Origin of the sequence: Gulosibacter sp. 10 (genome assembly GCF_900163695.1) — a bacterium.
GTDB lineage: Bacteria > Actinomycetota > Actinomycetes > Actinomycetales > Microbacteriaceae > Gulosibacter.
The window spans coordinates 1-56779 of record NZ_FUIC01000022.1; the positions used below are offsets into that span (position 1 = coordinate 1).

Below are 56779 nucleotides of genomic sequence, written 5' to 3' on the forward strand. Positions count from 1 at the left end.
GGCCCGCCCGAACCCGACACCGCAGTCGGCGCCGGCCCCTCCCCCGGCCAACGGCGAGGACCCGCTCAAGCGGCTCGTCATCACCTCCGGCCCCAAGCGCGGCACGGAGATCGAGCTCGGCAGCGAACCGCTCTCGATCGGCCGGGCACGCGACTCCGACGTCATGATCCAGGACGACTACACCTCCACCCGCCACGCCCGCCTCCTCAACTGGGACGGCGCCTGGATGCTCCAGGACCTCGACTCGACCAACGGCACGTTCATCAACGGCGAGCGCGTCACCCAGCCGGTCGAGCTGCGCCGCGGCGTCTCCGTCCGCATCGGCACGACCACGTTCGAGCTGCGTTAATGACCAAGGTTGTTCGCGCCGGTGCGGTGTCGCATGTGGGCCGGGTCCGTGCCAATAATCAGGACTCCGGCTTCATCGGCAAGCACGTCTACGGCGTCGCGGATGGGATGGGCGGCCACGCCGGAGGCGACGTCGCCTCCTCCATCGCCGTCAAGTACCTCGCCGAGCAGGACCGGCAGTTCGACACGGTCGAGGAGGCCGAGCGCGGCCTGACCGACGCCCTCCACGAGGCGAACGAGCTCATCACCGACGCCGTCGACGAGCACAGCGAGCTGCGCGGCATGGGCACCACCGCCGACCTCATCACGCGCGTCGGCGACCAGATGGTGATCGCCCACATCGGCGACTCTCGCGTCTACCGCTTCCACGACGGGCAGCTCGAGCAGGTCACGGTGGACCACACGTTCGTCCAGCGGCTCGTGGACGCGGGCCGCATCACCCCCGAGGAAGCGCTCGTGCACCCGCGCCGGTCGGTGCTGATGCGCGTGCTCGGCGACGTCGAGACCGAGCCCGACGTAGACACCTACGTCTACCCCGCCCTCGACGGCGACCGCTGGCTGCTGTGCTCCGACGGCCTCGCCAGCTACGTGGACGAGAGCAAGATCGCCACGGTGCTCGGCCGCAGCGTCGAATCCTCCCGCGAGGTCGCGGACGACCTCGTGCAGCTCGCCCTCGACAACGGCGCCCCCGACAACGTCACCGTGGTGGTGCTCGAGCTCGGCGCCCGCACGCTCGAGCCCATGCGCAGCCGCATCGTCGGCGCCGCCGCGAATCCGCTCCGCTACGCCTCCCGCGCCCCCCGCCGCCCCAAGCGGCTGCTGCCCGATGTGCTGCAGTCGAGCCGCCGGCTCGCGCAGCTCCCCGAGCGCGAGGAGTACGTCCCGCCCAGCGACGAGTTCCTGCAGCAGCTCGTCGACGAGGAGCGCAAGCGCAAGCAGTTCCGGCGCCTCACGTGGGCCGGAGGCGCGCTCGTGCTGCTCGCGGTCATCGCGGGCGCGGTGCTGCTCGCCTACAACTGGACCCAGGGCCAGTACTACGTCGGCGAGTACGAGGGCCACGTGGCGATCTTCCAGGGCGTCCACGCCTCGCTGGGGTCGATCGACCTCTCCTCGCTCGTGGAGCAGACCGACATCCGTCTCGAGAACCTCCCCGCGTACCAGCACATGCAGGTGAACTCGACCATCGCGTTCGGCTCGATCGAAGAGGCGCAGGCGCTCGTAGAAAGGTTGGAGGATGCAGCAGACAGCCGCAGCTAGTTCCCCCGCCAACTCGGCCGGCGCAGCCCTCCCCAAGGGCCGTTCGGAGCGCAGGCAGGGCCTGCGCAACATGGAGCTCGGGTTCCTGATCTTCGCCTACGCGATCGTGCTCGCCGCGCTCCTGCAGGTGCAGCTCGGCGTCACCGGCGCCTTCGACGTGAAGGTGCTGACGCTGCTCGGCTTCGTCGCCGGGCTCACCCTCGCGATGCACGTCGTGCTGCGCTTCCGGGCGCCGCAGGCCGATCCGTTCCTGCTGCCGATCGCCACGGCGATCAACGGCATCGGCATCACGATGATCTATCGCATCGAGCTCTCCGGCTACGAGGCGGCGGCCGGCGCCTCCAACGCGCAGATCATCTACACCGGCGTGGGCGTCGCGGTCGCCATCGTGGTGCTCTTCCTGCTGCGCAACCACCGCGTCCTGCAGCGCTACACCTACCTCTTCGGCCTCGCCTCGCTCGTCCTCCTGCTGCTGCCACTCGTGCCCGGCATCGCCGCCGACAACGAGAGCGCGCGCGTCTGGATCCGGATCGGCCCCTTCAACTTCCAGCCCGGCGAGATCGCGAAGATCACGCTCGCGATCTTCTTCGCCGGCTACCTCGTGACCGCGCGCGACTCGCTCTCGATGGTGAGCCGCCGGTTCCTCGGCATCATGAACCTGCCGCGGATGCGCGATCTCGGCCCCATCCTCATCGTGTGGGCCGTCTGCATGGCCATCCTCGTGTTCCAGCGCGACCTGGGCACCTCGCTGCTGTACTTCGGCCTCTTCCTCGTGATGATCTTCGTCGCGACGGGCCGGATCTCCTGGGTCGTCATCGGCATGGGGCTCTTCCTCGGCGGCGCCGTGGTCGCCGCGCTCAACATGAGCTACGTCAAGTGGCGCGTGGATGCGTGGCTCGACCCGTTCAGCGCCGAGCACTACGACGCGATCGGCGGCAGCCACCAGCTCGTCCAGGGCCTGTTCGGCCTCGCGAACGGCGGCCTGCTCGGCACCGGGCTCGGGCAGGGCCACCCCGAGGTCACCCCGCTGCCGCACAGCGACTTCATCGTCACCTCGCTCGGCGAGGAGCTGGGGCTCGCGGGCCTCTTCGCGATCCTCGCGCTCTACCTGCTGCTCGTGGCCCGCGGATTCCGCATCGGCCACCTCGGCGGCGACGACTTCGGCCGCCTGCTCGCGACGGGCCTCTCGTTCGTGATCGGCCTGCAGGTCTTCATCGTCGTCGGCGGCGTGACCCGCATCATCCCGCTCACCGGCCTCACCACGCCGTTCCTCGCCGCCGGCGGCTCGAGTCTGCTCACCAACTGGATCATCATCGCGATCCTGCTGCGGCTGAGCGACACCGTGCGCACCTCGGGCTCGCCTCTCGGCTCCGGTGCCCCGGCCCCGACCAAGGGAGGTTCCGCATGAGCCGCAATATCCGCGTCGTCGGCATCCTGATGCTCGCGATGTTCCTCGCGATGTTCAGCTCCTCGACCATCATCCAGATGATCCAGGCGCCGAACCTCAACGCCGACCCCCGCAACACCCGCACGCTCATCGCGAGCTACGAGATCGCGCGCGGGCCGATCCTCGTCGACGGCAACCCCATCGCCTACTCCGAGCCCGACGGCACGGACTACATGTACCAGCGCATCTACACGGAGGGCGAGCTCTACGCCCCCGTGACCGGCTACTACTCGGCGAACCAGGGCTCGACCAACCTCGAGTCGGCGATGGACGCGGAGCTCTCGGGCCGCTCGGACGCCCAGTTCTTCTCGAGCCTGAGCAACCTGTTCACGGGCGAGCAGCAGGCCGGCGCCGCGATCGAGACCACGATCATCCCCGTCGCGCAGGAGGCCGCCTGGAACGCGCTCGACGGCCGCCCCGGCGCGGTGATCGCGTACAACCCGGAGACGGGCGCGATCTACGCGATGGTGAGCACCCCCTCCTACGACCCCAACAACCTCGCGATGCACGACGACGCCGAGATCCTCGCGAACTACAACGGGCTCCTCAACGACCCCTCCAACCCGCTCTACAACCGCGCCACGGCGGGCAACATGAACCCTCCCGGCTCGGTGTTCAAGCTCGTGATCGCGGCCGCGGCCCTCGAGGAGGGCATCGCCACGATCGACGGCGAGCTCGACAACCCCGCCGAGTGGACCCTTCCCGGCTCCACCGCGAAGGTGTACAACCCCAACCACGGCCAGACCTGCGGCTCCGGCGACACGACCTCGCTGCGCACCGCGATCGAGTTCTCCTGCAACATCCCGTTCGCCCAGCTCGCGGTCGAGCTCGGCGACGAGAAGATCCGCGAGATGGCCGAGGCCTTCGGATTCAACCAATCCTTCAGCGTTCCGTTCGACAGCGCCGCGAGCGTCTATCCGACGACTACACTCGATGATGCGCAGACCGCGCTGACCGGCTTCGGCCAGTACGAGGTCCGCGCAACCCCGCTGCAGATCGCGATGATTTCAGGAGCCATCGCGAACGGCGGCGAACTCATCCAGCCGACGCTCGTGGACCAGGTGCTCGCACCGAACCTGCAGGTGCTGCAGGGTCCGCAGATCGAGTCCGTCGGATCGCCCATCTCGGCGGAGACCGCCGAGGCGCTCACCTCCATGATGCAGGACAGCGTGTCGAGCGGCGTCGCGTCGAACGCGCAGATCTCGGGGATCGATGTGGCGGGCAAGACCGGCACGGCTGAGAATGGTGAAGGTGAGCCGTACTCGCTATGGTTCACAGGATTCGCCGAGACGGATGACGAACAGGTGGCGGTCGCGGTCGTCCTCGAGGATGGAGGCGGCATGGGCCAAAGCGGAACGGGAAACGGCCTCGCGGCTACGATTGGACAGCAAGTGATTAAGGCGGTGCTTGAGGTATGAGGCCTGGGCAGGGTGTCACGTTTGGTAACCGATACCAACTCGGGAGCCGCATCGCCATCGGCGGCATGGGCGAGGTCTGGGAGGCCACCGATCTGGTGATCGGCCGCCAGGTCGCGATCAAGATCCTCAAAGACGAATACATGGGCGACCCGGGGTTCCTCGAGCGCTTCCGCGCCGAGGCCCGCCACGCCGCGCTCGTCAACCACGAGGGCATCGCCAACGTCTACGACTACGGCGAGGAGAACGGCTCCGCCTACCTCGTCATGGAGCTCGTGCCCGGCGAGGCGCTCTCGACCATCCTCGAGCGCGAGCGGGTGCTGCCGGCCGACCAGGTGATGGACATCGTCGCGCAGACGAGCTCCGCGCTCTCGGCCGCCCACCGCGCCGGGCTCGTGCACCGCGACATCAAGCCCGGGAACCTGCTCATCACGCCGGACCACCGGGTCAAGATCACCGACTTCGGCATCGCCCGGATCGCCGACCAGGTGCCGCTCACGGCCACCGGCCAGGTGATGGGCACGGTCCAGTACCTCTCCCCCGAGCAGGCCTCCGGCCACCCCGCCACGGCGGCCACGGACATCTACTCGCTCGGCATCGTCGCGTACGAGTCGCTCGCCGGCCGCCGCCCGTTCACGGGCGAGTCGCAGGTTGCCATCGCGATGGCGCACATCAACGACGACCCCTCGCCGCTGCCCGTCACGGTGCCGGAGCCCGTCCGCAACCTCGTGATGGCGTCGATCGCCAAGGATCCGAAGGACCGCCCCGAGTCGGCGGATGCATTCTCGCGCGCCGCGGCCGCCCTGCGCGACGGCCAGGTGCAGCGGGCCGCGCAGGCGGTGCCCGCGGTGCTCGGCGAAGGGGTCGGCACGGCCACCGCGCCGCTCGACCGCACGCAGGTGCTGTCGGACGAGCGCCCCACCACGGTGCTCTCGGGCACCGAGCCGACCAGCACCTTCGACGACCTGCTGCAGCAGAACGACGAGCAGACGGCCACGAAGGGCCTCGCCGCGCCCACTCCGGAGGAGGAGGAAGAGGCCGAGAAGAAGAAGTCCGGCCAGTGGCGCTGGTGGCTCGTGGGCGCCATCGCGCTGCTCGCGATCGCGCTCGGCATCCTCGGCTTCGCGCTGCTCAACTCCGGCGAGCCGGAGCCCACGCCGACGCCCTCGCAGACGCAGGTCGAGACCCCCGACCCCGAGCCCACCGAGACGGAGCCCGCCTCGGTCACCATCAACGCGGACGAGTACGTGGGCATGACCTACGAGGAGGCCGCCTCGCGCCTCACCCAGCTCGGGCTCGTCCCGGTGCGCGTCGACGGCAACGCCGCGCCCTCGCAGTCCGATGTGGGGCGCGTGCACGAGGTCAACCCCACCGGCAACGTCGAGCCGGGTTCGAGCGTGCAGCTCACCGTCTACACGGATGTGCAGACGCCGGATGCGCCGCCGGTGCCCACCGTGCAGATCCAGGGCAGCGACGTGATCGTCCAGCTGCAGAGCCAGTGCCCTCCCGGCCAGAGCTTCGACGGCTTCACGATCGAGTACTCGTGGGCCGGCGTCGGGACCACCACCGAGCAGACGACCGAGACCTCCTTCGGCGTCTCGATCCCCGACGGCGCGACGCGGGTGGACGTGCGGTACCAGCAGACCTGCAACGGCACCGCCTCGTCCTTCTCGGAGACCGCCTCGGTCGACACGCCGCCGCCCCCCGGCAGCGACGCCAACGCCAACGGCGGATCGGCCGACCAGGACGGGAACGGCAGCTCCTTCGGCAACCAGGACCCGAACGCGAACGAGAGCGCCGACCCGGAGGCAAGTGCCGACGCGGATACGGAAGGATAACGACTAGTACATCCTCGTGCGGATTTCGCGAGCGATGAGCGAAGCGGCCGATAGACTGGGCACTTCGCCATCGTCCGTTCGTGACATCAGCACCCCCGAGGAGTTCGACTCGTGATCCAGGCTCAGCGCACGCTAGCCGACCGCTATCAGATCGGTCGACGCATTGGCCGCGGCGGCATGGCGGAGGTCTACGCCGCCATCGATCAGCGGCTCGGGCGGCGCGTGGCGGCCAAGCTCCTGCACACGAACCTCGCGACCGAGTCGGAGTTCCGCAAGCGCTTCCGGCAGGAGGCGCAGGCGGCCGCCCGTATGACGCACCCCACCATCGTGCGGGTCTTCGACGCCGGCGAGGACACCTTCGTGCGGGACGACGGCTTCGAGATCGTCGTGCCCTACATCGTGATGGAGTACATCGACGGCCGTCAGCTCGGGCACATCATGGCCGAGGGCGAGCTGCCCTACGACAAGATCGAGAAGTACATGTCGGGGCTGCTGACCTCGCTCGAGTACTCCCACCGCGCGGGCGTGGTCCACCGCGACATCAAGCCCGCGAACGTGATGATCACCACCGCGGACGAGGTCAAGGTCACCGACTTCGGCATCGCCCGCGCCATCTCCGATTCCGCCGGAACCATCGCCCAGACCACCGCGATCCTCGGCACCGCATCCTATTTCTCGCCAGAGCAGGCCCGCGGCGAGCAGGTGGACGGCCGCACGGACCTCTACTCCGCCGGCGTCGTGCTCTACGAGATGCTCACCGGGCGGGTGCCCTTTCAGGGCGACTCGGCCGTGGCGGTCGCGTACCAGCACGTCACCGAGCCGCCCCGCCGACCGAGCGAGCTGAACCCCAAGGTCACCGCGGCGCTCGACGCCGTGACGCTCAAGGCCCTGGCCAAGCGCCGCGAGGACCGCTACCAGACCGCCGCGGAGTTCCGCACCGACCTCGTCAACGCCTTTCAGGGCATCGCCCCCTCCTACACCGCCGGCGCGGCCGAGGAGACCCCGACCGAGCTGTTCGGCCCCGGCCCGACCGCGGTGGACGCCACCGAGTCTGCCCTCGAGTCCATGGACACCGAGGACGACCGGGCGCCGCAGGTGCAGCGCCGGCCCCCGGCCATGTGGATCTGGGGCGCGGCGGGGCTCGTCCTCGCCGTCGTGATCGGCGTGCTCGTCTGGGTGGCGCTGCTGCCCGACGAGGGGCAGATCCCCTCCGCGAGCGTGACCGTGCCAGACGTCGCCGGCATGCACAAGGATGAGGCGATCGCGGAGATCGAGGGCGCGGAGCTGCAGTTCGAGATCCAGACCGCCACGAGCGACGAGGTCGAGATCGACCACGTCATCGAGCAGACCCCGCCGGCGGAGGCCTCGGTCGACCGCGACACCGTCGTGACTATCACGGTCTCGGTGGGCCCGGAGTCGATCAACGTGCCGAACCTCTCCGATATGACGGAGGACGAGGCCCGTGATGCGCTCGAGGCCGTCGGGCTCTCGCTCGGCTCGGTGTACCGGGAGGACTCGCCGGCGGTCGAAGCCGGCCTGGTCATCCGCAGCGAGCCCGGCATCGGCCGTCCGGCCTCGCCCGGCGCCTCCATCGACATCTACGTCTCGAGCGGCCAGGTCACGCTCCCCGATCTGCGCGGCGAGCGGCTCGCGGATGCGGAGGAGATCGTCGCCGACCTCGGCCTCATGGTCGACCGGCAGGAGGACTTCACCTGCCTGGCGGAGGACGGCCTGCCCGTGACGAACATGACCGTCGCGCCCGGCAAGGTCGATCAGGGCTCCGCCGTCGGCCTCGTGTACTGCGCCCTCGAGGACCAGCCCGCGCCGCCGCCCACCGAGGACCCCAACCCCTCCGATGACCCGGACGCCGGCCGCGATCCCGAGGCTGCGGCGGATGCCGATGCGGCCGCCGAGGGGGACCCCGAGGGCGAGGGCTGACCGGCTGAGGCGCTGCAAGTCGGCGCCGCGACATCCGTGCTCCACGACGAACGCGACCACTCCCGGCGAGTGGTCGCGTTCGTCTTTCGCGCCGATGAGTCGGGTCGGCCGTGCGGACGGCGGGTCCGCCGGCGGACTACTCGATCGAGGACGTGTCGAGCATCCCCATCGAGATCGTGATGTCGCCGGTATTGGGCAGCACGATGTTCTCGTCGACCCACGGGAACACCCACGTGGCGAGCGCGTAGAGCACCGCCGCGATGAGCACGAGGTAGACGAGCAGCTTGATCGGCCAGGGGCCGGGGATCGCACGCCAGAGCGCTCCGTACATCAGAGATCGCCTCCCGTGTCGTTGCCGTTGTTCTCCGAGCGCGCCTCGAAGATGTGCGCGATCTCCTCGGGCGGCCCCTCCGAGCGGGGCACGAAGTCCACGAGCACCGTGTAGGCCACCTGCCGCTCGAGCGAGGAGGTGTAGATCGGGTTGCAGGTCTGCAGGATCATGATGCGGTCCTGGCCCGTCTCCTCGGGGAAGCGGGGGACGTCCGAGAGGATCGACACCTCGGTGGGCGCCACGTACTCGCCCGACCGATAGGTGTAGACGTACCAGCCGTCCACGGTCTCGATGTAGATGTTGTCGCCGACGGAGAGATCCGGCACCTCCTTGAACGCGGATCCATAGCCCCAGCGGTGGCCGGCGATGACGAAGTTGCCGACCGAGCCCACCGGGTCCGTCTCGGGGTAGTAGCCGACGTACTGGTCCAGCACGCCCCAGAAGGAGGTGCCGGTCGCGATGGTCCGCGAGAAGTCGCCCTCCCAGGCCGGCACGTAGATCACGGCGAAGGGCACGCCCTCCTCCGTGGGCGCGGGGCGGATGGGGATGCCGTCCTCATCCAGCTCGGGCGCCTCGCTCTCGTCGTACTGCTCGGCGAACTGCTGGCTGAGCTCGTGCCCCGCCTCGTTCTGCTCGTTGCCCGTGAGGCCGTCGAAGTAGAAGTACTTCCAGCCGATGAACAGCAGCAGCAGCGCGCCGACGGTGAGCAGCATCTCGCCGAGCACACCGGTGACGGTGACCTTCGGGCGCCGCTTGGGTTTGGACCAGCGGCCGGACTTCATCCGAGCCCGATCATGTTGCGCAACTGCCATGCATTTAAGTGTATGTCGCTAGGATTAAGTCATGCCCAAGGAGACTGCCTCAACGCCTGCCGAGAACGAGTTCGACGAGACCATCGAACCCGAGCAGGACGACACCACCACGACAGCCGACGACGCCGAGCCGGACGAGGCAGCCGAGGCGACCGACGCCGCCGAGGACGCGGACGAGGAGGACTCGGAGGACGCCGATTCCCAGGACGAGGAGTCGGAGGTCGACGGGGACGCCGAGGCCGACGAGGTATCTGAAGCCGACGACGAGTCCGAAGCCGCCGCGGCGAAGACTTCGAAATCCCGGTCGTCGAAGTCGAAGTCCGAATCCTCGAAGTCGAAGTCCGCCAAGTCCAAGGCCGACCGCGCCGAGCAGGACGAGAAGCTCTCCGAGAAGGAGCGCATCCGCCGCTCCAAGGAGATCGCCGCCCGGGCCAGCGGCAAGAAGGGCAAGGCCACGCCCAAGCGCCCCTCCAAGGCATCGGCCAAGGCCGCCGCGGAGGCCGACAAGCGCTCGACCATGACCAAGGAGCAGCTGCGCCATTCGGATCGCAAGCAGACGGCCGAGGCGGGCAACCCGGTGTGGTTCAAGCCGATCATGTTCGGCTTCCTGCTGCTCGGCTTCCTCTGGATCCTCGTCTACTACCTGTCGCAGGGGTACTTCCCCATCCGGACGCTCGGCGACTGGAACATCCTCGTGGGCTTCGGGATCGCGATGGTCGGCTTCCTGATGATGACCAACTGGAAATAGCCCTCGAGTTATCCACAGGGGCGTGAGTCGAGACTCACGAATTGTGAATTACACGGCTGTAATTCTCCCCAGGTGTGCATAACCATGTGGATAACTTTGCACGGCGTTGTGGGCAATCCTCCCGGATCTGTGGAGGATCCGTGGAAATCGCTGCGGCCCCGGGGGATCCCCGGAGCCGCAGCGCGTTGCAGGACTATGCCCCGATGACCCCGAGCGAGCCCAGCAGCGGCGGCAGCGCGACGCACAGCGCGCCGATGAGGATCTGCGCCCAGAGCCCGAGCGTGCGCCGGAGCGACTTGCCGTAGTCGGAGAAGTTCAGCAGCGCGCAGATGCCGCCCACGATGAAGCCGCCGAGATGCGCCTGCCACGAGATCCCCGGGTTCATGAGGGCCATGACCACGTTGATGCCGATGAGCACGAGCATGGGCGTGACGTCCTGCCGCTGCTTGCGCAGCACCACGAACCACGCCGCGATGAGCCCGAAGATCGCGCCCGAGGCGCCGACCACCCATGTGGTGGGGGCGAGCACCGCCACGGCGAGCGAGCCGCCGAGCGCCGACACGAGGTAGAGCACGAGGAAGCGCAGCGAGCCGAGCAGCGGCTCGAGCGCGCGGCCGAAGATCCAGAGCGTCAGCGCGTTCATCACGAAATGCATGATGCCGCCGTGCAGGAACGCGGAGGTGAGCATCCGCCAGGGCTCGAAGGCGGTGGCGCCCGTGGCTGTGACGTGCTGCAGGTCGGTGTACTGCGGCGAGTACGCGGCGAGCTGGAAGATGACCGACCGGCCGCCGATCCCCGTCAGCCAGTCGAGCAGCCCGACGACCACGAGGAGGCCGATCAGCGTGTAGGTGACCGGCGAATCCGCGCCGATGAAGCGGGAGCGGATGGAGCGGCGCGGACGCTGAGCCTTGAACTTCGCCTGGCCTTTGGCCAGGCACTCGGGACAGATCACCCCGACCGGGGCCTGCGTCTGGCACTCCGGGCAGATGGTCCGGTGGCAGCGCTGGCAGAGCGTGTAGCTCTCGCGCTTCTTGTGGCGGTAGCAGTAGTCGTCGGCGTTGCGCCGGCTCCCGGTCGGGGTGGTCATGGGTGTGCGATCGGCTCCCGGTCCGCTAGAGCTGCTCGACGGTGGTCGACTCGATCACGACGTCCTCGAGCGGACGGTCGCGGCCGTCGGTCGGCACGGCGTTGAGCTCGTCGACGACGCGCTTCGAGGCCTCGTCCGCGACCTCGCCGAAGACGGTGTGCTTGCCCATGAGCCAGTCGGTGGCGCCGGTGGTGATGAAGAACTGCGAGCCGTTGGTGCCGCGGCCCGCGATCTTGCCGGCGTTCGCCATCGCCAGCACGTAGGGCTGGTTGAAGTTGAGCTCCGGGTGGATCTCGTCGTCGAAGGTGAAGCCGGGGCCGCCGGTGCCGGTGCCGGTGCGGTCGCCGCCCTGCAGCATGAAGTCGCCGATGATGCGGTGGAAGACGACGCCCGAGTAGTAGGGCTCCTGCTTCTTCTCGCCGGTCTCGGGGTCGGTCCACTCGAGGTCGCCCGTGGCGAGGCCGGTGATGACCTTCACCGTGTTCGGCGCGTGGTTGCCGAAGAGGTTGAGCTTGATGTCGCCGTGGTTGGTGTGCAGCGTCAGTACTGCGGTCGCGTTACTCATGGGGATAATCCTCGCACAGGCACCCGACTCCGCCGGTGAAGTTCACTGGTGGCGCAGATTCAGGAAGCGCGCAATGCCGCGTGACAAGATGCTTGTTGGAATCCAGCAGGAAATCGCATGTAGATGCCGGAGGTAGCAATGGCACTTTCAAGGAAGAACAAGCGCAAGCTGAAGCGTCTCCGCAGGGATGCCGACCGGCTCTGGAGCGAGCAGCAGACGGTGCTGAGCAAGGCCCGCGAGCTCGGCGGCCGGGGTCTCGAGTCCGCGCGCGACTATGCGGACGACCAGGTCGTCCCCGCGGTCCGCAAGACGGTCGACACGAACATCCGTCCCGCGTTCGATCGCGGCGTCGAGACGGGCCGCAGCGCCCTGCACACCGTGGAGAAGACCCTGCAGCGCAACGTCCTTCCCGCGATCGCCCAGGCGGGCGGCAACGTGACCGGCGCGGTGCGCGAGTTCGTCGACTCGAACAAGACCATCAAGCAGGTGCAGTCCCGTGGCGAGAAGATCGCGAAGAAAGCGAGTGAACGAGTGAACGAGGCCCGTAAGCAGCTGGAGAAGGAAGCCAAGAAGGCCGCGAAGCAGGCGAAGAAGGATTCGAAGTCCGGCCCCGGCGTCGGCGGCTGGTTCCTGATCGGCGCCGGCGTCGCGGCGCTCGCCGCAGTCGGCTACGCGCTGTGGCAGACCTTCCGCGCCGACGACGACCTGTGGATCGCGGACGAGGAGCTCGACGCCCCCGTCGAGTCGGTGACCCGCGACTAGGCGTCCGCGCAGGCGCCCCGAGCGTGAAGGCGGCCCCCGGAGATCCGGGGGCCGCCTTGTCTTTCCGGCACGACCTCTCGGGCCCGCACGGCACCCCGACGCGCATGGCACCCCGACGCGCACAGCATCCCGCCACGCATCATCCGCCCGCACAGCATTCCGCCACGCACGGCAAGCACCCGCACAAGCAAGCACCCCTTCAGGGACGAATAGCCGCGCCACCCCGCATCCGTGGACGCGCGGGCCATGCACCCCAAACCGACCCACGTCTAATCCTGCCGCGCACGAACACGCACCCGCTCAGAGACGAATAGCCGCACCACCCCGCATATGTGGATGCACGGGCCATGCACCCCAAACGCAATACTCCCCAAGGTGCTGGCCACCGACATCCGGCGCGGCGGTATCCGACCAGCCTGCGGCAGCCGGCCCCATAGCGACGCGCCGGGGATGAATAGCCCGGCCAACCAACATCCGTGGATGCCACGGCTATTCGCCCCAAACCCGCAGCACGCTCCCAAGGTGCCGGCAGCCGGCCAGCCCGCCACCGGCATCCGGCCGCAGCGACGCATCGGGGGTGAATAGCCCCGCCGGCCGGGATAGGTGGGCACCTCGGCCATACGCCCCAGACAAGCTGGACGTCTCGCCCCAGGCGAACCGAACCTAAGGCCAGCCGAACCCGAAGGCCGAGCCGGGCACCACAACCGAGCCGGGAACGCGCCCGCCAAGACGCCGACGAGAACGCCGGCCGACCCGACCGCGCTACCGGCGTCGCCGCGGCAGCCGCTCGAGGTGCCCGTTGCGCGGGCGCTCGTGGTAGAGGCGCATCGCGACCTTGACGAGCGAGACCGTCTGCAGGGTCTTCACCTCCGAGAGGTCGAACCACTTGGCCTCATCCGTGGTGCCGTCGACCTCGTGGCGCAGCTCGCCGCCCACGATGCTCGCCAGGTAGACGATGCGCACGTTCTGGAGCGGTGCCTCGGCGGGCTTGCCCGCGCGTTTGCGGTTGCGCGCGTTGACCACGATCGAGTCGACGCCGAGCATCTGGTCGATCGAGGCCTCGTAGCCGGTCTCCTCGCGGATCTCCCGGACGGCGGCCTCGTACGGGTCCTCCCCCGCCTCGATGCCGCCGCCCGGCAGCGTCCAGCCCGACCGGCCGTGCGCGTTCCAATGAGCCAGAAGGATCTTCCGGTCCTGGACGATCACCCCGTAGGCACCGACGCGGAATCGCAATTCGACTCCTTTCGGCGCGGGCTGTGGACAATTGCTCCAGTCTACGCGTTTCCTACCTGCGCATCGCCTTCTTCGCGAGCCAGTTGCCGAGGAACTGCACGACCTGCACGATCACGATGATGAGCACCACCGCGGCCCACGTGACCCACGGGTTGAACTGGCGGTAGCCGTACTGGATCGCGAAGTCGCCCAGACCGTTGCCTCCGACGTAGCCGGCGACCGCCGACATGTCGATCACGGCCACGAAGGCGAAGGTGTAGCCGAGGATGAGCGGCCCGAGGCCCTCGGGGATCACGACGGTGACGAGCGTGCGCAGCCGACCGGCGCCGCTCGCCCGGGCGGCCTCGACGACGCCCGCGGGCACCGTGACGAGGCTCTGCTCCACGAGCCTGGAGATGCCGAAGGTGGCCGCGAAGGTCATCGCGAAGATCGCCATCGGATTGCCGATGCCGACGCCGATGATGGCCCGCGCGAAGGGCTGCAGCGCGGCGAGCAGGATGATGAAGGGGATCGGCCGGAACACGTTCACGATCACGTTCAGGACGTTGAAGATCCACTTGTTCTCGAGGATGTTGCCGGGCCGGGTGGCGTACAGCGTGACGCCGAGCACGAGGCCGATGATGCCGCCGAAGACCATCGCGAGCGCGACGAGCCACAGCGTGGTCGCGAGCTCCTCGGGGAGCTTGTCGAGCAGGTCGACGAGACGATCGAAGTTCTCCATTACTCCGCCACCTCCTCGAGGGTCTTGATGCTGGCGATCTGCGCGACCTGCGCGATCGACTCGCGCACCTTCGCATCCTCGCCGAGCAGCTCGAAGGTGAGGTGGCCGAAGCTGCGGCCGCCGAGCTCGTTCATGCCGCCGTAGACGAGCTGGGCCTGCGTGCCCGGTCCGATGAGCCGGCTGAGCACCTCGTGCGGAGCCGTCTGGTGGTCGTCCACGCTCACGGTCACGAGCGTGCCCCGATGGCGGGTGCGCAGCTCCTCGAGCTCGCGGTCGCTCGGGGTGCCGGCGATGATCGTCGACACGAAGCGCGCCGTGGCGCGGTGCCGGGGGTTCGAGAAGATGCTGAACACGTCGCCGTGCTCCACGACCTTGCCGTGCTCCATGACCGCGACCTTCGTGCCGATGCGCTTGATCACGTCCATCTCGTGCGTGATGACGACGATGGTGATGCCGAACTCGCGGTTCACGAGCTGGAGGAGGTCGAGCACGTCCGCGGTGGTCTGCGGGTCGAGCGCACTCGTGGCCTCGTCGGCGAGCAGGATCTTCGGCGAGGTGGAGAGCGCGCGGGCGATCCCGACGCGCTGCTTCTGGCCGCCCGAGAGCTGATCGGGGAAGGAGGTCGCCCGGTCGGAGAGCCCCACGAAGTCGAGCAGCTCGGCGACCCGCTTGTCGCGCTTCGCCTTGTCGACCTTGGCGATCTTCATGGGGAAGGCGACGTTGGCGGCGACGTTGCGCGAGTTGAACAGGTTGAACTGCTGGAAGATCATCCCGATGTCGGTGCGCACCGCCTGCAGCTTCGACTCCCCGAGCCGCGTGATGTCGGTGCCGTCGATCTCGATCGATCCCGACGTGGTGGGCTCGAGGGCGTTGATGAGCCGCACGAGCGTGGACTTGCCCGCGCCCGAGTAGCCGATGACGCCGTAGATGTCGCCCGCCTCGATGTCGAGCGAGACGCCGTCCACGGCGCGGGTGGGGTCGCCGCCCCGCTTGGGCGAGGGATACTCCTTCACCACGTCCCGCATTGCAATGATCGCCATTCGTCTTCCTTCCCAGGCGGCCGTTCAGGAACGACCGAGCACCCGGCGCCGTTCGGCCGCCGGGTGCTCGGTCGGGATAAGTGGGTGCATTCGCGTCGGCGGGTGGTGCCGGCTACTCTGCCACGTCCTCGATCTCGTGCATCTGCTCGATGAGCTCGTCCGCCGGGATCTCGACCATCTCGGCGGTGTCGCCCGAGGCGTCGAGCACGCCCTGCTGGACCTCCTCGTTGGTCTGGTAGATCTCGACGAGCTTGTTGAGCGTCGGATTGTCGAGGTCCGCCTCCTTGACCGCGAAGATGTTCACGTAGCCGAAGGCTGCCGGGTCGCTCGGGTCGTCCTGCGCGATCGCCTGGTCCTCGGTGAGGCCGGCGTCCGCGACGTAGTCGTTGTTGATGATGCCGGCGTCGAGGTCGGGCAGCGAGGCGGGGATGAGGTCCGCGTTGAACGCCTCGACCTCCACCTTCGACTCCTCCGCGATAATGTCGTCGAGGCCGGAGTAGGGGTTGCCGCCGCCCTCGAGGGTGATGAGGCCGGCCGACTGCAGCACGAGCAGTGCCCGGGCCTGGTTCGTGGTGTCGTTCGGCACGCCCACCTTGCCGCCCTCGGGGATGTCCTCCACCGAGTCGTGCTTGGTCGAGTAGAGCGCGAGCGGGTAGATCGCGGTGGAGCCGATCGGCACCAGCGTGTCGCCCGCCTGGTTGTTGTACTCGGCGAGGTAGATGACGTGCTGGAACTGGTTGATGTGCAGCTCGCCGGCCGAGAGCGCCGGGTTGGGCTGGTTGTAGTCGCCGAAGTCGACGATCTCGAGGTCGATGCCCTCGGCCTCGACTGCCTGCTCGTAGGTCTCCCAGTACTCCTCGCCGGCGCCGACGACGCCGAGCTTGATGGTCTGGCCCTCGTACGGGTCGCTGCCGTCGCCGGATGCTGCGGGGTCGGAATCGCCTGCGCAAGCGGCAAGGCTGCCGACCAGTGCGAGTGCGCCGGCTGCGGAGAGCAGCTTCGTGATGCGTGCCATTTCGGGTCCTCTCGGTATCACAGGCGCGCGCGAATACCGCCGCGCCAACGGGTTAAGCGTACGGACTGGCCGGTTCAGCGGAAAGTTCCAGTTCATTGCGCGTAATATTCGCGGATGCTGTCGACGAACGACTCACTGCAAGGGCGCACCATCCTCATCTCGGGAGGGAGTCGCGGCATCGGCCTGGCCATCGCGAAGCGCGCCGCCGCCGACGGCGCGAGCATCGCGCTGCTCGCCAAGACCGCCGAGCCGCATCCGCGCCTCGAGGGCACGATCTACACCGCCGCCGAGGAGATCGAGGCCGCCGGAGGCCGCGCCCTCCCCATCGTCGGGGATGTGCGGGAGGAGGAGAGCGTGCGGGAGGCCGTCGCGCGCTGCGTCGAGGAGTTCGGCGGCATCGACGTCGTGGTGAACAACGCCTCGGCCATCAACCTCGAGCCCTCGGCCGAGATCCCGATGAAGCGCTACGACCTCATGCAGCAGATCAACGCGCGCGGCGCCTTCCTGCTGACCCGCACGGCGCTGCCCCACCTGTGCGAGTCGGCGGATCCGCGCATCCTCTCGCTCTCGCCGCCGCTGAACCTCGCGGAGCAGTGGCTGGGCGCCTTCCCCGCCTACATGCTCGCGAAGTACGGGATGACCCTGGCGACGCTGGGCATCGGGGCCGAGACGAGCATCCCGGCGTCGTGCCTGTGGCCGCGGACCACCATCCGCACCGCCGCGGTGATGAACGTGATCGGCGGCGAGGAGCTGTACCGCCGCTCGCGCACCCCGGAGCTCTACGCGGATGCGGCGCACCTCCTGCTGACCGGGCCGGGTGCCGCGATGGCGGGCCGGACGCTGCTGTGCGAGGACGTTCTGCAGGAGGCCGGAGTGACCGACCTGGGCCCCTACTCCCCCGGCGTCGACGCCGCCGAGCTCGCGACGGATGCGTTCGTGGACTCCGCCGAAGGGCCGTCGCCGTTCGGCCGGATGTGATCCGCAGCACGCAGGGATCGGGCTTCGTCCCGCCCCGCCCCGGCTGACCGGCCGGGTGCCCCTCTGCACTGGTGAGTTCCCGCCCGCTCGCACTCCGCGGGCGCTGCGGGTTCGCCCCGCAGTCGCGGGCCGTGCCCCACCCGGCCTGCCCGCAGCGCGGCCTCCGGCCACTCGTTTGCCCAGACGCTCGATCGCCCCGCCACCCGGTCGCCCCGCCGCCCGATCGCCCGACCGCCCGGTAGCCCGATCGCCCCATCGCCCGGCCACTCGATTGCCCGCCACTCGATTGCCCGGCCGCCCGATTACCCGGCAGGCCGTCAGCCCGGCAGCCCGATCGCTCGGCCGCTCGGTTACCCTGCCGTCCGATTACCCGGCCAGTCGTTCGTCGGCTTGTCCGATTGCCGAGACCGGATATGTGATTATCCGAAGCCCGGTTGCGGATATGAGGCATACGCGGTTGGGCCCGGATGTGAGGCGAACGCGGGGTAACCCACGGTCTAAACCGACACCAGCCGCACATCCCCGCCTCGACCCGACATACGCCGCACATTCCCGAGCGAACCCGTCATTTCCCTCACATCCGGAGCAGCAGCAGCGAATCTCTCACATGCAGCACGGCGGGTGGGCAGGATGCGTGCGCTTCCGTCGTACATCCCCGCCGCGATACTCCGCCCCGGCAGGAAGCCCCGAGAAGAACCCCAGAGGCAACTGGGAAGAGGCCTCGCGAAAGAAGCGCGCAGGAAAGCGAGCAGAAACAAGCGCGTGAGAACAAGCGCGCAAGGACAAGCGCGCAAGAAGAAGCGCGCAGGAAGAAGCGCGCAGGAAGAAGCGCGCAGGGAGAAGCGCGCCGGGAGAGGAGTGCAGGAAGGGGCGCCCTCGCACTGGAGGAATGGCCGATACGGGTGAGCGCGCAGGCAATGCGCCGCCGGAGGCAACCACGCTCGGAACGAATGACCTTGGCCGGCGAACGGCAGGCCCCCGGCGGATCGACCGCGCTCGGGACGGATGGCCCGGGCGGCCACGGATACGGCGCCGCACGGCTATCCGCTCCGAACCCGCACGCACCACGTCCCGAGGGCGCTCGCACGCCCCGCGTCCCGCGGGCGGCAGCGGCCCCTACGCGTTCCGCTCGTACTGCCGGGCCCCGCCGCGGATGCCCGCGAAGCGGAAGGGCGCGCCGGTCACGCGCGGCGTCTCGACGTCCTCGGCGCTCGACAGCACCGTCTCGTGCAGCGCCACGTACTCGTCGAAGGAGATCGACGGGCGCGCGGCGAGGTCGCTCTGGATGGGCTCGGGGTGCAGGTGCTCGCGGTACCCGGGGCGCACCACGCCCGTGAAGTACTCGCCCACGCTGCCCGATCCGTAGCTGTAGAAGCCGATGCGCTTCCCCTCGAGGCCGTCCTCGTGGTGCAGCAGCGATGCGAGGGCCGCGTAGATGGATGCGCCGTAGGAGTTGCCGAGCACCCGGTTGTAGGTGCGGCTGGTCTCGAGCTGCTCCGCGGTGAGGTCGGCGCCGGTGTGGCGGCCCAGCCGCTGGTGCCCCTTGACCGCCATCTTCGTGAACGGCTGGTGGTACAGGAAGCGGTCGATCTCCTCGATCGCGCGGCCGCCGCGGGCCGCGTAGTCGTCCCACGAGCCGATCAGCGCATCGAGGTACGCCTTGAGCGAGAGCGCGCCGTCGACCCTCGCCGTGGTCGAGTCGTTCGGACGCCAGAAGTCGTCCACCTCCGCGCTGAACATGCCGGTCTCCGGCTCGATCTCCACGAGCGCCGGGTCGGCCTTCACGAGCATCGCCACCGCCGCGGCGCCCTGCGTGGGCTCGCCGGAGGAGTCGAGCTCGTACTTCGCCACGTCGCTGATGACCACGAGCACCTCGGCGCCGGGATCGCGCGCCACCGCGGCGATCGCGGCCTGGAGCGCCGCGGTGCCCGCGTAGCAGGCCTGCTTGAACTCCATCACGCGCATCTGCGGCGGCAGCCCCAGCAGCCCGTGCACGAACATCCCGCCCGACTTCGACTGGTCGACGCCCGACTCGGTCGCGAACAGCAGCGAGCGCAGGCGGTCGGAGCCGTGCCGCTCGAGCACGCGCAGCGCGGCCGTGGCGCCCATCGTCACCGCGTCCTCGTCGGGCGCCGGCACGCTCATGCGGGTCTGGCCGAGCCCGATCTCGAACTTGGCGGGGTCGACGCCGCGGGCCCGCGCGAGCTCGGCGAGGTCGAGCGCGTGGTGGGTGGTGACGAGCTCGATGTCGTGGATACCGAAGGTGGTCATGGCTAGTTCCTTTCACCGCGCTCGAGCTGGATGTGCGACCGCATCAGCTCGCCCTGATTCGTCTGCGCCGCGAGCAGCGACAGCTCGCCGCACAGCACCGCGGCCGCGATCATCGCCGCGAGCCTGCGGGCGTTGGCGCCCGGCTCGCGGTCCTCGCGGCAGCCGAGCCGCTGCAGCGCCTCCTCCACCGCCTCGAGGTGCTTGCCGTTGCCTACCGTACCGACGATGAGGTGCGGCAGGGTGCATGAGAAGTAGAGGCCCTCGGGTCGCGCCTCGGCGTACGTGATGCCCTGCGAGCCCTCGACGATGTTCGCCGCATCCTGCCCCGTGGCGAGATAGAACGCGAGCAGCATGTTCGCGTAGTGGGCGTTCGCGGAGCGCAGCGCGCCCGCGATGGTGGAGCCCACGAGGTTCTTGCGCACGACGATGTCGGCGATCTTCTCGGCCGAGCTGCGGAGCCTCGTCTCGACGATCTCGTGCGGGATGAGGATCTCGGCCACCGTGCTGCGGCCGCGGCCGAGCACGCCGTTCACGGCGGTGGCCTTCTTGTCCGAGCAGTAGTTGCCCGAGACGGAGCCGTACTCGAGCCCGAGCTCCCAGGAGAGGATGAGGCTCATGAGCTTCTCGGCGGCCTGGGTCACCATGTTGTGCCCTGAGGCGTCGCCGGTGGTGAAGGCGAAGCGGATGTAGAGCAGGTTGCCGACGATCTCCTCGTGCACCTCGATGAGCCGCGCGAAGCGGCTCTGCGCCGAGACGGCCTCGCGGAGCTCCTCCTCGCGGTCGCGGATCGCGGTCCACGCCTCGAAGGCGTGCGCGGCGTCCCGCGCGACGAAGAGCGAGGAGCGCGTCATGCGCTCGTCCACGACGGTGGCGCGGATGCCGCCCTCCACGAGCCGCGAGATGCGCGCGCCCCGGCCCACCGAGGGCCACAGCGGCGTCTCGTAGGTCGCGAGCGGCACCTTGATCTCCTCGTCGATCGCGTTGCCGCTGATGCGGATGGGACCGACCCAGCTGCTGGGGATGGGGGTCGTGAACCGGTCGTGCCTGGCCATCAGTGCTCCTCGGGGTCGGTCGAAGGGATGCGGTCGGTGCGGTGCGAGAACGCGGCCGCGTCGACGCCCCGCAGCTCGGCGAACTCGCGCAGCCGGCCGCGCAGCAGCAGGTCGGTGCGCTGCAGGTCGGCGGGGCGCGCGGCGCCCAGGAGCGCCAGCAGCATCGCGATCTGGTCGAGCCAGCTGCGCAGCTCCGCGATCATGCGGTCCTCGTCGCCCTCCAGGGCCGACGTCAGGAACGGGCCCGCGATGCCCACCGCGCGGGCGCCCAGCGCGAGCGCCTTCACGGCGTCGATCGGGGTGCGGACGCCGCCGGAGGCGAGCAGCTGCGGCGAGGGCTCGGGGGCGTCGAGCAGGCAGCTCGCCGCCGACTGCCCGAAGTCGCCGAGGTAGGCGAAGGCGTCGTCGCCCCGCGCGCTCTCGATGCGGGCGAAGTTGGTGCCGCCCGTGCCGCTCACGTCGGCGACGCGCACGCCGATCTCGTGCAGCCGGCGCAGCGTGCGGCGGCTCAGGCCGAAGCCGACCTCCTTGACGATCACCGGCACCGGGCACTCGGCCGCGGTGGCCTCGACGCCGCGCAGCCAGTCGCCGAAGCCGCGCGAGCCCTCGGGCATCACGGTCTCCTGCACCGCGTTGAGGTGCAGCTGCAGCGCATCCGCCCCGAGCAGCTCGACGGCGCGGCGACCGGCGTCCGCGGGCCGCCCCGCGCCGATGTTCGCCATCACGAAGCCGTCCGGGTTCGCCTCGCGGATCACGGTGAAGCTCGCGGCCATCCCCGGATCGTCGAGCGCGACGCCCACCGATCCGGAGGCCATGGGCACGCCGGTCGCGGCGGCGGCCGCGGCGAGCGTTCGATTCACGCGCATCGCCGTCTCGCTGCCCCCGGTCATGCCGTTGATGTAGATGGGCGAGCCCCACGACCAGGCGTCCACAGTCACGCCGAGATCGACGTCGGCGATGTCGATGCCGTCGAGCGCGTGATGGACGAACTCGACGTCGTCGAAGTCGTTGCGCGCGGAGGGCGCCCGCCGCTGCTCGGCGGCGAGGCGGATGTGGTCCTCCTTGCGCGCGGAGCCGACGCCCGCGCCCGGGGCGGCGCCCCGCGCATCCTGACTAGCGATCGTCCTCGTCTCCTTCCGCCGGCAGCACCGAGAGGCCGAGCCTGCGGATGTCCGCATCGGCCCAGTCGAGCAGGATCGCCTCCGTGTCGCAGCCGGTGGGGGCGAGCACGATGCCGCAGTCGCCGCCGCCCGCGCCCGAGGGCTTGGCCGCGGCGCCGCGGCGCTCGGCAGTCTCGCACAGGGTGCGGAGCTTGTCGGTCTCGATGCAGATGCCGGTGGCCTCGCCGAGCGCCTGCAGCAGGCCGCGGGCCTCGCGGATAAGACCCAGGGTGCCGTCCACGTCGTCGCGCTGGATGGCCTCGACGAGGCCGTCGACGATGCGGCTGCTCTCGACGAGGAAGTCGCCGTGCCGCGGATCGCTCGAGGGGTTCTTGCGCTCGACGCCGGTGACGAGGCGCTCGGTGGAGGCCGGGGATCCCGTCCATCCCACGAGCAGCTCGAAGGAGCCGGGCTGGGGAAGCTGGGTGACGCTGAACGGCTCCCAGCCTCGCGAGTCGAGGGTCGCGGTGACGGTGCGCTGCGCGAGGTCGTCGAGCAGCTGCAGGCGGTCGGGCGCGGTGTAGCGGATCCAGCCGCCGAAGGTGCTCGCGGCGAGGTCGCCGCCCGAGCCGCGGGGCGAGACGGCGGCGGTGGCGATCAGCGCGACCTTGAAGCGCTCGATGCGCGAGAGCCCCAGCTCGTAGAACTCGTCGATCGCGGCGATGGTGGCCACCACCACGGCCGCCGAGGAGCCGAGGCCGAACTTGCGGCCGCTGCGGTCGTCGAGCTCGCTCTCGATGTGCAGGTCGTAGTAGAGCGGTTCGAGCCCGCGCTCGCCGCGCAGCCGCTCGATGATGTCGATCGCGGCCATGACGTAGTCCACCGGCTGGTGCTCGAGGACGATGCCGATGTTGTCGTCGTCGCGGGTCCACACCACGGGCATCCGGCCGTAGGCGCTCGAGAACACGCGGCCCGCGTCCGCGCTCTCGGTGAGCTTGACCGTGATGCAGCGGTCGACGGCGATGAGCACGGCGGGGACGCCCGGCTCCACGACGGCGTACTCGCCGGCGATGTACAGCTTGCCCGGTGCGCGAGTCTCGATCACAGGTCGGCCTCGGCCTCGTCGACGAGCTCGGCGCCCGGACCGGGGCCGACCTCGGTGACCGTGCCGTGGTCGGCGAGCGCCTCGGCGACCCGCCGCGCATCCTCGGGGCGCGCGATCGCGACGACGTTCGCGCCGGCGTCCGCCGTGCCGTAGACCTCGACGCCCTGCTCGCGCAGCGCGCGGATGGCGTCGAACACCTCGAGGCTCTTCGGCTCGAGGTAGCGGATGGGCGGATCGCAGGCGAGGATCGCCGCGTGCATGCGCAGCGCGTTGGTCTCGGCGATGCGGCCCATGCGGGTGAAGTCCTCGTCCCGGCAGGCCTCGAGCATCGCGGCGAGCGACTGCTCGGTCGACTCCGCCCAGGCGCGGTGGTAGGGCGAGGTGAGCGCGGTGCGGCGCATCGCCTCGCGGCTCGAGATCTCCTTGCGCGCCGCATCCACGACCACGACGATCATGCGGATCTCGGGCGCGCCCACGGGCTCCGCGAAGGAGCTCTCGTCGTCCTCGCCCGCGTGCCACACGGCCATGCCCGGGACGATCGAACGGGTCGCGGAGCCGCTGCCGCGCCGCGCGAGACGGCTCAGGTCGCGGGGGTCGAGCGAGAGGCCGTAGGCCTTGGAGGCCGCGAGCGCGAGCGCCGCGAATCCCGAGGCCGAGGAGGCGAGGCCCGCCGCGGTGGGGCCGTCGTTGCGGGAGCGCACGAGCGCGGGCTCGCGGATGCCGGAGCGCTCGCGCACGAGGTCGAGGAACCGCGTGACGCGGCGGAGCGCGTCACCCGTGACCGGCTCGCCGTTGAGCTGGAAGGCGTCGCCACCGAGGTCGGGATCGCGGGTGACGGAGGTGGTGGTGGCGAAGCGGTCGAGGGTCATCGACAGGCTGCCGGTGAGCGGCAGCATGAGCTCGGGGTCGCGCTTGCCCCAGTACTTCACGAGCGCCATGTTCGGGTAGGCGCGTGCTGTGGCCTTGGTCATCGGGTCGCCTCCAGGGTCATGCTCCAGACGCGGGCCGCGCCCTCCTGCTCGAGAGCATCGGCCAGCTCCCCGGTGGCTTCGGGGGATGCCGCGAGCGCGATGATGCAGCCGCCGAGCCCGCCGCCCGTCAGTTTAGCCCCGGCGGCTCCCGCCTTCCGCGCCGCGGAGACGAGCCCGTCGAGACTCGGGGCGCTGACGTCGATGCGCCGCAGGTTGCGGTGCGCCTCCGCCATCGCCTCGCCCAGCGCCGCAGCGTCGCCGGCCGCGAGGGCCGTGCGCGCATCCGCCGTGAGCTCGCCGATGCGCTCGACCGCGCCCTCCACGAGCCCGGGCTGCGTCTCCTGCAGGGCGCGGACCCCCGCGAGCGCCTGCGCGGTGGAGCTGGGGGCGCCGGTGTCGGCGATCACGAATCCGAAGGACGCGCCGACGCGGAGCGGCGCGACCTCGCCCTGGGCGAAGAGGAGCGGGGAGTCGGAGACGACCGTGCGCGCATCGATGCCGCTGGGCGTGCCGTGCGCCACGCGCTCCGAGGCCTGGATGAGCTCGTACCGCTCATCCGCCGAGAGCACCACGCCCGAGGCGTCGCTCGCCGCGTCGACGATGGCCGCCGCCACCGCGGCGCTCGAGCCGAGGCCGCGTCCCACGGGAATCGTGCTGCGGATCGCGACGCCGACCCGCTCCGGGTCGAACCCCACCGCCTCGCTCGCGGCGCGGACGGCGGCGATCACCGGCGCCACCTGATCCGGGGCCGTCTCCGAGAACCCGACGTAGAGGTCGCTGTCGATGCGCGCCGAGTCGTAGAGCTCCACCTCGACCTCGGCCTCCGCGGTCGTCACGGGCAGCGCGATCGCCGGCTGTCCGTAGACCACGGCGTGCTCGCCGATGAGGATGACCTTGCCGTGGGCACGGCCCGCACCCGTCGCGCGAACGGCGGGGGAACCGGAAATGCGTATCGACGCGGTCTCGGGATGTTCGGATCGGAGGGGCTGGTTCATACGTGGCTATGCGCGTCCGGTTGCTCTCATACGGGAAGGGATTCCTCGCTGTCGGTGCTGTTTCCGCGCCTGCGTGTCTCTCGCGCTGCGGTTCGATGCAATGCTTACCGAATACGCGCGAACAGGACCCTGCCCGCCCGCGCGCTCAATTTCTCAACTTTACTGCCTGTTACGCATCAGCGGTAGATGGGCAGCCCCCGAGGTTCGCCGCGGGCGGAGTCGCGGCGGCGGTCCTGTGGCCGGTCCCAGGGCTCCGCCGGTCGGTCCGTCCGCCGCGGCGGTCGGCGCATCGGGCGCGGTGGTCAACCCACCCGGCGCGGCGGTCAGCCCACCCGGCCCACCAGTCGGCGCATCCGGCGTGGCGGTCGGCGCATCGGGCGCGGCGCCCAGTCGTCCGGCGCGGCGCTCTGCCGCCCGGCGAGACGGTCGGGTCCGCGCGGGCGTCGAGTCGCCGCCCGGGTTGCTGTTCCGGATGCGTATAGCCCGTAGAACCCGTATATGACGGTCTGCGCCCTATCCGCATCCGGAACGGCGGCCCGGGCGCGGACACCGCCCCTGTGAGGGAGCTCCTCCCCACAGCCGAGCCGGCTGGCCGCGCGCGAGACCGCGCGATGCGGTGCGCTACCGATCATGATGAATCCGCTCCGCGCCCTGCTCCGCAACCATGCCGGAGTAGTCCGGACCGCGCATCTGCAGGGCATCGGCATGACCGCCTCCGACATACGCCGCGCCGTGACCGCCGGAAGACTGTTCCGCGTGCGGAAGGGCTGGTACGCCGCGCCCTCGGCACCCGAGGCGGTGGTGACCGCGGTGCGCGCGGGCGGCGCCCTGACCGGATCCGCGGCGCTGCGCCATCGAGGGCTGTGGGTGCCGAACGAGGAGCCCTTCCAGGTGCGGGCGAATCAGCGCTCGAAGGTGCGATCCCTGCCGCTGCCGTCGAGGGACGGGTTCCGTCGCCCCGTCGTGGTCGAGCCCTACGCGCTCCCGGTCGGCAGAGCCCTTCCGGTCCGCGCGAGCGTCGACCCCGTGCCGATCGCGCTGACCGTGGCGATGCTGAGCCGGCCTCGGGACATCGCCGTCCTCCTCGCCGACTCCGCCCTCCACCAGGGAGTCATCGCTCCGGAGGACCTCGCCGCATGCGCCGCGCACGCCGGCGACAAGGGCCGGCGCGCGCTCAGCCTCGTCACCGGCACGGCGGAATCGGGCACCGAGACGCTGCTCCGGCTCTGGCTGGTCCGGCATCGGGTCGGCCACCGGGCCCAGGCCTGGATCTGCCCGCACTGCCGGGTGGACTTCCTCATCGGCGGACTGCTCGTCGTCGAGGTCGACAGCAGGGAGCACCACGCCGATCCCCAGGCCTACGCGCGGGATCGGGCGCGCGATCGACGGCTCCAGCGGATGGGATACCGGGTGGTTCGGCTCACCTATGCGGAGGTGATGTACGGCCTCGACCGGGTGGGCGAGGATCTCCTCGCGATGATCCGGCGCGGGATGCACCTCGGCCGACCGGAGACGCGAGCCCCCGGCTGCTGTTCCGGATGCGTATAGGGTTCAGGATCCGTATACGGCGGCCTGCGCCCTATTCGCATCCGGAACGGCAAGGCCGGGGCAGACGAACTGCAGCAGTACGACCGCACCGCCGACGCGGTCACGACACGGCCGGCGCGGCGGTCAGGTCCGCGCAGCGGTCTCGCGCGGGCCGCGACGGCCGACCAGCGCGAAGGCCGCTATCGCCGCGGCGAGGACGATGCCGCCGTTGACCAGAAGCGCCACCGCCGCGCCCGATCGCCCGATCCCGCCGTCCCCGCTCGCGGCGAACAGGATGCCGGTGAACATGGCCACGCAGAAGGTCGCCGAGAGCCGCTGGGTGAGTTGCAGGAACGAGGCGGCGACGCCGCGCACGCCGCTGCCGACCCCCTCGAGCGTCAGCACCCGCACCACCGGGTCGATGAACGCGCTCGCGATGCCGATGACGCAGTCGATGAGCACGAGCAGCAGGAGTACGGAGGAGAGGTCCGCGGCGATCACCCCGGAAAGCAGGAACGCCGCCGCCATCTGCACGACGAGGGCGACACCCAGGACGTGATCGCCGAACCTGCCCGCCGCCCAGGGCACGCCGGTGGAGACGAGCAGTCGCAGCGCCGCGGACGGCAGCAGGACGACCGCGACGGCCAGCCCCGAGAGCCCGAACCCCTGCAGGAGGAAGAGGGTCATGACGGCGGAGTGGCCGACGGTGGCGCCGAACCACAGCATCGCGACCAGGTTGCCGAGCACGAACCGGCGCGACCGCAGCAGCGAGGGCGCGAACAGCGGCGCGGGGCCGTCGCCCGCACGACGGATCGCACGGCGCTCCCATGCCGCGAGCGCTCCTCCCGCCGCCAGCGCGGCGAGGAGCAGTACGAGCGCCGTCCGGCTCCCCGCACCGGTGTCGATCACCGGGAGCGTGATGAGCACCACGAACGCGCCGAGCAGGAGGATGCCCGGCAGGTCGAGGGAGGGTGCGCCGCCGCCCCGGCCGCGGGGGATCGCGAGACCGGCCGCGACCGCGGTCAGGGCGATCACGGGCACGCTGAGCAGCAGGATCGCGCGCCAGCCGAGGTCGGGCGGCAGCGCGTCGAGGAGGGCTCCGGCGCACAGCGGCCCGAAGATCGCGGCCGCGGAACCGGCCATGGAGTACCCGGTGAGCGCCCAGATCCGAGCACGACCGCTGAACTCGTCCTGGATCGACCCGAGCACCTGCGCAGAGATGAGCCCGGCGCCGAAGCCCTGCATGAGCCGGCAGATGGTGATGAGCTCGATCGTGCCCAGCAGGGCGGCGACGATCGAGCCGAGCCCGAACAGCGCGAGGCCGAGGAGGAAGGGCCCGCGCCTGCCCCAGGCGTCGCCGATGCGTCCGCCCGGCACGAGGCCCAGTCCGAAGGTGAGCGAGTAGGAGGCGAGGTACCACTGCACCGCGCCGTTCGGGGCGCCGAGGGACTCGCGGATCCCGGCCACGGTGAAGTTCACCGTGCTCTGATCCAGCAGCGTCCCCAGGCCCGCGCCGAGACAGGCGAGCAGCACGAGCCGGCGACGGCCGCTCGGCGGCGGGCGCCCCTCGGAGCCGGGGGCCTCGGCGGCGCGGCAGCCGTCCTCGGCCGCCGCGCCGTCCAGGCGGGTCACGACACGACCGGCGCGGGAGCCTCCACGGTCTCGATGCCCTCGGCGGTGAGCCGTTCCGAGGGGCTGAGCTCGCCGGCTTCCACGGCGAAGGGGAGCCGGTTCTCGGCGGGCGGCAGCGGGCAGGTGGCGTGGTCGGTGTAGGCGCAGGGCAGGTTCACCGCCCGGGTGAAGTCGAGCACCGTGCGCCCCTCCGCGTCCGGCGCGGGCACCGCGATGCTGCGGTTCGCGGCGTACGTGGTGACGCCGCTCGTCTCGTCGGTGAACAGCACCAGCAGCGTGCCCGGCGCGTAGCCGTTGAAGGCCGTGAGCGTCGCCGGGGTGCCGTCCGGGGCCGTGAACTCGAGGACGCCCGGCGCCTCGTAGACGTGCTCGATGCCGGGCGCCGCGGCGCCCACAGTGGTCGGCACCGGCTGCTCGTGCGGCACGAAGCGGGCCTCGCGGCGCCACTTCGCCAGCGGCGGGTAGGCCTCGGTGCCCTTGTAGACGTCGAGGAACGACGCCTTCGGGTCCCGCGGCCGCACGATGTACCGGCCGCCTCGCCGCGCCACCTCGATGCGCACGTCGCCGTGGTCGAGGTCGACGCCGGTGCGCTCCTCGAGGGGCCCCAGGGCGACGTCGCCGGTCAGCTCAGCGCCGTCTCGCGAGAGCCGCTCGCCCTCGGCGAGTTCGACCGCGGGGCCGCCCGCGTCGGTCGCCGACCAGCGACCCGGGATGCCCTCGATCTCGATGGGCGTCTCGGCGAGCCAGTGCAGGCCGGTGACGGCGAGGAAGCCGTGCCGGTCCGCGCGGCGCTCCTCGTGCCCGCGATGCCATCGCTCCCAGTCCTCGGCGAAGCGGATCGGGCTGACTTCGGGCTGCGTGGTGTCGGTGCTCATGCGGGCAGCGTAGGACAGCGGCCCGGCGAGCGGCAGGGGTCGCCGTCATCGCCCGACGCGCGGCGTCACAGGAGGACACGGACTCGGGGCGCCATAGGCGCCATAGGAAGACACGGACACGCGACGGCGCGGGAAGATACGGACGCGCCGATGGATGCACGCGAGCCGGGACCGTGATGGGGCTGCTCCGGTGGCCCCGATGCCGCAGAAATACGGGTTCGGCGCCGCGGGAACACGGGTTCGGGATTTCGGGGCATCCGGGCTCGACAGGCCCGACACCGCGGGGACCCGAGCCGCAGGTCCGGACCGGGCGCGAGTCACAGGCCCGAGTCACGGATTCACAGACCCGAGCCCGAGTCGCAGATCCAGGCCCGACAAACCCCGGGGACCCGGACTCCCGGGCCCGGCCGCTGCCGGAGCGAGCGGATCCGGGACGGATAGCCGCGCGATCGCGCATGACGCCTCCGCCGGGCTATTCGTCGCAATCGCGGCGACATCCGATCCAAATCCGGCGCCATCCGCACGACCAGGCGCCACCCGCACGACCAGGCGGCGCCGACCGCACAGTCCGGTGCCATCCGGCCCGGGCCCGGCGCGACCCGCACGACCAGGCGGCGCCGCCCGCATGACCCGGCCCCATCCGCCCGGTCCCATCCGCCGGTCCCGGCGGCGCTACCCGCCGGTGGCGGCCTCGATCAGGGTACGGAGGGTGCCGCTGAGCAGCTCGCTGTGCCGCTCGTCGATCGACTCCCCCGCCATGAGCAGGCCCAGCACGTAGAGGCCGGTGATCGCCTCGCTCCGCACCCGCGCGTCCATGTCCCCCGCGAGCGCCCGCACTGGCGGGCTCTGCAGGTTGAACACGATCCGGGGGCCGCGCGGCGTCGTGACGAACTCCTCCGCGAACCCGGCCCACGGGTCGGGCTCCTCGGCGTCCTCCACCTCGAAGCCGCCGGAGAGCCCGATGGCCAGCACGGGGATCGAATCCGGCTCGAAGGAGCGCAGCTCGAGGCCCATGCCGAGCCGGCTCAGCACGGGTTCGGCATGCGCGCGGATGCGCGCCGCCAGGTCGGAGTCCGCTCCGGAGGGATGGGGCAGCTCGCGCAGCAGCCCCTCGACCGAGAACGGCTCGAGGCCCCGGTAGCGGGTCCGATCCTCCTCTACGAGCCGCAGGATCTCGGCGCCGTAGACGTACCCTCCGTTGACGAGCACCGTGCCGCGGGCGCGCATGAGCGGCGCGAAGGCGGAGAAGGCCGCCATGCCGGTGACGTACTGCGCGCCGCCGCGGGTGCGGAAGATCCGGTGCAGCGTCAACGGCCCCTCGCTGGTCTCCCAGCGCAGGTGCCGCACCACGAAGTCGAGCATCTCGCGGTCGTGCACGGCCATGGCCAGCAGGCCCTTGTCGTGCACCTCGAGGAAGCGCGCGAACGCGAGCGGGTCCCGCTCGGCCAGCCGCTCGATCTGCGCCCGGATCTGCACGCCGATCTGCTCGCGCACCTGACCGAGCAGCTCGCCGTCCTGCAGCGATTCGCGCGAGGCCGTGAGCCCGAGCTCTCCCGCCTCGACCGCGAGCTGCACGAAGAACGCCCAGTGCGGCGTGAGCTGGGTGTTGTCCGCGGCCACGAACATGCCGTGCGAATGCACGACGTCGCCGCGGCGATTGCCCACGCGCCCGGGGCTGTCGGCGATGTACGCGACGCCCCGCACCCCCGCCGCCTGCACCTCGACGGGCAGCACCGCGAGCGGCGTGAAGCCGAGCTGCTGCCGGCACCACCAGGCGGCGGACTCCTCGTCCATGGCCCAGGGCGGCGTGCGGGTGCTCACGAGGCTGCGCTCCGGGGTTCCGGCGGCGCGCAGGACCACGGGCAGGTCGATCAGGCTCGCGAACTGCTCGGCGAGCAGGTGCACGCGCTGATAGCCCACCCACTCGCGATCGTCTACGCGGGCGCGCACCCGCACCTCGGTGCCCGGCCGGTCGAGGGGCTGCTCGGCGCGGCGGACCGTGTAGGTGCCGTCGGCGCTGCCGAGCCAGGTGACGGTCGGCGCATCCTCGCCGCGCGCGCTGCGGGAGCGCACCTCGATCTCGTCGGCGATGAGGAAGCAGGAGAGCAGGCCGATGCCGAACTGGCCGAGGTACTGGCGCCGGGCCGCGAGGAACTCGCCCCGCTTGCTCGAGGCGCCGATGGTCGCGAGCAGCGAGCGCATCTCGTCCTCGGAGAGGCCGATGCCCTCGTCGCGCACGATCACCTCGCCGCCGTACTGGTCGACTTCGATCTCGATCCCGATCGGGGCGGTCGGGTCGAGCGCGCGACGCGCGACCACGGCATCGCGGGCGTTCTGGATGAGTTCGCGCAGGTACACGCGCGGGCTCGAATAGAGATGATGCGAGAGGATCTCCACGATCCCGCGCAGGTTGACCTGGAAGTTCTCCCTCGTCATGCTCGGCCCCTCCGCTCAGCCGACCCCGCCGCGGAACCAGCGGTTGCGCAGCAGCGTGCTCCAGTGCGAGTTCTCGTTGCGCTCGTCGAGCCGGCCGGCGACCCGCAGCGCAGTGTCGCGCAGCTCGGGGCCGCGGGGATCGTCGGGCGCGAGGGCGAGCAGGGCGCTCGCCGCCGTGGCCGTGGACTGGAGGTCGGAGCCCGACTCGGCGTCGGCCTCCTCGATCACCTTGTCGACGAGCCAGAGGATGTCCGCGCCGCGGCTCGCCACGGCCTCGAGCACGACCCAGTGGGGCACGAAGGCGAGCGCCTCGAGATCACGGTCCACCTCCTCGAGCAGCGCGAGCATGCGACCGGCGGCCTCGGGGTCGCCCGCGGAGTTGCGCATCCAGCACAGCCATGCGGTGGCCGAGCGCTGCTGCTCGAGATCGCCGACCTGGGCGACCCACTCGGCCACCTGCCTCGCGAAGTCGAGGGCGTAGGGCGCGGTGAGCCGGATCATCCCGAGCTCCACCGTGACGCGGTCGAGGCGGTCCTCCTCCTCGCCGAGCCGATCGATGAGCGTGCGGATCAGCTGCTGCAGCTCCTGGCCGTCGCCGAGGTGCGCCGCGACCTCCGCGCGGGCCTGGTAGAGCGGCGTGACCGGCGCGCCGGTCTGCTCGCGGACCGCCGCCTCGGTGCGCATCACGGCGTCGATGCGGTCCCACGAGATGGCGGGCTCGGCGACCATGATCTGGACCACCGTGGCGTAGAGCCCCTCGGCGGCGCGGCGCATGCCCTCGTCGAGCCAGCGGTAGTTGGCGAGCAGCTCGGCCTGCGCCCGCTCGTAGCCGTCGGCGAAGCCGATCGGATCCTCGTCCTGGCCGGCCTTGAGGCCGCGCATGAGCCGCGCGCCGAAGCGCGCGAGGGGGAAGCGGAGCTGCTCGCCCCGCGCGTAGATGCGCTCCTCGAGCGCGTCCGCCTCCTCGGGGGTCTCGGCCTCGAGGATCGCGATGGCGGCCTCGTGGCCGATCTCGACGTAGCGGTCCTTGATCCCGATCGGCGGGTTGTCGATGTTCACCGCCTCGACGCGCTGCAGCCAGCCGGCGGCGAGGATGTACTCGGCGCGGTCCTCGCGGTCCGACCAGATCGCCGGGTCGTCCACCGCGGCCGGGCGCGGCCCCGGGGGCAGCCCCTGCCACCAGAAGTCCTGGAGCAGGCGGCCGTGCACATCCGTGCCGCCTCGCCGGTCCTGCGCCTCGACCGCCTGCTCGACGAGCGCCTGGAGCAGCCGCCCCTCCTCGCCCTCGGGGTCGGCGAGGATCCGGCTGCGCGCGGTCGCGGCCACGTGCTCCCAGTCGCGGAAGTCGAACTCCTCGTTCTCCAGGCCGAAGTCCACGGCCACGAGCGCGGCCTCGGGCCGGTTCTCGAGCACAGGGATGAGGTCGTGCAGGACCGCGGTGCGGGCCAGCTCCTCGGCGTCGAACGCCTCGAGCAGCTGGTCGGCGATCGCATCGGCGTCGTGACGGCGGCCGGTGCGGGCGTAGAGGGCGCCGAGCAGCGCGCGGAGCTGGATCTCGGGCCGCTCGGGGTCGATGCGGCGCGGGTCGAGCCCGAAGCCGGCGAAGCGCTGCTCGAGGAGCGATGCCGCGCCGGCCGGGTCGAATCGGGCGACGAGGGGGATCTCGATCTGCACGACCGAGGGCTCGTCGGTGCGCCACTCCTCGCTCCCCTCGGCCTGCCAGCGGTTCATCCACTCGAAGGTGGCCTGCGCATCGCCGGCCGCCTCCGCGGCCATCGCCCGGGCGAGGTAGATGCCGGCGATGTCGCCGCCGAAGCGGCGGGTGGCCTCTTCTACGAGGTCGGTCATCTGCTGCATCTTCGCGAGCGGGATGTCCGGGTCCTCGACCATGCTGTCGACGATCATGTACACCTGCCCGAGGAAGCGCTGCACGTTCGGCGGGGCGATGTACTCGCCCTGGCGGTGGATGAGCTGCATCAGCCGCACGTAGGCCTCGACGGCCTCGGCCGTCATGCCCGCCATCGCGTAGGTGGTGGACTGCCCGAAGCGGGCGGAGGCCGCCAGGTGCGGGAACTCCGCGCGCTCGCAGTCCTCGATGAACTCGTCCCAGGCCTCGATCTTGCGGAGGTCGTCGGGCAGGTCCCAGATCTCGTCGCTGCGCTCGAACAGCGCGCCGATGCGCTCCTGCTGTTCGCCCTCGAGGTGCTCGACATCGGAGTAGCTGATCATGTGCGGGCCTCTTCCCCTGCCGGGCGTGCCGCCGCGGCATCATTGCTGGATCGTGTCGGGGGTCGACGGGGATCAAGGCTACCGGGCGCGGGCCCGCGTTCGGTGGGTGCGGCGCAGACCGGCCCGGATGTCCGACGACAGTTGCAGGATGCGTCGCACTTCGTCGTTATGCGCGAGCCGTAACCGCGATCTGCGACGCATCCGCCGACGACGCGCCGAACAGTTCGTCGCCTGAGCGCGGCGGCTACTCCTCGATGTCGGTGGATGCGCCGAGCTCGCGCCACTCCTCGAGCGAGGCGAGGCGGGCCTCGGCCGTCTCCCGATACGACCGCACCGCGTCCGAGCCGAGCACGAACAGCGCCGGTGCCCGGCCGCTGTCCACGACCTCGATGATCGCCGCGGCGGCCTTCGCCGGATCGCCCGGCTGGGTGCCGTGCGTCGTGTCCCGCTCGCGCCGGCGCGGACCGGCCGTGTCGGCGTAGTCGTCGATGACGCGCTCGGACTGCTGGAGCGAGCGCCCCGCGAAGTCGGTGCGGAAGCCGCCCGGCTCGATGGCGAACGCGGTGATGCCGAGCGGTTCGACCTCCTTGCGCAGCGCGCCCGTGATGCCCTCCATCGCGGCCTTCACCGCGGAGTAGTGGCCCGAGCCCGCGAGGGTCAGCTGCGCGCCGATCGAGGAGATGTTCGCGATCGTGCCCGAACGGCGCTCGCGCATGCCGGGGAGCACGGCCTGGATGAGCGCGACGGCGCCGAAGACGTGGGTGTCGAAGAGCCTGCGCGCATCCTCCTCGGAGGCCTCCTCGATCGCGGCCCGGTAGCCGTAGCCCGCGTTGTTCACGAGCACGTCGATGGCGCCGAAGCGCTCGACGCCCCGCTCGACCGCCTCGGCGCGCTGCCGCGCATCCGTCACGTCGAGCGCCACGGGCAGCGCGAATTCGGGGTAGCGGTCCGCGAGGGCGCGGATGTCCTCGATCCGTCGGGCGGTCACGACCGCGTTGTCGCCGTGTTCGAGCACGGCCTGCGCCAGCGCCCTGCCGAGGCCGGTCGAGCAGCCGGTGATCAGCCAAGTCTTCATCGCGTCGTCCTCCATGCGTCGTCTTCGGCGTGCGCTGCCATTCAAGCAGCCGAGAATCGGCGCCGCTGGCAGCCGGATTCGCACCCCGACGTCCACTGGCTGCGAGATCGGTGCGCGAGGCTCGCCCCCGGCTGCCGTTCCGGATGCGAATAGCGTTCAGAACCCGAATATACGAGTGCGGAGGCTATTCGCATCAGGAACGGCGCTCCGCACGGGACGCCCGCCGCGGCCGCTGCTCGTGCCGGTTCAGCAGCGCCGCGACGATGCCCATCACGACCAGCCCGGCGCCGGCGGCGATCGTCCAGAGCATCACGGGCGCGTCCGAAGCCGGGCCGTCGAACAGCGTGCCGCCGCCGATGCCGAAGAGGAAGACCTCGCCGAGGAGCGGGAGGATGGCGATCAGCGCGCCCATCGGGACCGACTTGATCATGATCAGCACGGTGGCCGTGCACCACGTCATCGACGCCAGCAGGAACATCGCCGCCGCGAGCAGCGCCCGGCCGTCGCCGTTCAGCTCGGCGGCCACGGTGCCGGGGGCGCCGCGCGGGCCGAGGATGACGGGCCACAGGAGCATCCCGAGCGTGTAGAGCGCGGTGGTGAGCGGCACGCCGACGAGCATCAGGCTCGCCAGCCCCCGATCGCGGAAGCCCGTGTCGTGCCGGCTCGTCGACACCAGCAGGAACGGCGTCATGAGGCCGATGACCCCGACGAGGATGCCGGCGAGCAGCGAGTCCGCGTAGACCAGATCGCCGTTGTTCGCCCGCAGCCCGCTGAACCGCCCCACGGCCAGGATGACCGTCCAGATCACGACGCCGGTCGCGGCGTAGGCCGCCACGCGCCGAAGGTCGGCGCCCCATGAGGGCACACGGTCGGCGGGGCCGGAGGGCCGGTGCTCGGGCGCCGAAGGCTCGGGGCTCGGCTCGGGGCTCGGCTCGGCGGGACGGGGCTGCGCAGGAGGGGGCTGATCCGGGCGAAGCTGCGCCGGCCCGTATTGCTGTGACGGCGCGGTCCCGTGTCCGTGCGGCTGCACCGGCCCATGTCCTTGCGGCCGCACCGGCAGCGGGTCGTCGATCGGCGGCAGCGGCGGCATCCCCGCCGACGGGCGCGGCGGCCCGGGCTCGTTCGTCCAGCTCATCCCACCATCATGACGCCGCTTGCTCCCCGCGCGGTCAGGGTTCGAGGCTGCGAATCCGCCGATAACTAATTGCCTCGGGCAATCATCTGGGCGATGCTGGGCGCATGGAGCACAGCGAAGTGTCGCCCCGGACGGGCCGGTCTGAGCAGATCGCGCCGCTGCTGACGGCGATCGTCGAGCTGATCGGCACCTGGAGCCGCGTCGACGTCCAGGCGCAGGTCGCGCGGGAAGCCGGCCTGCAGATCGCCGACAGCGATGTGCGCGCGCTCTACACGCTCGGCTCGCTCGACGCGCCTACGCCGCCGAGCGTCCTCGCCGCATCGCTCGACGTCTCCCGCCCCACGATGAGCAAGATGCTCGGCCGCATGAATGCGGCCGGGCTCATCCGGCGCATCGCCAGCGAGGCCGACGGCCGCTCGGCATCGGTGCTGCTCTCGCCCGAGGGCCGCGCGGTGTTCGATCGACTCGACCGCGCCGGCATCGAGCTCGTCGACGAGGCGACCCGCGATCTCGACGCCGCCGAGCTCGCCGAGATGACCACCGCGCTGCGGCGGCTGACCGGACGCTTCACCGAGAAGACCCCAGACGACACCACTCGACACGATTAGGAGCATGACATGACGAGAACCTACGTGGTGACCGGATCGGCATCCGGCATCGGCAGGACCACCGCCGACCTGCTGCGCGCGAACGGCGACACGGTCATCGGCATCGACCTGAAGAACGCGGAGGTCGAGGCCGACCTCTCGACGGCGGAGGGACGCAGCCAAGCGGCCTCCCGCGCCGCCGAACTCGCAGGCGACGCCGTCGACGGCGTGATCGCCTGCGCCGGCATCTCGGCGCCCATCGCCAAGACCATCTCGATCAACTACTTCGGCGTGACCGAGCTCCTCGAGCAGCTGCAGCCCACCCTCGCGAAATCGGATGCCCCGCGCGCCGCGGTGGTCTCGTCGATGGCCTCGCTGCAGCCGAACTCGAAGGAGCTCGTGGAGGCCTCGCTCGCCGGAGACGAGGCGAAGGCGCTCGAGATCGCGGAGTCCATCGCGGCCCAGGGCCCCGAGGCGGGCTACGCCGTCTACCCCTCCTCGAAGCGGGCGCTCGCCCGCTGGGTGCGCCGCGAGTCGATCAGGCCGACCTGGGCGGGCGCGGGCATCCCGCTCAACGCCGTCGCGCCCGGCACGGTGAAGACCCCGATGACCGCGGATCTCCTCGCCACCGAAGAGGGCCGGGCCATGGTCGACGCCGCGGTGCCGATGCCGCTCAACTCGCATCAGCCGCCGGAATCGGTCGCAAACCTGCTCATCTGGCTCACCAGCGCGCAGAACACGCACGCCACCGGCCAGGTGATCTACTGCGACGGCGGCGCGGATGCGACGCTGCGCGGCGACGACATCTGGTCCTGGAACGACTGAGCGGGGCATCCGCCCACTGCTGTTCCGGATGCGAATAGGCCGCAGAACCGCTTATGGAGGTCATGAGCGCTATTCGCATCCGGAACAGCAGGCTCAGGAGACCTCGATCGGCCCGCACACCTCGGTGAACGGCCGGATCACCCGCTGATAGGCGGCCGGGTGCGTCTGCTCGGGCATGAGCTCGTGCTGCAGCACCGCCATGCCGATCGTCATGAGCGGCTGCTCGTCGAAATGCTTGCCGAACGGTGCGACGTCGTCGAGGTGCGCGAGCGCCTTCCCCTGCTCCCGGAAGAGATTCGATTCGAACGAGGGACGGCTCATGTGCAGCGCCCTGCTCGCCCGACTCCAGTCGTCGCCCTCGGCGCGGATGCGGTCGAGCACCGCGGTCGCCTCCGCCGAGCTGAGCAGCCCCATCCTGAAGCAGACCGCGTCCCAGAGCGGGTGCGTCGCCGGCGCGGTGGGCCGCATGCGTTCGTGGAGCTGCGCCGCGGACGGCACCGGGTAGCGCCCGAGGATCTCGGCGGTGCGGAGGTCCCGCGCGTCCCGGTTCGCCTGCACCTCCGGCTCGACGAGGGGGAGGTCCGGGCCGCAGGGCGGTTCGAGCACGACGATCTGCTCGGGGTCGGCGCGGTCGACGAGGCCGGGCACACGCCAGTCGATCACGAGCCCGCGCAGGCTGCTGGGCGTCGTGCCGGACCGGATGCGGCCGCGATAGGGCTCGCGGCCGGGCGCCTCGACGTCGACGATGAACTCGGAGTCGAAGGGCTGCACGTCGAGGTCCGAGCCGAGCACGTGCAGCCGCACGTATTCGGGCTGCTCGAATTCGGGGACGCCCAAGTCCGCCGGGGTCATCGGACCGGAGAGCTCCACGATCTCCTTGGCGAAGAATCCGCGGCCCCGGCGGCTGCGACGAGAGAAGATGCCCATGGCACGAGCGTAGTCGTCTGGCCCTCCGGGATCGGCTCCGCAGCCCGGTTCAGCCCGCGCGTACGCGCCCGGCCCGTTACCGTCGGCGATGCGGCGCAGATCCGGTTCCGGGCAACGCCGTCATGACAGCATCCTGGGCAATAGGGCCAGGAGGGAGATCAGCGCGGAGATCCCGAGGATGCCACCGACGACCAGCCAGACGAACATCGGCGAGGTCCATACGGGTCGCTGCAATCGGATCTCGGGCAGGCGCGGCAGGAACCGCTTGGGCTGGGAGCGCATCACCTGCCACACGCTCGAGGCGCCGACCGACCGGGCGAGTGCCTCGACATCGGCGAGCTGCCGACGCCACTGCCGAGCACTGGCGGTGGAGATCGGCCGGAGGCGGGTGAGGAAGAGCGTGTCGCCGGTGATCTCGATCGTGTACCGCTTCGCCAGCCCGGAGAACAGCGCCACGAGATCGGGGGTGAACAGCACCCGGGCGACGAATGCCGCGCCCGCGGGCGCGTAGAGCCGGAACGCGCGGCCCTGGCCGACGTCGACGAGGTCGTCTGCGTGAGGATATCGCGGGATCGTCAGCGGGAAGTACGGATTCTCGCGCTTCACGATGATCATTCGCGGCAATCCCGCCGGGAGTCGCATCGCGATGTAGCCGCGGCGATGCCGGGTACCCGAACGATCGGTATGCCTGGAGAAGAGGTTGCCGAATTCCACGGGCCTGCCTGCGAGGTCTGCGCGCACGATCATCCACCGCTGGTGCCCCGTGCCGTTCGCGAACAGCATGCCGTCGTGCCCCGCCGATTCTTTGAGGGGAGAGAACGCGAACCCGTTGGCCTCGGCGAACCGGGCGATTCGATACTCGTGCTTCCCGTTCGCGCGGCGCGGCTCGATCGCGTACAGCACGATGGAGAGCAACCCGCCGAAGGTGAGCGCGAACTCCAGTACGACGAGCACGGCCTCCGGCCGGGCGAACTCTTGACGGTGAATGCCGTTCGACAGCAAATACCAGTACATCGCGGGACCTGCGAGGAAGGCGAAGACGCCGATGATCGCGAAGAGCCGGAGCCGGCGGTGCCGGCCCATGATCCTCTGCCCCAGCCGGACCACCGCCGGGTCGTCGGAGTCGAAGAACGCCCGCGAGGCTCGGCGGTCGACGGGGCCGTCGAACGCGGAGAGGTCGAACGCGCCGGCAAGTCCGGACGTCGCGGCGGGATCGATCCTGTCGGGCATGGGATCATTCTCCCATCGGGCCGGATCGACAGCGGTGGTGCTCCCGCGGGAGAACGCTCCGCCTCCGACTCGGAATCCGATCCTTATCGTTCCGACTTGTTCAGTGGAAATCGGAGTGGAATCGACATGATCCCGAGTCCACCGATTCCCGGGCCGTTCCGATCTCGATTCACCGCGGATCGACCGCGGCGATTCGTCAGGAATCGAGAAGTATCGCCGATGCTGCGTCGATTAGCGTCGTGAGCACTGATCACCCATGTCGAGGAGGAGCACGATGACCGAGAAGAGTGACGCCGAGGGAGGGTTCTCCGCTCAGGAGCGGGCCGCGATGAAGGCGCGCGCCGCCGAGTTGAAGGCGGAGGCCAGGCGTTCGAAGAGCGCGGAGAAGGCCGCCGCGCAGGAGGCGGAGCTGCTGGCGAAGATCGAGCAGATGCCCGACGGCGACCGGCAGATGGCCGAGCGGGTGCACTCGATCGTCACGACCGTGGCGCCCGATCTCGCCCCGAAGCTGTACTACGGGCAGCCCGGCTATGGGAGGAAGGGCAAGGTCGTCGTGTTCTTCCGCAGCGGACAGATGGACAAGGAGCGCTACTCGACCTTCGGCGTGAGCGCTCTCGCCGAGCTCGACGACCCGAGCGGATGCTGGCCGACCTCGTATGCGCTGATCGACCCGACCGAGGAGGCGTGGGAGCAGGTCGCCGAGATCGTGCGCCGCGCCGCGGGACACGAGCAGCCGTAGGCCGAACGGCGCTCGCCCCTGCTCAACCGGCCCCGAACGTCACCATCGCCTGCCCGACGACGAGTCCTATCGAGCAGAGGATGAGGATGACCCCGACCGTCCGCGAACTCGATTTCGGGATCGCGCTGCCGTGCGAGGGCCGGAAGCGGAGGAGCAGGATGCCCGCGACGAGCAGCACGACCGCGAGGCCTCCGGCGAGCAGCAGATCGCGCATCCTTCGCCCCGTCCTTCCGCACCGAGACGTTCCGGAAACCCAAACGAGCGCCGACTCGAAAGTCGACGCTCGCGCTCACTGTGGAGCCTAGGAGACTCGAACTCCTGACATCCTGCTTGCAAAGCAGGCGCTCTACCAACTGAGCTAAGGCCCCGAACGAGAATCCATCCGGATTTCGTGGGTCTACCAGGACTTGAACCTGGGACCTCTTCGTTATCAGCGAAGCGCTCTAACCGCCTGAGCTATAGACCCATCCGTGTCGAAGCCTACCTTGTGGGTAACCCCTCGGCACAAGAAACGAGATTACCATACGCATCCGCCCTCGCGTCAAATCGGACGGGGGTTGCGCGGCCGGCTCTCGCAGCCGTGTCGGTCACGCGTTGGTGAAGCCGAAGACCATGCCGCCGGTGATGCGCACCGCGAGGTTGTAGAGCACCGCTCCGATGGCCGCGAGGGCCGTGTTGACGATGATCTGCAGCGCGCCGCAGATGAGGGCGAACGCCGTCACCCCGCCGAAGTTCACGAAGGTCTCGAGGGTGATCTCCTCGTTGCTCGTGACGTCGTTGAGCAGGTTGTTGACCGACTCCATCACGCCCGTGTTCGCGAGCACGACCCACAGGAGGATCGCCGCCACGACGATCACGATCGCGATGCAGATCGAGACCAGGAGCGCGAGCTTGACCACCGACCAGACGTCGATGTGCATGAGCCGAAGTCGAACCTGCTTCTTGGAGGTACGACGCTCCGACTTCTTCGCGAGCTTATCCGCTACAGATGTCATGGGTATCGATCCTAGCGCTCGACGTCTTCATCGGCATCACCGGCGGCGGGCGCGGCCTCCTCGGCCCTCGAAGCAGTCGGGGCCTCCGGTGCCGCCGGCTCGCCGGCCTCGGACCCCTCGGATTCGGCCGCATCGGCCTCGGCTTCTGCCGCATCGGCCTCCTCGCGCCCGAGATCGCGCTCGCTGTTCCGCGCGATGCCGATGACCGAGTCCCTGCCCGCCATGCGCGCGAACACGACGCCCATCGTGTCGCGGCCCTTGGCGGGGAACTCCGCGACGTCCGAGCGGACGACCTTGCCCGAGTTCAGGATGGCCAGCACCTCGTCGTCCTCGCTCACGAGGATCGCGCCGGCGAGCGCGCCGCGGTCGGCCGACTGCTTCATCACCTTGATGCCGAGGCCGCCGCGACCCTGGATGCGGTAGTCCGCCACCGCGGTGCGCTTGGCGTAGCCGCCCTCCGTCACGGTGAAGACGAACAGCTCGCTCTCGGCCGCGGCCACGGCCGCGTTGATGAGGTAGTCGCCCTCGCGGAAGGACATGCCCTTGACGCCGGAGGTGCCGCGGCCCATGGGGCGCAGCTGGTCGTCGTTCGCCTCGAACTGCAGCGACTGGCCGTCGTGCGAGAAGAGGAACACGTGGTCGTCGCTGTTCACCGTCATCGCCGAGACGAGCTCGTCGCCGTCCCGCAGCTTGATGGCGATGATGCCGGCCTGCCGGTTCGTGTCGTAGAGCTCGAGCGAGGTCTTCTTCACGAGGCCCTGGCGGGTCGCGAGCACGAGGTACTCCGCGTCCTCGTAGCTCTCGAGGTCGAGGATCTGCGCGACCTCCTCATCCGGCTGCAGCGGCAGGAAGTTCGCGATGTGCTGGCCCTTCGAGTCGCGGCCGGCCTCGACGAGCTCGTAGCACTTGGCCCGGTACACGCGGCCGAAGTTCGTGAAGAACAGCAGCCAGTGGTGCGTGGTGGTGACGAAGAAGTGCTGCACGATGTCGTCGGCCTTGAGCGTCGCGCCGCGCACGCCCTTGCCGCCGCGGTGCATCGACCGGTACTGGTCGCTGCGGGTGCGCTTGATGTAGCCGTCGCGCGTGACCGTCACGATCTGCTCCTCGACGGGGATGAGCTCCTCGTCGCTCACGCCGCCGTCGAAGCCGTGCAGGATCTCGGTGCGGCGGTCGTCGCCGAAGCGGCGGACGATCTCGGTGAGCTCCTCCGAGATGATCTCGCGCTGGCGCTCGGGAGAGGCGAGGATCGCCTTGTACTCGAGGATGAGCGCCTCGAGGCGGTTCGCCTCGTCTGTGATCTTCTGGCGCTCGAGCGCGGCCAGGCGGCGCAGCTGCAGGTTGAGGATGGCCGAGGCCTGGATCTCGTCCACCCCGAGCAGCTCCATGAGGCCCGTGCGGGCGATCTCCACGGTCTGCGAGGCGCGGATGAGCGCGATGACCTCGTCGAGCGCGTCGAGCGCCTTGAGGTAGCCGCGCAGGATGTGGACCTCTTCCTCGGCCTTGCGCAGGCGGTACTGGGTGCGCCGCACGATGACCTCGACCTGGTGGTCCACCCAGTGCTGGATGAACCCGTCGATCGGGAGCGTGCGCGGGGCGCCGTCCACGATCGCGAGCATGTTCGCGCCGAAGGTGTCCTGCAGCTGCGTGTGCTTGTAGAGGTTGTTGAGCACGACCTTCGCGACGGCGTCGCGCTTGAGCACGATCACGAGCCGCTGGCCGGTGTGGCCGCTCGTCTCGTCGCGGATGTCGGCGATGCCGTTGAGCTTGCCGTCGCGCACCATCTGCACGATGCGGTCCGAGAGGTTGTCGGGGTTCACCTGGTAGGGCAGCTCGGTGACGACGAGGCACGTGCGCCCGCCGATCTCCTCGACGTTCACGACGGCACGCATCGTGATCGAGCCGCGGCCGGTGCGGTAGGCGTCCTGGATGCCCTTGGTGCCGAGGATCTGCGCGCCGGTCGGGAAGTCGGGCCCGGGGATGCGCGCGAGCAGCGCGTCGAGCAGCTCCTCGCGCGTCGCGTCGGGGTGCTCGAGCGCCCACAGCGCGCCGTCGGCGATCTCGCGCAGGTTGTGCGGCGGGATCTTCGTGGCCATGCCGACGGCGATGCCCTCGGAGCCGTTGACGAGCAGGTTCGGGAACCGCGCCGGCAGGACCGTGGGCTCCTTCGTCTGGCCGTCGTAGTTGTCCATGAAGTCGACGGTGTCTTCTTCGATGTCGCGCACCATCTCGAGCGCGAGCGGCGCCATCTTCGTCTCGGTGTACCGCGGCGCCGCGGCGCCGTCGTTGCCGGCCGAGCCGAAGTTGCCCTGGCCCTGCGCGAGCGGGTACCGCATCGACCACGGCTGCACGAGGCGCACGAGGGTGTCGTAGATCGCGGAGTCGCCGTGCGGGTGGTACTGGCCCATGACGTCGCCGACCACGCGGGCGCACTTCGAGAAGGACTTGTCGGGGCGGTAGCCGCCGTCGTACATCCCGTAGATGACCCGGCGGTGCACGGGCTTGAGCCCGTCGCGCACCTCGGGCAGCGCGCGTCCGACGATCACGCTCATCGCGTAGTCGAGGTAGGAGCGCTGCATCTCGAGCTGCAGGTCGACCTGCTCGATGCGGTCGTGCGGCTTCGCCGCGTCGTTCGTGAGATCGGTCTCTTCAGCCATGTGCGTTGTTCAGCCTTGTGATTCGGTGATGAAGGTCGGTGCGGTGCGGGCGCGGACTAGATGTCGAGGAAGCGCACGTCGTGGGCGTTGTGCTGGATGAACGCGCGGCGCGACTCGACGTCCTCGCCCATGAGCGTCGAGAACACCTCGTCGGCCGCCTCGGCGTCGATCATGCTCACCTGGCGCAGCGTGCGGGTCTCGGGGTTCATCGTCGTGTCCCAGAGCTCGTTGTAGTTCATCTCGCCGAGGCCCTTGTAGCGCTGGATCGCGTTGTCCTTGGGCAGGCGGCGGCCGGCGGCGCGCCCCTTCTCGAGCAGCGCGTCGCGCTCCTCGTCCGAGTACGCGTAGTCGTGCGGCGCGTTGGTCCACTTGAGGCGGTACAGTGGCGGCATCGCGAGGTACACGTAGCCGGCCTCGATGAGCGGGCGCATGAAGCGGAACAGCATCGTGAGCAGCAGCGTGGTGATGTGCTGGCCGTCGACGTCCGCGTCCGCCATCAGAATCACCTTGTGGTAGCGGGCCTTCTGGGCGTCGAAGTCGTCGCCGATGCCGGTGCCGAACGCCGTGATCATCGACTGGATCTCGGCGTTCTGCAGCGCGCGGTCGATGCGCGCCTTCTCGACGTTGAGCACCTTGCCGCGCAGGGGCAGGATGGCCTGGGTGCGGGGGTTGCGCCCCTGCACCGCCGAGCCGCCGGCCGAGTCGCCCTCCACGAGGAAGATCTCGGACTCGTCGGGGTTGCGGGAGGTGCAGTCGCGGAGCTTGCCGGGCATGCCGCTCGACTCGAGGAGCCCCTTGCGGCGGGTCTGCTCGCGGGCGCGCCGCGCCGCGATGCGGGCGGCGGACGCCTGGCTCGCCTTGCGGATGACCTCGCGGGCCTGCGAGGGGTTGCGGTCGAGCCACTCGAGCATCGCGCGGGTCATGACCCGCTGCACGTAGGTCTTCGCCTCGGTGTTGCCGAGCTTGGTCTTGGTCTGGCCCTCGAACTGCGGCTCGCCGAGCTTGACCGAGATGATCGCGGCCAGCCCCTCGCGGACGTCCTCGCCGGCGAGGTTCTCGTCCTTCTCCTTGAGCAGGTTCTTCTCGCGCGCGTACCGGTTGATCACGCTGGTGAGCGCCGAGCGGAAGCCCTCGAGGTGGGTGCCGCCCTCCTTGGTGCTGATCGTGTTCGCGAAGGAGTGCACCGACTCGTTGTACGCCTCGGTCCACTGCATGGCGATCTCGAGCGAGATCGCCTGCTCCTTGTCCTCCTCGACGATCTCGATGACCTCGTCGTGGACGACCTCGACCTTCTTGCGCTTCACGATGTGGTCGACGTAGTCGACGAGCCCGCGGTCGTACTTGAAGACCTGGACGCGCGGCTCCCACGAGCCGTCCGCCTCGGCGTCGTCCTCGCCCTCGGCCTCCGTCTCGAGCACCTCGCTCACGGTGGTGAGGGAGGCGTTCAGCGCGGCCGGGTTGCGCTCGTCGACGAGCGTGATCTGCAGACCGCGGTTGAGGAAGGCCATCTGCTGGAAGCGGGAGCGCAGGGTCTCGAAGTCGAACTCGACGGTCTCGAAGATCCCGCCGTTCGGGTAGAAGGTGATGCGGGTCCCCGTCTGATCGGTGGCCTCGCCCTCCAGGATCGAGTACTGCGGCACGCCGTCGCGGAACTCCATGGTCCACTCGTGCCCGTCGCGGCTCACCTCGGCGATGAACTTCGTCGACAGCGCGTTGACCACGGAGGAGCCCACGCCGTGCAGGCCGCCCGAGACCGCGTATCCGCCGCCGCCGAACTTGCCGCCCGCGTGCAGCTTGGTGAGCACGACCTCGAGCGTCGAGATGCCCTCGACCGGGTGCGTCGAGACCGGGATGCCGCGGCCGTTGTCGACGACGGTGACGCCGCCGTCCTCGCGCAGGGTGACCTCGATCTCATCGCAGTAGCCGGCGAGCGACTCGTCGACCGAGTTGTCGACGATCTCGTAGACGAGGTGGTGCAGGCCGTCGGGCCCCGTCGAACCGATGTACATGCCGGGCCGCTTGCGAACGGCCTCCAGACCCTCCAGCACCTGAATCTCGCTGGCACCGTAGCTGTTCTCGACCTTGTGGCTGCCGGGAACCTGGTGATTCTCGTGGGTCTCGCTCATCGATTCGGACTCCTTGATGAGATGAATTCGTAGAAATGCCTCGGCAGCGCCGAGGCGGACATCCCATCTTATCAAGGAACCGCGCCAAACGGCCGAGAAGGCGCCCAGGACGATCCGGGCCCCCGCCGACGTGGGTGACCACAGACCCGCTAGCCGTAGGTGTCTCGCGGCCCTCGACCGGAGATGGACCGCGGCCCGTGCTTCCACGAGGGCGCGCCCGGATTGAGGAATCGAAGGTCCTCGATGCCGGCGTCCGGAACCCGTTCGGCGATCGTCCCGAGGATGTTCGAGCGCATCGTCCGCAGCTGCGTGGCCCACGCGGTGGAGTCGCACTGCACCACGAGCGTGCCGTCCTCGACGTAGAGCGGCCGGGCGTGCTCCGCGGTGCGCTCGCCCGCGAGCTCGGTCCAGCTGTCGATCACGCGGGCCTGCGCGAGCGGCTGCTCCCAGCCGTACTGCTGGAAGAGGTTCGAGAGCAGATCGCCCGTATCCACCGGCTCGCGGCCGGGGCCGAAGGCGAACTGCTCCTCCTTCGGCGCCTCGAGCGACTTCTTCTTCCGCTTCCGGCGGTGGAAGGAGGTGGTTCTGCCCCCGAACACCTCCTTGAAGCGCTGCCAGACCTCGGTGGTCTCGCTCGCGGGCGGCCCCTCGAGGGCGTCGTCGAGATCAGGCATCGTCGTCCTCGAGGATGGCGCCGGCGCGGATGCGGATCGTGCGCCGCCGCAGCGGCTCGGGCAGATCGGCGAGCACCGCGCAGGTGACGAGCACCTGCTCGTAGTCCTCGACCGCGGCGGCCAGCCGGCTGCGACGGCCGCCGTCGAGCTCGGCGAACACGTCGTCGAGGATGAGCACGGGATCGCCCGTGCGCGATTCCTCGCGCACGAGCTGCGCCGCCGCGAGCTTGAGCGAGAGCGCGAAGGACCAGGATTCGCCCTGACTCGCGGTCATCCTCGCGGGGAGGTCGTTGAGCCAGAACGTGATGTCGTCGCGGTGCGGCCCCACGAGCGAGGTGCCGCGTTCGAGCTCCCGGTCGCGCGCATCCGCGAGCCGCTCGGCGAAGTGGCGGCGGATCTCCTCCACCGTCAGCTCGTCGCGGATCTGGCCGTCCGCGGCGTCCTCGTCCATGAGGCTCGAGGCGTCGGCGAAGGCGCTCACGCGCATCGTCATCCCGGGCCGGTGGTCGTCGTCCACGAGCGTCCGGTAGCTGCGCTCGAGGTGGGGCCGCAGCCGAGTGACGAGCGCGAGGCGCGCGGCGATGATCTCCGTGCCGAGGCCGAGCAGCTGCTCGTCCCAGACCTCGAGGGTGGACAGCAGCGCGTCCCGGTTCCGCTGCGCCTTGGCGCTGCGCAGCAGCGAGTTGCGCTGCCTGAGCACGCGCTCGTAGTTCGCGATGGCCTCGCCCAGGCGGGGCGCATGGGTGGCGAGCAGGGAGTCGATGAACGACCGCCGCTGAGCCGGCTCGCCGCGGACGAGCGCGAGATCCTCGGGGGCGAACAGCACCGTGGTGAAGAAGCGCGGCAGCTCGCGCGCCTTGACCGGATGCCCGCTCACCCGCGCCTTGTTCGCGCCGCTCTTGGCGATGGACACGTCGATGCTGAGGCGCCGCGGCCCGTGCGCGAGCTCGGCGCGGACCAGCGCCGAGGACTGCCCGAACCGGACGAGCGCGGTGTCGGTGGAGACGCGGTGGGACCTGAGCGTGGACAGGTAGCCGATCGCCTCGATGAGGTTGGTCTTGCCCTGGCCGTTGACGCCCTCGAAGACGTGGACGCCGGGATCGAGCTCGAGGTCCGCATCGGCGTAGTTGCGGAAATCGCGGAGGGTGAGTCGTGTGACGTGCACCGTTACCGCATGAGCAGGTTCGGCTGTAGGAGGTACCGGAAGGTGTCGTTCTCGGCGGGCTCGTCGAGCGAGGTCTGGCCGGTGAGCAGCACGGGGCCCGGCTTGTTCGGGTTGTCGGTGGAGGTGAAGGCGATGCGCACGAAGGGCGACTTGATCGCGTTCACGCCGTCGAGGAGGAACTGCGGCTTGAGGGAGATGACCATGTCGTCGCCGTGCAGGTTGACGCTGAAGTCCTCGGAGCCGGCGGCGTGGTCGGCGCCCGCGGTCGCTTGCAGGGTCACGCTCTCCTGCGTGAAGGTGAAGCGCAGCGCCTGCTCGCGCTCGATCACGATCTGCATGCGGCGGACGGCGTCGACCACGTCGCTGCCCTGCATCACCGCGAAGTGCGGGGTCTCCTTGGGGAAGAGGCGGGACACGGCCGGGAAGTTGCCCTTGATGAGCAGCGAGGTGACGGTGCGGCCCTCGGCGGTGAAGGCGATGAGCTGCCGCTCGCCCTCGGTGACGAGGGTCACGACGACCTCGCCGGCGTGGGCGAAGGACTTGCCGACCTCGCCCAGGGTGCGGGCGGGGACGAGGGCCTGGTCACCCTCCGCGAAGTTGCTCTGCCAGCCGATCGTGCGGACCGCGACGCGGTAGCGGTCGGTGGCGACGAGGCCGAGCTCGTCCGGGGAGAAGGTGAGGTGGACGCCGGTGATGACCGGGGCGACGTCCTCGCGCGAGGCCGCGACGACGACCTGCCCGATGGCGTCCGCGAAGTCCTCGCCGGAGACGACGCCGGTGGTGCCGTCGACGACGGGCAGGGCGGGGAACTCCTCGAGGGGCATCGTGGGCAGGGTGAAGGTGGAGCGGCCGCAGGTGATGACGAGGCCCTCGTCGGTGCGCTCGACCGTGATGGGGGCGTCCGGAAGACGGTTCGCGATGTCGGAGAGGAGGCGGCCCTGGACGAGGACGGCGCCGGGGGTCTCGACCTGCGCCTCGACGGAGGTGCGGCTGGAGACCTCGTAGTCGAAGGACGAGAGGGAGAGCCCTTCATCGCTCGCGTCGAGCACCACGCCGCTCAGGATCGGAAGGGTGGGGCGCTGGGGCAGCAGCTTCACGACGAATGACACTGCATCGCTGAACACGTCGCGATTGACCTCGAACTTCACGGTGCGTCCTCTCGAGTAGGTGGACCACCCATGCTAGCGCTCCGAGACCGGTGCATCGAACCGTATCGATCTTCGCTCAGGGTTTCGGCTTCGTCCTCGCTCCGTCGGAAGGATCGAAGAAGTTCGATCCGATCTCGAGCCGGGCTTCCGGGTCGATGTCACGAGCGCGTCTTCATGGATTGAAATCCGTAGCCGCAGTGTTAACAGCTGTGGATAATGTGGATAACTCTGTGGATGCCAGCTTTCCGTAGGGAACTACATCCGTGGAACTTGTGACTCGTCGGTGCATGGAAAGTGGTCGATTTCGGGGTCGATGTGAGTGGAAACTGCGTTATTCACAGGCTCGATGGGGTTATCCACATGGTTTCACGTCCAAAACCACGAGTTATCCACAGGTTTTGTGAACTCGGTACCGTGATCTTGTCCACGGATCGTCCACCGTCCGTCCACGGGTGTTTCCACACGCTTATCCACACCGCCTGTGGATAACTCGGTTCGAGAGGGTCGGTCGGACCGGCTCCGGGGCGGGCGTGTCCCGGTGGAAATCCTCGTGCCGGGAGGCCGGGCATCGTCCGGCGAGGCATCATCGTCGGTGTTCGGTGTTCGGTGTTCGGTGTTCGGTGTTCGGTGTTCGGTGTTCGGTGCTCGGTGTTCGGTGCTCGGTGCTCGTGCGATTCGCGGACGCTGCGGGCCTCTGAGTGCCGGCCGCCGAGTGCCGGCCGCCGAGTGCCGGCCGCCGAGTCCCGGCCCACGAGCGCGGGGACACAGATGCGTCGAAGTTCGTCGTTATGGAGCGCCGATAACCGCACACTTCGACGCATCTGAGCACCGGCACCTCTATGGACACGTCGAGCGACCGTGCCAAGGGCGGCGCTTCCGGTGAGATCGACACGATCCTTCGATCCCGGGGGAGGGCCGGGCGTCTCCCGAGGTCGGCGTATCCGCTCGGTTCCGCGCATCGGTCCGGCTCATCACCTGCCGCGGAGCGTCGCGCATCGTTCGGAGCCTCGCGGATCCGGGCGCGTGGATCTCCCCGAGCCCGCGCAGACGGAGAGCCTGACCCGCACGGACAGAGAATCTGACCCGCACGGACAGAGAATCTGACCCGCACAGACGGAGAATCTGATCGGCACGCGCACACGCCGGCGCGGCCGAGTGCGCGGCGGCGCGTACGGCCGCCCTAGTTCTTGGCGCCGTGCCGGATGCGCGAGGTGAGCTCCGTGACCTGGTTGTAGACGGAGCGATCGCCGGTGATGAGCTTCGTGATCTTGCGGTGCGCGTACATCACGGTGGTGTGATCGCGGCCGCCGAACAGCTGGCCGATCTTCGGCAGGGAGAGGTTCGTCATCTCCCGGCACAGGTACATGGCGATCTGCCGGCTCGTGGCGATGGCCTGCGAGCGGCTGGAGCCGTAGAGGTCCTCGACGGTGAGGCGGAAGTAGTCCGCGGTCTCCCGGATGATGTCCTGCGGCGCGATGATGCTCGGCTCGTTGTCGTCCACGATGAGGTCCTTGAGCACCGTGGTCACGAGATCGAGGTCGATCGCCTGCTGGTTGAGGTTCGCGTAGGCGGTGACGCGGATGAGCGTGCCCTCGAGCTCGCGGATGGAGCCGTTGACGTGGACGGCGATGAACTCGACGGCGTCCTTGGGCAGATCGATCTGGTCCGCCTCGGCCTTCTTGCGGAGGATGGCGATGCGGGTCTCGAAATCGGGGGACTGCACATCCGTGATGAGCCCCCACTCGAAGCGCGAGCGCATCCGGTCCTCGAAGCCGGTCAGCTGCTTGGGCGGCACGTCCGAGGTGATGACGACCTGCTTGTTGTGCTCGTGCAGGGTGTTGAAGGTGTGGAAGAAGGCCTCCATCGTGGAGTCCTTCCCCTGCAGGAACTGGATGTCGTCGATCATCAGGATGTCGTTGTTGCGGTAGCGGTCGTTGAACTCCTGACCGCGGTTCGCGGCGATCGAGTTGATGAAGTCGTTCGTGAACTCCTCGCTCGACACGTACCGGACCTGGATGCCGGGGTAGATGTTCTCGGCGTAGTTGCCGATGGCGTGGAGCAGGTGCGTCTTGCCGAGCCCGGAATCGCCGTAGATGAAGAGGGGGTTGTAGCTGCGTGCCGGGGCCTCGGCCACCGCGACGGCCGCGGCGTGCGCGAAGCGGTTCGAGCCGCCGATGATGAAGTTCTCGAAGGTGTAGCGGTCGTTGAGCCGCGAGTCGTGCGTGGTCGAGGACGCCGGCGCCTCGGAATGGTAGGGGGCCTGGTGGATGGTGGCCGGCGCGGCCCCATCCTGTGGATAAAGGGTGTGGATATTCGGGTCCGCCACGGTCTGCGCGAGGCTCGCCTGCTCGAGCGCGCTGGGCTGCGAGGGCTCCTGCTCGTACTCGACGACATCCGGCGCGGCCTCGCGCTGCATGTCGGGGTTCACGACCACCGCGAAGTTCGCCACTCCCGCCGAGGGATCGAGGGACTGGATCGCGGCGAACAGCGGCTCGCGGCCCCGGGTCTCGATCATCTCGCGGGTCGTGACGTTGGGGACCTCGAGGTAGATTGTGTCTCCCATCTGGCCTTTCGGCACCACTAGTCGGAAGAAGCCGCGCATCGACGCCGGGACCCTGTCATCGGTCTTGAGCGCTTCCAGGAGCGAGGACCAGACGACATCGATGTCCTCGGTCATGCGGTCTCCCTTCGCGGCGCCATCGGTGCGATGAAGCGTCGGCTGTCGTTTCGGCGGTCGGTGTGGTGGTGTGTCGGGCTTGATCTTGCCCCGGACCAACCTGCGGCTGCAAGTTATGCACAGCCGCTGTGGATAACTGTGTAAACTTGTGCACAGTTCGGTCGTAGACCGACCAGCATATGTCCTGCGCAAGGGTTTAACCCAACCGAATATCGAGTTCTCGGCGAGTCGTGCCGGGGCGTCAGGCGAACCGTGCTACAGGGGCTCGGCAACCTTCATACTTGACCTGAGACTTTGTCCGACGTAGTCTGTTCCGGTTGAGCCCATAGTCAGGGCGCTCAGTCGTTCCCCGTTACAGGGGCCCAAACTTCCGGAGCATTCTCATGTCGAAGCGTACTTTCCAGCCGAACAACCGTCGTCGTGCCCGCAAGCACGGTTTCCGCGCACGCATGCGCACTCGCGCCGGCCGCGCCATCCTCTCGTCGCGCCGCGGCAAGGGCCGCAAGGTCCTCTCGGCCTGAGCTCGGTGCTCGCCCACCCGAATCGGATCACCCGCGGCGACGACTACCGTCGGATCTCCCGCAGGGGCCTTCGGGTCGGCGCACGCGGCTTAGTCGTTCTCGGCGAACTGCGCACCGATGCCACAGCACCCACTCGATTCGGATTCATCATCACGAAGCGGGTGGGTGCTGCTGTTGTCAGGAACCGCCTCCGCCGGCGCCTCAAGGCGATCTCGCGCGAACTGCTCCTCCTCGTGCCCTCGGGGGCGTCCTTCGTCATCCGGGTCTTCCCGGAGGCCGCCGCGTACGACTACCAGGAGCTCCGGTCGAAGGTCCGAGGGGCCGTGCTCACCGCATCCGAACGGCTCGGCGTCCGCGCCATCCCGGAGCAGTGCTCCTGCGGAGACGAGGTCGAGTGACGTGCGTCGGGCGCTCCACAACATCGTCCTCCTCCCGAGGAACGTCGGCGTGGCGCTGCTGCTCGGCTACCGCAAGGTCATCTCGCCGCTCTACGGGGACGTGTGCCGCTATTACCCCACGTGTTCCGCGTATGGTTTAGAGGCGGTGCAGACGTACGGCCTCGTGCGCGGAGGCTGGCTCGCGGCGCGCCGGATCCTGCGCTGCCACCCCTGGGCCAAACCCGACTTCGACGAGGTGCCGGAGCCGCGGCGCCCGTATGCGCTGCGCCGGACCGCGGCAGGCTTCGTAGTATCCACCCTCCAACCGAAAGATTGAGCATCCCCAATGGGCTTCATTGACACAATCCTTTGGCCGCTGAAGTGGCTGATCGAGGTCATCCTCGTCGCCGGGCACACCGGCCTCACCGCCATCGGCCTCGACTACGACAGCGGTCTCACCTGGGTTCTGTCGATCCTGCTGCTCGTGCTCATCGTGCGCTCGGCGATGATCCCGCTCATGATCCGCCAGATCAAGTCCATGCGCGGCATGATGGAGATCCAGCCCGAGCTCCAGAAGATCAACGACAAGTACAAGAACAAGCGCGACCAGTTCTCCCAGCAGGCGAAGCAGCAGGAGATCATGGCGCTGTACAAGCAGCACGGGTCGAGCCCACTCTCCGGCTGCTGGCCGATGCTCATCCAGATGCCGATCTTCTTCGCGCTGTTCCGCGTGCTCAATGCGGCGAACGCGGGAACCGCCGGCGTCGGCCTGATGAACGAGGACCTCGCGCACTCCTTCGGCAACTCGACTATCTTCGGCGCCCCGCTCAGCGCGGTGCTCAGCGACCCCGGCGGCAACGTGTCGGTGATCGTGGTGGCGATCACCATCATCGTGCTCATGGTCGGCTCGCAGTTCTTCACGCAGTTCCAGATCACCGCGCAGAATGTCTCGCCGCAGGCCAAGGCCTCGCCGATGTACCGCCAGCAGCAGATGATGATGTACATCCTGCCGCTCGTGATGGCGGTCACGGGATTCATGTTCCCCATCGGCGTGATGACCTACTGGCTGCTCTCGAACCTGTGGACCATGGGCCAGCAGTGGTGGACCATCCGCGCGATGCCGACTCCGGGATCCGAGGCGGCGAAGAAGCGCGAGGAGCGCCTCCGCGCCGCGGGCAAGTGGGAGACCTCGCCCGAGAACCCCGAGAATCAGAAGAAGAAGAAGCTCGAGGAGCAGGGCATCGAGCCGAAGCCGGCCGGTCAGCGCCAGCAGCCCGTCTCGAAGCAGCGCTCGAAGAAGAAGAAAAAGAAGAAGAAGTAGATTCCGACGGACGGGGCGCGGGCCCCGACTAGGCCCAAGAAAGGGACATGCATGAGCACGGAGCACACCGGCACCGATGACGCCGGCACCGACGGAGCCAGCACCGAGCAGCAGGACGCCGAGCGCCCTGAGGCCGAGGCCGTCGAGGCCGTCGAGCCCGAGACGATCGCCGAGGCGCAGGACGCCGAGCTCGAGGACGAGCCGGACGAGGACGCCGAGGACGAGGATCGGGACGAGGGCGATATCGCCGCCGATTACATCGAGGAGCTGCTCGACATCGCCGATGTGGACGGGGACCTCGAGATCGACGAGCAGAACGGGCGCACCTACGTATCGGTGACGGCCGACGGCGAGTCGAACCTGTCCAAGCTCTCCTCCGGCCCGGTGGTCGAGGCGCTGCAGCAGCTCACGCGCCTCGCGGTGCAGGCCGAGACCGGCGAGTTCTCGCGCCTCATCCTCGATGTCGGCGGCTCGCGGGATGCGCGCCGCCGCGAGCTCGAGGAGCTCGTGGTGCGGGCTGTGCAGCGCATCGAGGAGGGCGCGGCGACGGCGGCGCTGCCGCCGATGTCCTCCTACGAGCGCAAGATCGTGCACGACCTCGCGGCCGACCGCGGCTATCTCTCGGAGAGCGAGGGCGAGGGGCGCGACCGCCACACCGTCCTGCAGGCCCCCGCTGCCGACGAGCAGCAGGACTAGGCCGTCCAGGAGTGAGCATGAGTGCTGCGCAGGCCGTTCCCGAGCCGATCATGGAGCTCGAGATCGAGGGCGAGCGGATCGAGGTCGAGCCCCGACCCGAGGTGGCGGCGACGCTGTTCGGCGACCGGCTGGGGATCGCCCAGGCGTACGCCAACGCGCTCGTCCGCGACGGGGAGCTGCTGGGACTGCTCGGGCCGCTCGAGTACCCCCGGCTCTGGACCCGGCACATCGTCAACTCGGCGCTCATCGCCCCGCTGCTCGCGGGCAAGGTGGGGGACGTCGGCTCGGGGGCCGGGCTGCCGGGCATCCCGCTCGCCATCGCGCGGCCGGATGTGGAGTTCACGCTCATCGAGCCCATGGAGCGGCGGCACTCCTGGCTCGTGCAGCAGATCGAGGAGCTCGGGCTCGAGAACGTCACCGCGGTGCGGGCGCGGGCCGAGGAGATCGAGGACTCGTCGGCCTTCGACCAGGTCACCGCTCGCGCGGTCGCCGCGCTCTCGAAGCTGCTGCCCTGGACGGTGCCGCTGGTGCGCTACGGGGGCGAGATCGTGCTGCTCAAGGGCCGCTCCGCCGAGGCCGAGATCGCCAAGGCGCAGAAGGTGATCCGTCGCTTCAAGCTCGAGGACGTCCGGGTCGAGGAGGTCGGGGAGGACCTCGATACCGAGCCGACGCGCGTGGTCCGCGCGACCGTCGAGTAGCCGCGCGGAACGAGGATACGGGGCGGGACCGTTGCGGTCCCGCCCCGCAGCCGTTTCCCGGCCTACAGCGCGCGGAGGATGACCGCGCTGCCCTGACCCGTGCCGTCGATGCCCCGGTCGCAGATGCCCCCCGTCGCAGATCCCCGCGGCGCCGAGGCTATCGGCGCCGAGCGCGGCGAGGCGGCGGGCCGGCGTGCCCACGATGCGGGCGCCCGACGTGCCGATGGGATGCCCGAGCGCGATCGCCCGCCGTGGACGTTGACGATCGCGGGATCGATGCCGAGCTCGCGGGTGGAGTGGATGCCGACGGCGGCGAAGGCCTCGTCGATCTCGACCGTGCGGGGCCCGTCGACGCGGGCGTGCGGGACCCTGTCGAGGGCGGCGCGGATGGCTCGAGCCGGCTGCGAGTGGAGGTGCGTGTCGGGTCCCGCCACCAGGGCGGTGTGGCTTTGACGCGCGCGATGCTCGGTCTGCGTTGGGTGTTATCGAGCGCGGTCGGGAGGTTTAGGCGTGATAGTCGGGGACCATCGTGATTGGCCCCGGCTGCGATGCGATCTTGATCTGGTTTGGGAGCTGCACCTGTTCGTGGCGGTTCCATCGGGGTCCGCGTCCGGTGCGACGGCATAGTCCGAAGCGCAGCGAGCGAGGTAGAGGGCGTAGATCGTGGGTGCGTGAGTGCCGCCTGAAGATCGTTGATGGGATGGTCTCTCTTTTCGGATCTGGACGAACGTTCCGCGCCTGGTCGTCGTAGTCGAATCGGCGAGCTCATCAAATACTCGAGTGGGACTGCCGAGGAGTTACCGAACACACGAGGAAGCAGAGCTGATGCCGAGACTGTGCTGGCTACCCTACTGCCCCCTCCCTAAACCTAAACCCTTCTTGCCTTGCTGGTGCTGCCTCGATTTGCCGATAAAAGCCTGATCAGGGCAGGAAAACTTCATGTCGTGCGTTCGTTCTTCCGAGAATATGCCGTTGAGAGGATCCGTTCTGACGCTGGCTGTATCTACATCTACTGATTTGGATGCAGAATGACGGTACGTCATGGGTTTGTCCAGTTTCCTGCGGAGAGTCATGAGAGAACCTGTTTTTCTCGATACTCCGAATATTGCTCAGCGGGTATCTCAGACGCACAGAAGGTGCGCACCCTTCCCGAGCGCTTTTGTCATTGCTCCTCCAAGAAGGGGCGTGTCCGGAGCGCTTGCCGGAGAACCGGTGGTGACCGATATCGATGGAGAATGTCGACTCGATGGTGGGAGCTCCTCTTAGACGTAGTCGACCTCGAGACCGAGTCCGCTTCGAAGTACTGAGGTGTCCCACGTTGGTCGTCGATCCGACTCGAGTAGAAGATGTTGTCCTGCTCGTAAGATGACCCCGGGGCGAATGCGACCTCGGGGCTCAAGGGGATCCTCCAACGAGACTGATGTTCACCTCTCTTGCCAGGAAGCAGAGCTCATACGGTGCCTGTCATGTGGGCAGATGTT

Annotated in this window: 49 protein-coding genes, 2 tRNA genes and 1 pseudogene; 19 read left to right on the plus strand and 33 right to left on the minus strand. The window is 69.6% G+C overall.

Annotated features, from left to right (window positions below):
- The 6 genes from FM112_RS08700 to pknB all read left to right on the plus strand — a co-directional run.
- Nucleotides 1-349, plus strand: a 349-nt coding sequence (locus FM112_RS08700; RefSeq protein ID WP_140400633.1) for an FHA domain-containing protein, incomplete at its 5' end; no start/stop codon positions are given.
- Nucleotides 349-1605, plus strand: coding sequence for a PP2C family serine/threonine-protein phosphatase (locus FM112_RS08705; RefSeq protein ID WP_087006550.1), 1257 nt, complete (start codon nt 349-351; stop codon nt 1603-1605). The genes FM112_RS08700 and FM112_RS08705, both read left to right, overlap by 1 nt.
- A complete protein-coding gene (locus FM112_RS08710) occupies nt 1583-3013 on the plus strand; it encodes an FtsW/RodA/SpoVE family cell cycle protein (RefSeq protein ID WP_087006552.1) in 1431 nt (476 codons plus the stop codon). The genes FM112_RS08705 and FM112_RS08710 overlap by 23 nt, the downstream gene beginning before the upstream one ends.
- Nucleotides 3010-4470, plus strand: a complete 1461-nt coding sequence (locus FM112_RS08715; RefSeq protein ID WP_087006554.1) for a penicillin-binding protein 2 — start codon at nt 3010-3012, stop codon at nt 4468-4470. Before FM112_RS08710 ends, FM112_RS08715 begins: the two co-directional genes overlap by 4 nt.
- Nucleotides 4467-6305, plus strand: a complete 1839-nt coding sequence (locus FM112_RS08720; RefSeq protein WP_087006556.1) for a protein kinase — start codon at nt 4467-4469, stop codon at nt 6303-6305. The genes FM112_RS08715 and FM112_RS08720 overlap by 4 nt, the downstream gene beginning before the upstream one ends.
- A 111-nt stretch (nt 6306-6416) precedes the next feature.
- Nucleotides 6417-8243 carry a Stk1 family PASTA domain-containing Ser/Thr kinase gene (pknB, locus tag FM112_RS08725; protein ID WP_140400634.1) on the plus strand — a complete coding sequence of 609 codons (1827 nt, stop codon included), beginning with the start codon at nt 6417-6419 and terminating at the stop codon, nt 8241-8243.
- Nucleotides 8244-8379: 136 nt separating this feature from the next.
- On the opposite strand, the gene FM112_RS08730 is transcribed toward pknB, so the two are convergent.
- On the minus strand, nt 8380-8574 hold the full coding sequence (locus tag FM112_RS08730) for a hypothetical protein (protein WP_087006559.1): 195 nt from the start codon (nt 8572-8574) through the stop codon (nt 8380-8382).
- Nucleotides 8574-9386 carry a class E sortase gene (locus FM112_RS08735; protein ID WP_087006561.1) on the minus strand — a complete coding sequence of 271 codons (813 nt, stop codon included), beginning with the start codon at nt 9384-9386 and terminating at the stop codon, nt 8574-8576. The genes FM112_RS08730 and FM112_RS08735 overlap by 1 nt, the downstream gene beginning before the upstream one ends.
- Nucleotides 9387-9417: 31 nt before the next feature.
- On the opposite strand from FM112_RS08735, the gene FM112_RS17565 reads away from it, so the two are divergent.
- On the plus strand, nt 9418-10134 hold the full coding sequence (locus FM112_RS17565; RefSeq protein WP_254910426.1) for a cell division protein CrgA: 717 nt from the start codon (nt 9418-9420) through the stop codon (nt 10132-10134).
- Between the two features lie 193 nt (nt 10135-10327).
- Here the strand turns inward: FM112_RS17565 and FM112_RS08745 are convergent, their stop codons facing one another.
- Both FM112_RS08745 and FM112_RS08750 read right to left on the minus strand, forming a co-directional pair.
- Nucleotides 10328-11221, minus strand: a complete 894-nt coding sequence (locus FM112_RS08745) for a rhomboid family intramembrane serine protease (RefSeq protein ID WP_176386757.1) — start codon at nt 11219-11221, stop codon at nt 10328-10330.
- Between the two features lie 25 nt (nt 11222-11246).
- Entirely contained in the window at nt 11247-11786 is a 540-nt protein-coding gene (locus tag FM112_RS08750) for a peptidylprolyl isomerase (RefSeq protein WP_087006565.1), read from the minus strand.
- Between the two features lie 138 nt (nt 11787-11924).
- On the opposite strand from FM112_RS08750, the gene FM112_RS08755 reads away from it, so the two are divergent.
- On the plus strand, nt 11925-12548 hold the full coding sequence (locus tag FM112_RS08755; protein WP_087006567.1) for a hypothetical protein: 624 nt from the start codon (nt 11925-11927) through the stop codon (nt 12546-12548).
- Between the two features lie 762 nt (nt 12549-13310).
- Here FM112_RS08755 and FM112_RS08760 read toward each other — a convergent pair.
- From FM112_RS08760 to FM112_RS08775, 4 genes are all read right to left on the minus strand, one after another.
- Nucleotides 13311-13781, minus strand: a complete 471-nt coding sequence (locus FM112_RS08760) for an NUDIX hydrolase (protein ID WP_087006570.1) — start codon at nt 13779-13781, stop codon at nt 13311-13313.
- Nucleotides 13782-13833: 52 nt separating this feature from the next.
- Entirely contained in the window at nt 13834-14502 is a 669-nt protein-coding gene (locus tag FM112_RS08765; RefSeq protein ID WP_087006572.1) for a methionine ABC transporter permease, read from the minus strand.
- Nucleotides 14502-15542 carry a methionine ABC transporter ATP-binding protein gene (locus FM112_RS08770; protein ID WP_087006574.1) on the minus strand — a complete coding sequence of 347 codons (1041 nt, stop codon included), beginning with the start codon at nt 15540-15542 and terminating at the stop codon, nt 14502-14504. The genes FM112_RS08765 and FM112_RS08770 overlap by 1 nt, the downstream gene beginning before the upstream one ends.
- 112 nt (nt 15543-15654) lie before the next feature.
- Complete coding sequence (locus FM112_RS08775) at nt 15655-16557, minus strand: MetQ/NlpA family ABC transporter substrate-binding protein (protein WP_087006576.1); 903 nt, start codon at nt 16555-16557, stop codon at nt 15655-15657.
- Nucleotides 16558-16671: 114 nt separating this feature from the next.
- Between FM112_RS08775 and FM112_RS08780 the strand changes: the two genes are divergently transcribed.
- Nucleotides 16672-17535: an NAD(P)-dependent oxidoreductase gene (locus FM112_RS08780; protein ID WP_087006578.1), complete on the plus strand. Its 864-nt coding sequence runs from the start codon at nt 16672-16674 to the stop codon at nt 17533-17535.
- A gap of 1116 nt (nt 17536-18651) precedes the next feature.
- Here the strand turns inward: FM112_RS08780 and FM112_RS08785 are convergent.
- From FM112_RS08785 to mvk, 6 genes are read right to left on the minus strand one after another with little or no spacing between them, the layout of a single operon-like run.
- On the minus strand, nt 18652-19806 hold the full coding sequence (locus tag FM112_RS08785) for a hydroxymethylglutaryl-CoA synthase (RefSeq protein ID WP_087006580.1): 1155 nt from the start codon (nt 19804-19806) through the stop codon (nt 18652-18654).
- 2 nt (nt 19807-19808) lie between these two features.
- Entirely contained in the window at nt 19809-20858 is a 1050-nt protein-coding gene (locus FM112_RS08790; protein WP_087006583.1) for a hydroxymethylglutaryl-CoA reductase, read from the minus strand.
- Nucleotides 20858-22036 carry a type 2 isopentenyl-diphosphate Delta-isomerase gene (gene fni, locus FM112_RS08795; protein ID WP_087006585.1) on the minus strand — a complete coding sequence of 393 codons (1179 nt, stop codon included), beginning with the start codon at nt 22034-22036 and terminating at the stop codon, nt 20858-20860. Before fni ends, FM112_RS08790 begins: the two co-directional genes overlap by 1 nt.
- Nucleotides 21972-23063, minus strand: a complete 1092-nt coding sequence (locus tag FM112_RS08800) for a phosphomevalonate kinase (protein ID WP_087006587.1) — start codon at nt 23061-23063, stop codon at nt 21972-21974. The genes fni and FM112_RS08800 overlap by 65 nt, the downstream gene beginning before the upstream one ends.
- On the minus strand, nt 23060-24034 hold the full coding sequence (mvaD, locus tag FM112_RS08805) for a diphosphomevalonate decarboxylase (RefSeq protein ID WP_087006590.1): 975 nt from the start codon (nt 24032-24034) through the stop codon (nt 23060-23062). The genes FM112_RS08800 and mvaD overlap by 4 nt, the downstream gene beginning before the upstream one ends.
- Nucleotides 24031-25029 (minus strand): mevalonate kinase, encoded by a 999-nt coding sequence (gene mvk, locus FM112_RS08810; RefSeq protein WP_087006593.1) that lies wholly within the window; start codon nt 25027-25029, stop codon nt 24031-24033. The genes mvaD and mvk overlap by 4 nt, the downstream gene beginning before the upstream one ends.
- A gap of 630 nt (nt 25030-25659) precedes the next feature.
- On the opposite strand from mvk, the gene FM112_RS08815 reads away from it, so the two are divergent.
- Nucleotides 25660-26577 carry a type IV toxin-antitoxin system AbiEi family antitoxin domain-containing protein gene (locus FM112_RS08815; RefSeq protein ID WP_087006595.1) on the plus strand — a complete coding sequence of 306 codons (918 nt, stop codon included), beginning with the start codon at nt 25660-25662 and terminating at the stop codon, nt 26575-26577.
- A 123-nt stretch (nt 26578-26700) separates the two neighbouring features.
- Here FM112_RS08815 and FM112_RS08820 read toward each other — a convergent pair whose 3' ends face one another.
- The 6 genes from FM112_RS08820 to FM112_RS08845 all read right to left on the minus strand — a co-directional run bounded on the left by FM112_RS08820 (nt 26701) and on the right by FM112_RS08845 (nt 35938).
- A complete protein-coding gene (locus FM112_RS08820; protein ID WP_176386758.1) occupies nt 26701-28188 on the minus strand; it encodes an MFS transporter in 1488 nt (495 codons plus the stop codon).
- The gene (locus tag FM112_RS08825) at nt 28185-29063 is read right to left on the minus strand and encodes a DUF1684 domain-containing protein (protein ID WP_087006599.1); all 879 of its coding nucleotides are present in this window, start codon (nt 29061-29063) and stop codon (nt 28185-28187) included. Before FM112_RS08825 ends, FM112_RS08820 begins: the two co-directional genes overlap by 4 nt.
- A 672-nt stretch (nt 29064-29735) precedes the next feature.
- Entirely contained in the window at nt 29736-31499 is a 1764-nt protein-coding gene (locus tag FM112_RS08830) for an HSP90 family protein (protein WP_087006600.1), read from the minus strand.
- Between the two features lie 15 nt (nt 31500-31514).
- Nucleotides 31515-33728 (minus strand): hypothetical protein, encoded by a 2214-nt coding sequence (locus tag FM112_RS08835; RefSeq protein WP_087006602.1) that lies wholly within the window; start codon nt 33726-33728, stop codon nt 31515-31517.
- A gap of 244 nt (nt 33729-33972) precedes the next feature.
- Complete coding sequence (locus FM112_RS08840) at nt 33973-34803, minus strand: oxidoreductase (protein WP_087006692.1); 831 nt, start codon at nt 34801-34803, stop codon at nt 33973-33975.
- A gap of 193 nt (nt 34804-34996) precedes the next feature.
- The gene (locus FM112_RS08845; RefSeq protein ID WP_176386759.1) at nt 34997-35938 is read right to left on the minus strand and encodes a hypothetical protein; all 942 of its coding nucleotides are present in this window, start codon (nt 35936-35938) and stop codon (nt 34997-34999) included.
- A gap of 104 nt (nt 35939-36042) precedes the next feature.
- Between FM112_RS08845 and FM112_RS08850 the strand changes: the two genes are divergently transcribed.
- Nucleotides 36043-36546 carry a MarR family winged helix-turn-helix transcriptional regulator gene (locus FM112_RS08850; protein WP_087006606.1) on the plus strand — a complete coding sequence of 168 codons (504 nt, stop codon included), beginning with the start codon at nt 36043-36045 and terminating at the stop codon, nt 36544-36546.
- Between the two features lie 9 nt (nt 36547-36555).
- Complete coding sequence (locus tag FM112_RS08855; RefSeq protein ID WP_087006608.1) at nt 36556-37350, plus strand: SDR family oxidoreductase; 795 nt, start codon at nt 36556-36558, stop codon at nt 37348-37350.
- Nucleotides 37351-37443: 93 nt separating this feature from the next.
- Here the strand turns inward: FM112_RS08855 and FM112_RS08860 are convergent, their stop codons facing one another.
- Nucleotides 37444-38277, minus strand: coding sequence for a hypothetical protein (locus FM112_RS08860; protein WP_087006610.1), 834 nt, complete (start codon nt 38275-38277; stop codon nt 37444-37446).
- Between the two features lie 120 nt (nt 38278-38397).
- On the minus strand, nt 38398-39507 hold the full coding sequence (locus FM112_RS08865; protein ID WP_087006613.1) for a hypothetical protein: 1110 nt from the start codon (nt 39505-39507) through the stop codon (nt 38398-38400).
- 274 nt (nt 39508-39781) lie between these two features.
- Here FM112_RS08865 and FM112_RS08870 point away from each other — a divergent pair, with 274 nt between their 5' ends.
- Nucleotides 39782-40246, plus strand: coding sequence for a DUF1801 domain-containing protein (locus FM112_RS08870; protein WP_217874496.1), 465 nt, complete (start codon nt 39782-39784; stop codon nt 40244-40246).
- A 22-nt stretch (nt 40247-40268) separates the two neighbouring features.
- On the opposite strand, the gene FM112_RS08875 is transcribed toward FM112_RS08870, so the two are convergent.
- From FM112_RS08875 to dnaA, 10 genes are all read right to left on the minus strand, one after another.
- Entirely contained in the window at nt 40269-40460 is a 192-nt protein-coding gene (locus FM112_RS08875) for a hypothetical protein (RefSeq protein ID WP_087006617.1), read from the minus strand.
- An 81-nt stretch (nt 40461-40541) separates the two neighbouring features.
- Nucleotides 40542-40614, minus strand: a tRNA-Ala gene (locus FM112_RS08880).
- Between the two features lie 24 nt (nt 40615-40638).
- Nucleotides 40639-40712, minus strand: a tRNA-Ile gene (locus FM112_RS08885).
- A 121-nt stretch (nt 40713-40833) separates the two neighbouring features.
- Nucleotides 40834-41241, minus strand: coding sequence for a DUF3566 domain-containing protein (locus FM112_RS08890; RefSeq protein ID WP_087006619.1), 408 nt, complete (start codon nt 41239-41241; stop codon nt 40834-40836).
- A gap of 11 nt (nt 41242-41252) precedes the next feature.
- Complete coding sequence (gene gyrA, locus FM112_RS08895; RefSeq protein WP_087006621.1) at nt 41253-43895, minus strand: DNA gyrase subunit A; 2643 nt, start codon at nt 43893-43895, stop codon at nt 41253-41255.
- Nucleotides 43896-43951: 56 nt separating this feature from the next.
- A complete protein-coding gene (gyrB, locus tag FM112_RS08900) occupies nt 43952-46021 on the minus strand; it encodes a DNA topoisomerase (ATP-hydrolyzing) subunit B (RefSeq protein WP_087006623.1) in 2070 nt (689 codons plus the stop codon).
- Nucleotides 46022-46170: 149 nt separating this feature from the next.
- Complete coding sequence (locus tag FM112_RS08905; RefSeq protein WP_087006625.1) at nt 46171-46695, minus strand: DUF721 domain-containing protein; 525 nt, start codon at nt 46693-46695, stop codon at nt 46171-46173.
- Nucleotides 46688-47860, minus strand: coding sequence for a DNA replication/repair protein RecF (recF, locus tag FM112_RS08910; protein WP_087006627.1), 1173 nt, complete (start codon nt 47858-47860; stop codon nt 46688-46690). The genes FM112_RS08905 and recF overlap by 8 nt, the downstream gene beginning before the upstream one ends.
- Nucleotides 47861-47862: 2 nt before the next feature.
- Nucleotides 47863-49008 carry a DNA polymerase III subunit beta gene (gene dnaN / locus FM112_RS08915; protein ID WP_087006628.1) on the minus strand — a complete coding sequence of 382 codons (1146 nt, stop codon included), beginning with the start codon at nt 49006-49008 and terminating at the stop codon, nt 47863-47865.
- Between the two features lie 1180 nt (nt 49009-50188).
- The gene (gene dnaA / locus FM112_RS08920; RefSeq protein ID WP_087006630.1) at nt 50189-51685 is read right to left on the minus strand and encodes a chromosomal replication initiator protein DnaA; all 1497 of its coding nucleotides are present in this window, start codon (nt 51683-51685) and stop codon (nt 50189-50191) included.
- Nucleotides 51686-52068: 383 nt separating this feature from the next.
- On the opposite strand from dnaA, the gene rpmH reads away from it, so the two are divergent.
- Genes rpmH through rsmG form a run of 6 tightly spaced genes read left to right on the plus strand, consistent with a single transcriptional unit; the run spans nt 52069 to nt 55298 of the window.
- Nucleotides 52069-52206 (plus strand): 50S ribosomal protein L34, encoded by a 138-nt coding sequence (gene rpmH, locus FM112_RS08925; protein WP_087006632.1) that lies wholly within the window; start codon nt 52069-52071, stop codon nt 52204-52206.
- A gap of 5 nt (nt 52207-52211) precedes the next feature.
- A complete protein-coding gene (gene rnpA, locus FM112_RS08930; protein WP_087006634.1) occupies nt 52212-52604 on the plus strand; it encodes a ribonuclease P protein component in 393 nt (130 codons plus the stop codon).
- Nucleotides 52605-52653: 49 nt separating this feature from the next.
- A complete protein-coding gene (gene yidD / locus FM112_RS08935; RefSeq protein ID WP_254910427.1) occupies nt 52654-52920 on the plus strand; it encodes a membrane protein insertion efficiency factor YidD in 267 nt (88 codons plus the stop codon).
- A gap of 9 nt (nt 52921-52929) precedes the next feature.
- Nucleotides 52930-53904 (plus strand): membrane protein insertase YidC, encoded by a 975-nt coding sequence (gene yidC, locus FM112_RS08940; RefSeq protein ID WP_087006638.1) that lies wholly within the window; start codon nt 52930-52932, stop codon nt 53902-53904.
- A gap of 51 nt (nt 53905-53955) precedes the next feature.
- The gene (locus FM112_RS08945; RefSeq protein ID WP_087006640.1) at nt 53956-54600 is read left to right on the plus strand and encodes a R3H domain-containing nucleic acid-binding protein; all 645 of its coding nucleotides are present in this window, start codon (nt 53956-53958) and stop codon (nt 54598-54600) included.
- A 50-nt stretch (nt 54601-54650) separates the two neighbouring features.
- Nucleotides 54651-55298, plus strand: coding sequence for a 16S rRNA (guanine(527)-N(7))-methyltransferase RsmG (gene rsmG, locus FM112_RS08950; protein WP_087006695.1), 648 nt, complete (start codon nt 54651-54653; stop codon nt 55296-55298).
- A gap of 62 nt (nt 55299-55360) precedes the next feature.
- Here rsmG and FM112_RS08955 read toward each other — a convergent pair.
- Nucleotides 55361-55735 (minus strand): annotated as a pseudogene (locus tag FM112_RS08955) (acetyl-CoA C-acyltransferase); the annotation flags it as partial.
- Between the last annotated feature and the right edge of the window lie 1044 nt (nt 55736-56779).

What these genes read in the sequence shown, in the direction of transcription:
- FM112_RS08705 (WP_087006550.1), top strand. Translation starts at nt 349, where the DNA reads ATGACCAAGGTTGTTCGCGCCGGTGCGGTGTCGCATGTGGGCCGGGTC.
- FM112_RS08710 (WP_087006552.1), top strand. Translation starts at nt 1,583, where the DNA reads ATGCAGCAGACAGCCGCAGCTAGTTCCCCCGCCAACTCGGCCGGCGCA.
- FM112_RS08715 (WP_087006554.1), top strand. Translation starts at nt 3,010, where the DNA reads ATGAGCCGCAATATCCGCGTCGTCGGCATCCTGATGCTCGCGATGTTC.
- FM112_RS08720 (WP_087006556.1), top strand. Translation starts at nt 4,467, where the DNA reads ATGAGGCCTGGGCAGGGTGTCACGTTTGGTAACCGATACCAACTCGGG.
- FM112_RS08730 (WP_087006559.1), bottom strand. Translation starts at nt 8,574, where the DNA reads ATGTACGGAGCGCTCTGGCGTGCGATCCCCGGCCCCTGGCCGATCAAG.
- FM112_RS08735 (WP_087006561.1), bottom strand. Translation starts at nt 9,386, where the DNA reads ATGGCAGTTGCGCAACATGATCGGGCTCGGATGAAGTCCGGCCGCTGG.
- FM112_RS17565 (WP_254910426.1), top strand. Translation starts at nt 9,418, where the DNA reads ATGCCCAAGGAGACTGCCTCAACGCCTGCCGAGAACGAGTTCGACGAG.
- FM112_RS08745 (WP_176386757.1), bottom strand. Translation starts at nt 11,221, where the DNA reads ATGACCACCCCGACCGGGAGCCGGCGCAACGCCGACGACTACTGCTAC.
- FM112_RS08750 (WP_087006565.1), bottom strand. Translation starts at nt 11,786, where the DNA reads ATGAGTAACGCGACCGCAGTACTGACGCTGCACACCAACCACGGCGAC.
- FM112_RS08755 (WP_087006567.1), top strand. Translation starts at nt 11,925, where the DNA reads ATGGCACTTTCAAGGAAGAACAAGCGCAAGCTGAAGCGTCTCCGCAGG.
- FM112_RS08765 (WP_087006572.1), bottom strand. Translation starts at nt 14,502, where the DNA reads ATGGAGAACTTCGATCGTCTCGTCGACCTGCTCGACAAGCTCCCCGAG.
- FM112_RS08770 (WP_087006574.1), bottom strand. Translation starts at nt 15,542, where the DNA reads ATGGCGATCATTGCAATGCGGGACGTGGTGAAGGAGTATCCCTCGCCC.
- FM112_RS08775 (WP_087006576.1), bottom strand. Translation starts at nt 16,557, where the DNA reads ATGGCACGCATCACGAAGCTGCTCTCCGCAGCCGGCGCACTCGCACTG.
- FM112_RS08780 (WP_087006578.1), top strand. Translation starts at nt 16,672, where the DNA reads ATGCTGTCGACGAACGACTCACTGCAAGGGCGCACCATCCTCATCTCG.
- FM112_RS08785 (WP_087006580.1), bottom strand. Translation starts at nt 19,806, where the DNA reads ATGACCACCTTCGGTATCCACGACATCGAGCTCGTCACCACCCACCAC.
- FM112_RS08790 (WP_087006583.1), bottom strand. Translation starts at nt 20,858, where the DNA reads ATGGCCAGGCACGACCGGTTCACGACCCCCATCCCCAGCAGCTGGGTC.
- fni (WP_087006585.1), bottom strand. Translation starts at nt 22,036, where the DNA reads ATGCGGACATCCGCAGGCTCGGCCTCTCGGTGCTGCCGGCGGAAGGAG.
- mvaD (WP_087006590.1), bottom strand. Translation starts at nt 24,034, where the DNA reads ATGACCAAGGCCACAGCACGCGCCTACCCGAACATGGCGCTCGTGAAG.
- mvk (WP_087006593.1), bottom strand. Translation starts at nt 25,029, where the DNA reads ATGAACCAGCCCCTCCGATCCGAACATCCCGAGACCGCGTCGATACGC.
- FM112_RS08815 (WP_087006595.1), top strand. Translation starts at nt 25,660, where the DNA reads ATGATGAATCCGCTCCGCGCCCTGCTCCGCAACCATGCCGGAGTAGTC.
- FM112_RS08825 (WP_087006599.1), bottom strand. Translation starts at nt 29,063, where the DNA reads ATGAGCACCGACACCACGCAGCCCGAAGTCAGCCCGATCCGCTTCGCC.
- FM112_RS08830 (WP_087006600.1), bottom strand. Translation starts at nt 31,499, where the DNA reads ATGACGAGGGAGAACTTCCAGGTCAACCTGCGCGGGATCGTGGAGATC.
- FM112_RS08835 (WP_087006602.1), bottom strand. Translation starts at nt 33,728, where the DNA reads ATGATCAGCTACTCCGATGTCGAGCACCTCGAGGGCGAACAGCAGGAG.
- FM112_RS08840 (WP_087006692.1), bottom strand. Translation starts at nt 34,803, where the DNA reads ATGAAGACTTGGCTGATCACCGGCTGCTCGACCGGCCTCGGCAGGGCG.
- FM112_RS08845 (WP_176386759.1), bottom strand. Translation starts at nt 35,938, where the DNA reads ATGAGCTGGACGAACGAGCCCGGGCCGCCGCGCCCGTCGGCGGGGATG.
- FM112_RS08850 (WP_087006606.1), top strand. Translation starts at nt 36,043, where the DNA reads ATGGAGCACAGCGAAGTGTCGCCCCGGACGGGCCGGTCTGAGCAGATC.
- FM112_RS08855 (WP_087006608.1), top strand. Translation starts at nt 36,556, where the DNA reads ATGACGAGAACCTACGTGGTGACCGGATCGGCATCCGGCATCGGCAGG.
- FM112_RS08860 (WP_087006610.1), bottom strand. Translation starts at nt 38,277, where the DNA reads ATGGGCATCTTCTCTCGTCGCAGCCGCCGGGGCCGCGGATTCTTCGCC.
- FM112_RS08865 (WP_087006613.1), bottom strand. Translation starts at nt 39,507, where the DNA reads ATGCCCGACAGGATCGATCCCGCCGCGACGTCCGGACTTGCCGGCGCG.
- FM112_RS08870 (WP_217874496.1), top strand. Translation starts at nt 39,782, where the DNA reads ATGACCGAGAAGAGTGACGCCGAGGGAGGGTTCTCCGCTCAGGAGCGG.
- FM112_RS08875 (WP_087006617.1), bottom strand. Translation starts at nt 40,460, where the DNA reads ATGCGCGATCTGCTGCTCGCCGGAGGCCTCGCGGTCGTGCTGCTCGTC.
- FM112_RS08890 (WP_087006619.1), bottom strand. Translation starts at nt 41,241, where the DNA reads ATGACATCTGTAGCGGATAAGCTCGCGAAGAAGTCGGAGCGTCGTACC.
- gyrA (WP_087006621.1), bottom strand. Translation starts at nt 43,895, where the DNA reads ATGGCTGAAGAGACCGATCTCACGAACGACGCGGCGAAGCCGCACGAC.
- gyrB (WP_087006623.1), bottom strand. Translation starts at nt 46,021, where the DNA reads ATGAGCGAGACCCACGAGAATCACCAGGTTCCCGGCAGCCACAAGGTC.
- FM112_RS08905 (WP_087006625.1), bottom strand. Translation starts at nt 46,695, where the DNA reads ATGCCTGATCTCGACGACGCCCTCGAGGGGCCGCCCGCGAGCGAGACC.
- dnaA (WP_087006630.1), bottom strand. Translation starts at nt 51,685, where the DNA reads ATGACCGAGGACATCGATGTCGTCTGGTCCTCGCTCCTGGAAGCGCTC.
- rpmH (WP_087006632.1), top strand. Translation starts at nt 52,069, where the DNA reads ATGTCGAAGCGTACTTTCCAGCCGAACAACCGTCGTCGTGCCCGCAAG.
- yidC (WP_087006638.1), top strand. Translation starts at nt 52,930, where the DNA reads ATGGGCTTCATTGACACAATCCTTTGGCCGCTGAAGTGGCTGATCGAG.
- FM112_RS08945 (WP_087006640.1), top strand. Translation starts at nt 53,956, where the DNA reads ATGAGCACGGAGCACACCGGCACCGATGACGCCGGCACCGACGGAGCC.
- rsmG (WP_087006695.1), top strand. Translation starts at nt 54,651, where the DNA reads ATGGAGCTCGAGATCGAGGGCGAGCGGATCGAGGTCGAGCCCCGACCC.